The organism is Microbacterium sp. Soil_C_42 (assembly GCF_057656735.1).
In genome coordinates this window covers 86117-141406 of sequence record NZ_JBDGJU010000008.1, presented here as the reverse complement: position 1 = coordinate 141406, position 55290 = coordinate 86117, and the positions used below count along the sequence as shown (strand labels likewise).

Genomic DNA, 55290 nt, shown 5'->3' with positions numbered 1-55290 from the left:
GCCGAGGTGAGGGTCGGGTGCGGCGTTTCGGTCCGCATCTCGGCTCTGGTCCTCAAATGAGGATCGGGGTGTGCGCTGGGGAGGCCGGGGGCGCACGACCGGATCGGGGCCGATCGCGCGGGAGTGCAGCATCCGTTCTCCTCATTTGAGGTCGTGGGCCGAGGTGAGGGTCGGGTGCGGCGTTTCGGTCCGCATCTCGGCTCTGGTCCTCAAATGAGGATCGGGGTGTGCGCTCGGGAGGCCGGGGCGCACGACTGAATCGGGGCCGGACGCGCGGGAGTGCAGCATCCGTTCTCCTCATTTGAGGATGTGGGCCGAGGTGAGGGTCGGGTGCGGCGTATCGGTCCGCATCTCGGCTCTGATCCTCAAATGAGGAGCAGAGGCCTGCGGGGGGGGGCGGGGCGGGGCGGGGCGGGGCGGGCGCTGCGGAAGCCCGCCTCGCCTTCGGGGGAGCGGATGCCTCGGGCCGAGGCATCCGTGTTCCCGCGCTACAGCAGCTCGGGGTCTTCGGACTCGACGGGCTCGTGGTCGAGGAGGTCGGCGACCGAGTCCAGCACCTCGTCGGGGCGGAAGGGATAGCGGGCGATCTCGGCGGCGTCGCTGATGCCTGTCAGGACGAGCACGGTGTGCAGGCCTGCCTCGATGCCGGCGACGACATCGGTGTCCATGCGGTCGCCGATCATGCCGGTGTTCTCGGAGTGCGCGCCGATGCGATTCAGAGCCGAGCGGAACATCATCGGGTTCGGCTTGCCGACGACGTAGGGCTCCATGCCGGTCGCCTTCGTGATGAGCGCCGAGATCGCGCCGGTCGCCGGCAGCACGCCCTCGGTCGAGGGGCCGGTCGCGTCGGGGTTGGTCGCGATGAAGCGGGCACCGGCGTTGATGAAGCGGATCGCCTTGGTGATCGCCTCGAACGAGTAGTTGCGGGTCTCGCCGACGACGACGTAGTCGGGATCGGTCTCGGTCATGATGAAGCCCGCCTCGTGGAGGGCTGTCGTGAGGCCCGCCTCGCCGATGACGAACGCCGAGCCGCCGGGCATCTGCGACTTGAGGAAATCGGCGGTGGCCAGGGCCGAGGTCCAGATCGACTCCTCCGGCACGACGAGGCCGGAGGCCCGCAGCCGGGCCGACAGATCGCGGGGCGTGAAGATCGAGTTGTTGGTGAGCACGAGGAACGGCACACCCTGATCGGTCCACTGCTCCAGCAGATCCGATGCCCCGGGGATGGGGGTGTTCTCGTGCACCAGCACGCCGTCCATGTCGGTGAGCCAGCATTCGATGTCCGCGCGGGTCCGCATGCGTCCAGACTAGGCGGCGCGCAGGCGTAGGGTCGTTCCCGTGACGTGGGACCCCCGGACCCTCCCAGACCTTTCCGGACGCGTGTACCTCGTGACCGGATCCAACGCCGGCCTCGGTTACTTCGCCTCCGAGCAGCTCGTGCGCGCCGGTGCGCACGTGCTGATGTCGGCGCGCCATCCGAACCGGCTCTCGGCCGCGCGTGCGGCGATCCGCCGCCGGGTGCCGGAGGCCGCACCCGACGCGACCGAGCCGCTCATCCTCGACACCTCGAATCTGGCCTCGGTGCGCTCCGCCGCCGCGAGCGTGCGGGGCAGGGGCTCCCTCGACGGCGTGCTGCTCAACGCCGGGATCGTCCACGCGCCGAAGTCCCGCGAGACCACGATCGACGGGCATGAGGTCGTGTTCGCGACCAACGCCCTCGGCCACTACGCGCTCGCCGGAGAGCTCCTGCCGGCTCTCGCCGAGGCCCACGGGCGCATGGTGTGGGTGGGGAGCATGTCGACCTCGCTCACGCCGTACGACCCGGTCGACCCGCAGCTCGTCGACGACTACACGGCCTGGCGCGCGTACGTGCAGTCGAAGGTCGCGACGACGGCGCTCGGGTTCGAGGCCGACCGGCGCCTGCGCGCGGCCGGCATCCCGGTCGTGAGCGTCGTCGCGCACCCGGGCTACTCGACGGGCGGCCGCACCCCCGGCATCGTCGGCGTCAACGAGCCTTCGCGCGCCAAGCGCTTCCGCGACAATCTGCAGGCGGCGATGGCGCAGTCGAAGGAGCACGGCGCCTGGCCGCTCGTGCGGGCCCTGACCGACCCCGGCATCGAGGGCGGCGAGTTCTGGGGCCCGCGCACCGGCTCGCGCGGCGAGCCCCGCAGGCAGACCGCCTCGAAGATCACCCGCGACCCGGTCGTCGCCGCGCGCCTCTGGGACGTCGCCGAGACGGCGACCGGCGTGCGCTGGCCGTTCGAGGTGACGGCGCGCCGCTGACCCGGCGCGCACCGCATCGGAGGCTCTGGGCGACACGCCGGCGCGCAGCATCCCGTCCCCGGCGTGTCGTCGTGAATCTCCGATCCTGTGCCGGGACACGCTGGACGCGACCCGGCCGAGGCTCGGGTCAGGCGCTGAGCCAGACGGCGTCGGCAGCGGCGTCGGGAAGCGACACCGACGCGGTCCCGATGCCCTCACCCATCGTCAAACGCAGGGCCGCAGCATCCGTCACCGTCACGGTCGCGCCGACGGCCACGCCGGCCGACTCGACGGCTCGCAGCAGCTCGGGGTCGCGGTCACTCACGCGCAGCACGCGGCCCACGTGCCCGACCGGCGCGGCAGCCAGCAGCACGAAGGGTTCGCGGTGGACCTGGCCCGCGGCATCCGGGATCGCGTCACCGTGCGGGTCGAAGCGCGGCCTGCCGAGCCGCTCGTCGATGCCCTCGAGCAGCCGGTCGCTGATCGCGTGCTCGAGCACCTCGGCCTCGTCGTGCACCTCGTCCCACGCGTAGCCGAACTCACCCACGAGCCACGTCTCGATGAGGCGGTGACGGCGGATGATCGCCGCCGCGCGGAGCTCGCCCGCCTCGGAGAGCGCGATGGGCCCGTACGGGCGATGCGTGACGAGACCCTGGGCGGCGAGCTTCTGGACCATCTCGGTGACGCTCGACGGCGCGAGGCCGAGCTCTGCGGCCAGCTGCGACGGCGTGATGCGGTCGTCCTGCCACTCGGTGTGGTGGTAGATCGTCTTCAGGTAGTCGTCGATCGCAGGGGAGGCCACCGTTTCAGGGTACCGGGCGGCCTTTCACGCGCCCGTCAGCACCAGGTACAGCAGCACGCCGTTGAGGGTGATGAGGAACACGGATGCTGCGATCCCCGCGATCGTCGTCCACACGCGGTTGCGGTAGCCGCCGAGCACCTCGCGGTTGGCGGTGAGCGCGACCAGGGGGATGAGCGCGAACGGGATGCCGAACGACAGCACCACCTGGCTCAGCACGAGGGCGACCGTCGGGTCGAAGCCGATCGCGAGGATCGCGAGTGCGGGGATCAGCGTGACCAGCCGGCGGGCGAGCAGCGGCACGCGGATGTGCAGCAGGCCGTGCATGATCTCGGCGCCGGCGTAAGCGCCGACCGACGTGCTGGCCAGGCCGCTGGCCAGAAGCCCGACGGCGAACAGCGTCGCGACCAGCGGCCCGAGACCCGCGTACAGCGCGGCGTACGCGCCTTCGAGCGAGTCGGTGCCGGGGACGCCGGCCAGATTCGCCGCCGCGAGCAGCAGGATGCAGAGGTTCACGGTGCCCGCGATCAGCATCGCGATGGTGACATCCCATTTGGTCGCGCGCAGCAGGCGACGGGTGGGGATGCCGCGCAGCTCGGCCAGCGTCGGGTCTGCCGGGGCCCCGATCGGGGCACCGGCAGCGCGGGAGCCGCGCGGCATCAGTCGGTCGCCGCCGAGCGCCGCGCCGGCCGGCGCCGGCGCGAAGCGGTCGCGCGCCAAGGCGCTGTGCGCGTAGATGGCGTGCGGCATGATCGTGGCGCCGAGGATCGACGCCGCCAGCAGCACCGAGTCGGCGCCTTCGAAGCGCGGCACCAGGCCCGCCACCACGCTCGCGCCGTCGGGCGGGGCGACGAACACGCCGAACGAGAACCCGATCGCGATGATGGCGAGCAGGCCGATCACGACGAACTCGAACGTGCGCGGACCCCGCCGCGACTGGATGAGCAGGAGCGCGATCGACACCGCGCCGGTGATCGCGCCGCCCCACAGCAGCGGGACGCCGAAGAGGAGGTTGAGAGCCACGGCTCCGCCGATCACCTCGGCGATGTCGGTGGCCATCGCGACGAGCTCGGCCTGCAGCCAGTACGCGCGGCGGCCCCAGCGGTTGCCGATGCGGTGACCGAGGGTCTCGGGGAGGCTGCGGCCGGTGACGATGCCGAGCTTGGCCGACAGGTACTGGATGAGCCAGGCCATCACGTTGCCGAGCACCACGACCCATACCAGCAGGTACCCGTACCGGGCGCCCGCCGTCATGTTGCTCGCGACGTTTCCGGGGTCGAGGTACGCCACCCCCGCCACGAGCGCCGGGCCGATCAGCCATGCAAGGCGCGGCATCGACAGGCGTCGGCTCGCGGGGGGCGTCGGCGCGCTGACATCCTCGGCAGTTTTCGGCATACCGAAAACGTACCCTGTTTTCGGTACACCGAAAAGACTGCGACGGCACGGTCGGCCGCCGGAACGAGGGCACTCGGCGGAGACCGGGGACGCTGTCCCGCGCCTCGGTGAGAGTCCCGTTCCGGGAGGCGGGTCAGTCGCGGCGCAGGCGGCGCAGCCGCCAGACGTTGCCGCGCTCGGTCTCGTGGACGAGTTCGTCGAGGGTGGCGAGGGCGATCGCGAGGCCTCGTCCGGACTCGGCGTCGGACCCGGGCATCGAGACCGAGCCGAGGTCGATGAGGGCCGGCTCTGCGGTGTCGGTGAAGACCGCCGAGAGCGCGTCGGCGTCGGCCTCGAGCTCGACCGTCACGCGGACGGGCTCGCGCGCGAGCGCGTGCTCGGCGACATTCGTGGCGACTTCGCTGACCGCGAGGCGGAACAGCATCGCGTCCTCGTCGCCGACGTCCGGGAAGCGGCGGAGCAGCTCGTCGAAGGCATCGTGCACGCGGTCGACGAGCGTGTCGTCGGCCACGCCTTCGAGGCGGATCGTCGGCTCAGTCGCCATCGAACGCCGACTCCGGCGTCGGGTGATCGCGCAGCACGCGGTCGAGGTTGGTGAGCTTGAGCACGCGGCGCACCGGCTCAGTGGCGGCGGCGATGCGCAGGTCGCCGCCGGCGAGCCGGGCCGACTTGAGGCCGCCGATGAGCGCGCCCAGCCCGGACGAGTCGACGAACTCGGTGCCCGACAGGTCGACCACGATGCGCGTGCTGCCCCCGCCCACGAGGTCGTCCACCGCCTTCTTGAGCCGGGGCACGGAGGTCGCGGTCAGCCGGCCCTCGGGCCGGACGACGGCGAACGCCTCGCCGGGTGTCACGATCAGATTCACGCTGCCTCCTCGGGCTCGGGGGCGGGCCGCGCGGGCCCGCGGTACAGGGCGGCCTGGACGATGACGCTCAGCACGGCCAGGTCGTAGATCACCCACACCGTGTTGACGAGCGTGCCCGTGCCGTCGGCGGTTCCGACCGCCAGGCGTGCGAGGCCGAGCACGAGCGCGAGCGCGAGCACGACGATCGCCGTCAGCTGCGGCCAGATCTCGCGCCACGGCGGGCCGGACTCGTCGCGGCCGTCCTTCTTGGTGACGGCGAAGCCGAGAGGGCGTTTCAGCACGACGTTCGAGAACGCCGACGTGCATGCCTTGATCCACACCGGGAAGAGCGCCAGCGCGTACTGCTGGCCGCGCCACGTCTTGATGCCCTTCGCCACGACGAGGAACAGGATCTGGTTGACGACGAAGTACGGCAGGAAGCGCGCGAAGAAGTCGACGCTCCACGCGGTGACCGGCATCACCCCGAAGACGAGGAAGATGACCGGGGCCGCGAGATAGACGATCGCCGTGAATCCCGACAGGTAGCTCCACATCGTCGCGAAGTACATCAGCCGCTGACCCGCTGAGAGGCCCTTCTTCGCGAGCGGGTTGTCGCGCAGCATCACCTGGAGGGTGCCCTGCGCCCAGCGCAGTCGCTGCGTGAGCATCGTGCGGAGGTCCTCCGGGGCGAGCCCGTGCGCCAGGATCTCGTGGTGGTAGACGCTCTTCCAGCCGAGCGAGTGCAGCTGCATCGCCGTCGCCATGTCCTCGGTGACCGAGATCGTGGCCATCGGCTGCACAGGCTGCGCCTCGTCGGGGCGATCCACGCGGAGCGCCTCGAGCAGTGCCGACACCGAGTCGATGGCCCCGAGCGGCGACAGCTCGCGCGCGGCGAGGGCGTCCAGCCCCGCGTCGTCGATGACGATCGCGTCGAGCTCGGCGTCGCGCTGGACCGGCAGCTCGCCGATCGACGCGAGGTCGGCGCGCATGCGCGACAGGTCGCCGCGCACCAGCTCCCGCGAGGCCGTGTCGACGGCGGACTGCACGCGGTAGGTGACATCCGCGATCGGCTCGCCCTCGTCGAGCCGGGCGCGCGCCTGCGTGACCTCGCTGCGCAGCACCCGCAGCTGCTGACGCACGGCGGGATCGGCGTCGCGGTCGCGCGCCGCGTGGGCGAGCAGCGACTCGGAGGCTTTCAGGGTGCGCGCCGTGGACTGCTCGAGGCTGCGGACGTACCCGACGATGCCCAGCTGCATGAGCGCGTCGCGGCGCAGCACGGCGTTCGAGCCGCAGAAGAACGCGGCGTTCCAGCCGTCCTTGCCCTGCTGGATGGGGCCGTAGAACAGCGGCGCCTGACTGCCCAGCGGATCCGCGTCGTCGACGTTCACGAACCACTGCGGGGTCTGGACGAGGGCGACCTCGGGATCGTCGGCGAAGTAGCCGAGGGTGCGGTGGAGGATGAGCGGATCGGGCACCTGGTCGGCGTCGAGGATCAGGAGGAACTCGCCCTCCGTCTGGAAGAGCGCGTTGTTGAGGTTGCCGGCCTTCGCGTGCCGCGGCTTGCCGGCCCAGTCGGCGGAGCGCGTGATGTAGCCGACGCCGAGCCGGCGGGCCGCGGCGGCCATGTCGGGTCGCGCACCGTCGTCGAGGATCCACGTCTCGTGCGGGTAGGCGATGGACTTCGCAGCCCGGGCGGTCGCGATCACCATGTCGACGGGCTCGTTGTAGGTCGTGATGAGCACGTCGACCGTGCCCTCAGGAGGCGAGGCCGGGGCCGGGCGCTCGCGGGCGCGCCACATCGTCGCCGAGAACAGGAAGGTGTCGATGAGGCTGTAGGTCTCGGCGATCACCAGCGGCACCGCGATCCACCACGCCGCCCAGTTCACCGAGTCGAGCCAGCGCCAGACGATGTAGTTGACGCCGAGCAGCACCGACAGCAGCGCCAGGATGCGGATCCAGACGAAGCGTGCGGTCACGCATCCCTCCTCACGACGAGCACCGTGACGTCGTCGGGCGCGCCGCGCCGCGCGGCGAGGGCCGTCGCCTCCTGCACGGCCCCGGCGGGGCCGAGATCGCGCAGCGTGTCGTGCACGTGACCGAACGGGTCGTCGGCGTCGAGCACGTCGAGCAGGCCGTCGCTGCAGACCATGAACACGTCACCCGGATCGAGCTGCGCCGCCGACGCGGTGCGGGTCTCGTCGAATCCCATGCCCAGCGGCAGGCCCGTCGACCTCAGCGGCTCCCATGTCCCTCCGGCGCGCAGCACGAACGCGAGGCTGTGTCCCGCGTCGACGAAGGCCATCGTGCCGGACGCGATGTCGATGTCGGCGGCGACGGCGGTCACGAAGATGTTCGAGCCGCCGATGTCGTCCTCGAGCATGCGGTCGATCTCGCTCACCGCCTGGGTGAGCGGGCGCTCCGGGGCGGTGCGCAGCGAGGCCCGCACGGCGGAGGCGATGATCGCGGGCCCCGCGCCCTTGCCCATGACGTCGGCGAGGGCGACCCGCAGCCGCCCGTCCACGACCTGCCAGTCGTAGACGTCGCCGAGCAGATTCCCCGCCGGGGCCGCCGCGGCGGCGAGCGTGTAGCCCGGAACCTCGGGCGTGCGCCCAGGGAGCATGGCGCGCTGCACGACGGACGCGTAGTCCAGCTCGCCCCTGTCCGTGATCTCGGCCTGCACCCACAGGGCGAGTTCGCGCAGCAGCTGTCTGCCGCGATCGTCGAGGGTGCGCGGCTCGGTGTCGACGATGCACAGCGTGCCGACCTGCTCTCCGCCGGGCGCGCGCAGCGGATGCCCGGCGTAGAAGCGCAGGTGCGGATCGCCGACCACGAACGGGTTCTCGGCGAACGTGACGTCGGTGGCGGCATCCTCGATCACCAGCGTCCCCTCCTGCCGGATCGTGAGATCGCAGAAGGAGTCGGCGCGCGGAGCCTCGTGCCCGCCGAGACCGATCTGCGCCTTGCGGAACTGCCGGTCGCCGTCCATGAGCGTGACGCTCACCATGGGGACGCCGAACATCTCCTGAGCCAGCCGGGCGACGCGGTCGACGCGTTCATCCGGTGGCGTGTCCAACACCCCGAGTGCTTCGATGGCGCGCTGACGCCTCTGATCGTCGAACAACTGGCCCCCCGGTCGTACGGTCTTTCCCAGTATGACCGGCGTGCGCTTTCCGAGTCGAGCCGAACCACGCAGTGAGACGAGACCGGTCGGCGACGCAGGCCGCGCCCCTGATCGCCGAGAAGGGTTCGCCCTTCAGGATGGATGCGGCGTGACCGCACCGTGACGCTCGTTGCGGGCGTCCGGTCCTGCGTCACGCACCGCCGCGCGGGATAGCCTGGGCCGGTGAACCCGCCCGAGCAGAGCGCCGAGACCGCCGAGCCGACGCTGCCGGTCGGCGTGGGGCCGTGGCCGGGGGGTCCCGACGCGTGGCCCGACGATCCGCGGTACGACCGGGAGCTGCTCGCGAACGGCGACGCCCGCAATGTCGTCGACCCCTATCGGTACTGGACGATGGACGCCATCGTCGCCGACCTCGACACGCGCCGCCATGCGTTCCACGTCGCGATCGAGAACTGGCAGCACGACATGAACATCGGCTCGATCGTGCGCAGCGCCAATGCGTTCCTCGCCGCCGAGGTGCACATCATCGGCAAGCGGCGCTGGAACCGCCGCGGAGCCATGGTGACCGACCGCTACCAGCACGTGCGCCATCACGAGACCGTCGAGGCGTTCACCGCGTGGGCGGATGCCGCGTCCCTGCCCGTCATCGCGATCGACAACGTCGAGGGGTCCCTGCCGCTGCCGGCCGCCGACCTGCCCCAGGCGTGCGTGCTGCTGTTCGGCCAGGAAGGACCCGGGCTGTCGCCGGAGGCGCTGGCGGCAGCATCCGGAACCGTCCAGATCGAGCAGTACGGCTCGACCCGCTCGATCAACGCGAGTGCCGCCGCCGCGGTCGTCATGTACGAGTGGTGCCGCCGCTGGGCGTGAGCCCGGGCGTCAGGCGGGAGACGCCGTCAGCGCGGAGACGGGCTGAGACGCGCTCGTCGCGACGTGTCGGCGCGGCGTGAACGCGAAGCGCGCGAGGTCCGCCACGACGCCCGCTGCCCGCGAACGCGACGGCATGAAGCGGAGGAAGAATCCGAGGCGCAGGATCCACGCGACCGCGCCGGTGAACGGCACCCCGTACAGCTCCGAGATGCCGCGGCCGAAGCCGAACGACGCCGCGCGACCGAGTCCGCGGTAGGTGAAGCGCCCCGCCGTCCGTCCGCTCAGCCGCCCGGCGATCGCGCGGCCGATGTGGTCGCCGCCTTTCATCGCCCACAGCGCGTTGGCGGGCACGGGCTCGCCCGTGACGGGATGCGCGACCCGCGCGCCGTCGCCGGCCGCCCATACGCCGTACCGGACCGCGAGCGTCGGCTGCGTGCGCAGGCGACCGCGTTCGTCGCGCCAGGGGTCGAGCCCGGCGATGCGCACGGGACGCTGGCCGGTCGTGGCGACGACCGTCGCCGTCGCGAGCGACGAGCCGTCGGAGAACTGCGCCGCGGTCGGCGTGACCTCGGTGAGCCGAACGCCGGTCACCACCCGCACTCCGAGTCGTTCGAGTTCCCGCGCGGCGCGGGCCGCCAGCCGTGGCTGATCGGACCACTCGCCGACGAGGCGAATGCCTGAGTGCACGAGGGTGACGGGGTGTCCGCGGTCGGCGATGGCCGCCGCCAGCTCGACGCCCGCGATCCCGCCGCCGGCGACGACGACCGGCGATCCGGGAACACCCGCGAGGTGGTCCGCGAGCTCGGCGATCTCGTCCGGGCCGCGCAGGGCGTAGCCGTGCTCGGCGAGCCCGGGGACCTCGGCGGCCGGCTCTCTCGCTCCGGTGCCGACGACGAGATGGTCGTAGGCCAGGGTCTCGACCTCGCCGTCGTCGCGGCGCCGGTACGACACCGACTGGCCCGCCGCGTCGATGCGCACCGCGCGGCCCTCGATGATCCGCGCGAGCGGCATCGCCTCGGCCAGCGGCGTGGCCACGCGGTCGCGGTCGATCATCCCCGCCAGCAGTTCGCCGGTGAAGCCGTGGAAGCGGTGCGCGGTGTCGGCCGAGACGACCACGATCTCGAGGTCGCCGCGCCGCAGGCGCCGCCCCGCATGACGCGCGAGGGTCGCGTAGGCGTGGAGGGTGACGTAGCCCCCGCCCAGCAGCACCACGCGGGTCATGCGATCACCGTCGCGCGTCGCTCGAGCACCACCGGTGCGCCGAAGCTCGTGGGAGCGGCCGCGCGGAAGCCGAGGTCTGCGAGTCGGGAGGCCCGAGCGCGGATGTCGTCGATCTGCTCGAGCGTGGGGTTGCCGATCGAGAAGTGGCCGCGGTGGCCGGTGAGGGCGAGGATCGCCGTCTCGGCGAAGCAGGCGTACGAGCGGCCATCGGGCAGGCCGATCTCTCCGCCCGTGAGCCGCAGGCTCGGGATCGAGACGATGCCGCCGTCGACGACGAGCACGTCCGGCCGTGCGGTGGCGAGGGCGGGCGACGTGTTGCGCGGCTGGGTCGCGTCGAGCACGATCGCGCCGGACGCGAGATGGTCGGGGCCGAGGATCGTGTCGGCCGAGGCGGTGAGGAGCACGACCAGGTCGGCGCCCTGGACCGCATCGATCGAGCGCGCGACCGTCACGTCGACGTCGCCGGCGACCGACGCCGCGAGCGCTTCCAGGCGCGGTGCGGTGCGGGCGATCAGCGTCAGACGTGCTCCCGCGGGGTCGCGGGCGAGCAGCCTGGTGACCGCGCTGCCCACGCTGCCGCTGGCGCCCACGATCGCGATGTGCGCAGGCGTGGCGCGCGCCGAGACCTGGGGGAGCAGCATCCGGATCTGGTCCTCGACGATCGCCGCCGTGAACGCGTTGCCGTTCGTGACCCCGATGTCGGAGCGTCCGCGCAGGGTGGCTCCGCCCGCCGTCACCGTCGCGGTGAGCGCGCCGAGTCCCACGACGTCTGCGCCGAGTGCCGCGCCGCGGTCGACCGCGCGGGTCACGCGCCGCCGGCCGCCGTCGACGTCGGAGAGCAGATGGCGGGCGCCGAAGGGAACCAGCACGACGTGGCCGACGCGCTCGCCGCCGATCTGCACGCCGGCCATCGTGATCGGCGGCAGCGGCAGGCGCCGCAGGGCGGCGTCGTAGACGGACTCCGGCACCAGAGCCAGCGGCCGCCATGCGCGAGCGAGGTCCTCGCGCAGACGCGCACGAGGGTGGACGGTGAACGCGAATGTTCCGGTGCCGGACACAGGAGGCTCCTTCCGGCGACCGCGGATGGACGCCATGTGACTCAGGAGCGGTCGGCGGCGGGCGTGATACGTCGGTGCACGGAACCGGTCGTCAGGCCTCGACGGACAGCCAGGCCGAACCGCGCACGCGCCAGCCGAGGGTGACCAGCCGGGCGAGCATGTAGACGCCGAAGAACGCGACGGCGAGCCACGCGAGCCCGGCCGCCCCGACGGGATGCAGCCACGCGACGAGCGCGAGCGCGGGGACGAAGGGCACGAGGTTCAGCACCCCGACGATCGCGAGGTACTTCGCGTCGCCGGCGCCGATGAGCACGCCGTCGAGCACGAACACGACTCCGCACACCGGCTGGGCGATCGCGAGCACGATGAGCGCGGGCTGGACGAGGGTGGCGATGCCGGCGTCGCCCGTGAAGGCCAGCCCGATGACGCCCGACAGCGCCCCGATGATCGCACCCGTGATCACGCCGAACCACGCGCCCCAGGCGACGGTGCGGCCGAGCACGCGGCGAACGAGAGGCGTGTCCTCGGCGCCGAGGCCCTTGCCGATGAGCGCCTGCGCGGCGATCGCGAGCGCATCGAGCGCGAAGGCGGCCGTCGAGAAGATCGTGAAGGCGACCTGCCAGCCGGCGAGCTCGACCGTGCCGAGCCCGGTCGCGACGGCGACCGTCGCCAGCAGTGCGAACCGCAGCGACACGGTCCGCAGGAACAGCCAGCCGCCGGAACGTGCAGAGCCGCGCACGCCCTCGCGCTGAGGGCGGATGGATGCCTCGTGCCGCCGCGCCAGCCGCCCGACGACGACCGCGTACGCGGCGACCATGCCCCACTGCGCGACGACGGTGCCGATCGCGGAGCCCGCGATGCCCCACCCGAAGCCGTAGATGAAGAGCCAGTTGAGCAGTGCGTTCGCGGCGAAGCCGAGCCCGGCGATCCACAGCGGCGTCACGGTGTCCTGCATGCCGCGCAGCAGACCGGTCGCGGCGAACACGACGAGCATCGCGGGAAGACCCCACATCGAGATGCCGAGGTAGATCTCGGCCTGCTGGGCGACCTCCGGCGTCGCGCCGAACAGACCGACGAGCAGCGGCGTCGCGACGTAGCCGCCGAGCGCGAGCACCGCTCCGATGCCGAGCGCGAGCCAGATGCCGTCGATGCCGACCGACACCGCACGGGACGGGTCGCCGGCGCCGAACCGGCGCGCGACGGCGGGCGTCGTCGAGTAGGCGAGGAACACCATGAGCCCGACGATCGTCTGCAGCACGGCAGACGCGATGCCGAGCCCGGCGAGCGGCTCGACGCCGAGATGGCCGACGAGCGCCGAGTCGACGATGAGGAACAGCGGCTCTGCGATCAGGGCCCCGAGCGCCGGCACCGCGAGCCGCAGGATGTCGCGGTTCAGGGTGTCGGTCGTCACCCTGAGAGCCTATGAGGCGCCGCCGACGCCGGGGCGCAGCATCCGTCGATCCTCAATTGAGGACGAGACCCGAGATGCGGAGCCGAAAGGGGCTTCGGGCTCCGCATCCGGGCCATATCCCTCATCTGAGGACGAGACCTGAGATGCGCAGCCGACGCCGGGGCGCAGCATCCGTCGTCCTCATCTGAGGACGAGACCCGAGATGCGGAGCCGACGCCGGGGCGCAGCATCCGTCGTCCTCATCTGAGGACGAGACCCGAGATGCGGAGCCGTAAGGGGCTTCGGGCTCCGCATCCGTGCCATATCCCTCATCTGAGGACCCGCTCTGACGCCGGGTCGGCATCCGGTTCATCACAATGCGATCACGAGCGGCGATCCGGTCGCTCCCGAGAGTTGTCCAGGCTTCGGGCGACTACCCTGGAACGCATGACCGATGCCCCCCGCTCCGGTCTCGCGCTCGAGGAACTCAGCGCCGAGATCCGCCCCCAGGACGATCTGTTCCGCCACGTCAACGGCAGCTGGCTCGAGCGGACCGAGATCCCGGAGGACAAGGCGCGGTGGGGCTCGTTCCACCTCATCGCGGAGCAGGCCGAAAAGGACGTGCACGCGATCGTCGAGGAGTCGCAGCAGGCCGAGCCCGGCACCGAGGCCCGCAAGATCGGCGACCTCTACACGAGCTTCATGGACACCGAGCGCATCGAGGCGCAGGGGGCCGCCCCTCTCGCCGGCTCGCTGGAGCGGGTCGAGGCGATCGCCGACATCCCCGGCTTCCTGCGCACGATCGGCGAGTTCGAGCGCGACGGCATCGCCGCCCTCATCCACCTCTACATCGAGCCCGACCCGGGCAACCCCGAGCGCTACGTGCCGTTCTTCATCCAGGGCGGCCTGTCGCTGCCGGACGAGAGCTACTACCGCCTCGACAACTTCCAGGAGACGCGCATCGCGTTCCGCACTCACGTGCAGCGCATCCTCGAGCTCGCGGGCGTCGCCGAGGCCGAGGCATCCGCAGATCGCATCGTCGCGATCGAGACGGAACTCGCCACCCACCACTGGGACAACGTCTCGAGCCGCGACGCGGTCAAGACGTACAACCTCAAGACGTGGGACGAGGTGCAGGAGCTCGTCGGCGTCGACCTGACGCCGTGGCGCGAGGGCGCGGCCCCCGACCACGCCGACGCGTTCGCCGAGATCAACGTCTACCAGCCGAGCTTCTTCGAGGGCCTCGGCGCCCTGCTCGTCGAGGACCGCCTCGAGGACTGGAAGGCGTGGCTGCGCTTCGCGGTCGTGCACTCCGGCGCCCCGTTCCTGTCGGAGGAGTTCGTCGCCGAGAACTTCGGGTTCTACGGCACGCAGCTGACGGGCGTTCCGGTCAACCGCGAGCGCTGGAAGCGCGGCGTCAGCCTCACCGAGGCCGCGATGGGCGAGGCCATCGGCCGCGTCTACGTCGAGCGCCACTTCCCGCCCGCCGCCAAGGAGGCGATGGACGAACTCGTCGCCAACCTCATCGAGGCGTACCGGCAGTCGATCACCGAGCTGGAGTGGATGAGCCCCGAGACCCGTGAGCGGGCGCTCGCCAAGCTCGACGCGTTCACCCCGAAGATCGGGTACCCGGTGAAGTGGAAGGACTACTCCACCCTCGAGATCGCGAGCGATGACCTCATCGGCAACGTCCGCCGTGCCCACGTGTGGGAGCACGACCGCCAGCTCTCCAAGGTCGGCCAGCCGATCGACCGCGACGAGTGGTTCATGACGCCGCAGACCGTCAACGCGTACTACAACCCGCTGATGAACGAGATCGTGTTCCCGGCGGCGATCCTGCAGTACCCGTTCTTCGACGTCGAGCGCGACGCCGCCGCCAACTACGGAGGCATCGGCGCGGTCATCGGCCACGAGATCGGCCACGGCTTCGACGACCAGGGCAGCCGCTTCGACGGCGACGGGTCGCTGCGCGACTGGTGGACCGACGACGACCGCGCCGCCTTCGAGGAGCGCACCAAGAACCTCATCGCCCAGTACGACGCCCTCGTGCCGCAGGGGCTCTCCGACGACAACAACGTCAACGGCGCGCTCACCATCGGCGAGAACATCGGCGACCTGGGCGGGCTCGGCATCGCGATCAAGGCCTACGCCCTGTCGCTGGGCGATGCCGAAGCCCCGGAGCTCGACGGCTTCACCGGCATCCAGCGACTGCTGCTGAGCTGGGGGCAGATCTGGCAGCAGAAGGGACGGGATGCTGAGACCATCCGTCTGCTCACGATCGACCCGCACTCGCCCAACGAGTTCCGGTGCAACCAGATCGTGCGCAACATCGACGCGTTCTACGACGCGTTCGGTGTGACCGAGTCGGACGCTCTCTGGCTCGACGAGGATCAGCGCGTCACCATCTGGTGACGGCCGGGCCGCGTGCGGTCCGATCACCCCGCAACAACGTCAAGGGGAGGGAAACTCCGTGGGCATGGAGCCCAAAAAGGATGCCGAGTCGCTGCGGGGGGCAGGGCGGAGCACCGGTAGGCGGCTGCCGAAGAGGGCAGCGGCCGGTCGTCGGTCGTTCACGTCGACGCTGAAGGCGCTCGACGATCTCGCCGCATCCGGGGCCAAGATCTCGGTGCGCATCACCGACCTCGACCGCGGCACCTCGGTGCTGTCGGGCGACGACTTCGTGACGCTGCCCGTCGCCGGGCTCGGCGTCGTGCCGCTGCTCATCGAGGTCGCCGCCGCGTTCGAGTCGGGGCGCCTCGAGCCGCTCGAGATCATCGACCGCGCGCACATCGAGCCCGTCGGCGTCGGGGGAGTCTGGCAGCACCTCAAGGCGCCCGCCCTGCCCCTCATCGACCTCGCCGTGCTCACCGCGTCGACCGGCGACACGCTGGCGGCCAATGCCCTGCTGCAGCGTGTGGGCATCCCGGCCGTGCGCGCTCGCATCGAGGAGCTCGGCCTCGCCCGTTCGGCGCTGCTCGACCGCTTCCGCGACGAGCGCGGGCCCGACGACGCCCCGCACTTCGCCCTGGGCTCCGCGCGCGAGCTGGCCGAGGTGTTCGCCGCCCTGGTGAACTCGCAGGTCGTCTCGCCGAGCGTGAGCGCCCAGGTGGCGGAGTGGCTGAGCCTCAACCACGACCTGTCGCTCGTGGCATCCGCCACCGGACTCGACCCGTTCTCGCACGAGAACGACGAGCACGGGCTGCTCTTCATCAACAAGACCGGCCGGGATGCCGGCATCCGTGTCGAAGCGGGTGTGCTGGCGGGCCCCCGCGCCGGAGTGTCGTACGCGCTCATCGTGTGCTTCGACGACCTGTCGATCTCGCACCGGCTGCGCGCGCACGAGGCGTTCCGCATCCTCGGCACCGACCTCATGGAGTACGTGTTCTAGGCCGGCGTGTCTCGCCCTCGGCGGTGTCCTTCCGGTGACACGGCAGCCTGCCGACGAGACCAGGGGGTTCACCCAGGGGCTCGTCCGCCGACTGTCGTCTCGCGCGGCGGCGGGGTGCTCGCGCGGCGCGGGGTGGTCGCGCGGCGGCGGGGGATGACGCCGGGTGACGAGCGAGTACCTATGCCGGGAGGGATCGGCTACGCTCGCGAGGGTGTCAACACCGCCGTTCCGCGCCGACATCGTCGGCAGCTTCCTCCGTCCCGCTGAGCTCGCCGAGGCCCGGCGCCGGTTCGCCTCCGGCCAGATCGACGCTGATGCGCTGCGCGTCGCCGAAGAGACGGCGATCGCCGAGCTCGTCGTGCGCGAGGCCGACGCCGGCCTGAAGCTCGCGACCGACGGCGAGTTCCGCCGCTCGTGGTGGCACTTCGACTTCTTCGGCCTGCTCGACGGCGTCGAGATCGTCGAGCTCGACCACGGCATCCAGTTCCAGGGTGTGCAGACCAAGCCGCGCGGCATCGAGATCTCGGGCAAGATCGGCTTCAGCGACACGCACCCTTTCCTCGACCACTTCCGCTCGCTCAAGAGCCTGCTCGAGCGCACCACCGGCGCGGTGCCGAAGTTCAGCATCCCGGCGCCCACCGTGCTCGACTTCCGCCTCGAGCCCGGTCACCTCTCGGGCTCGGGTTACGACGGCCGCGACGACATCGTCGACGACCTCGTGCAGGCGTATCGTGACGCGGTCGCCGCGTTCTACGACGCCGGCGCCCGCTACCTCCAGTTCGACGACACCGCGTGGGCCTACCTCTGCTCCGAGGTCGAGCTCGAGAAGGCGCGCGAGCGCGGCATCGAGACCGACGGCATCGCCGAGCGCTACTCCGGCCTCCTGAACCGCATCCTCGACGGCAAGCCCGACGACCTCACGATCACGACGCATGTCTGCCGCGGCAACTTCCGCTCGACGTGGATCTCGTCCGGCGGGTATGAGCCGGTCGCCGAGCAGCTGCTCGGCAACACCGCGTACGACGGCTACTTCCTCGAGTACGACAGCGAGCGCGCCGGCGGCTTCGAGCCGCTGCGGTTCCTGCCCGAGGGTGACAAGACGGTCGTGCTCGGGCTCATCACGTCGAAGAGCGGCGAGCTCGAGAACGTGGATGCTGTGAAGCACCGCATCGACGAAGCGGCGGCGTTCGCCCCGCTCGAGCAGCTCGCCCTGAGCCCCCAGTGCGGCTTCGCCTCGACCGAGGAGGGCAACGTCCTCACCGAGGACGAGCAGTGGGCCAAGGTGCGCGAGGTCGTCGACATCGCCGCCGACGTCTGGCGCTGACCCGCCCCGCCCCGGCCTCGGCCCGGCCCCGTTTCCCCCGGCCACCTCGTGATCCCCGCGAGGGCGCAGCTGGTGGACGAGATGCGGGTTGCTTCCCCACCTCTCGGCGACCAGCTGCACTCTCGCGGATCAGCGCGCCGCGCCGGGCCGCGCCGGTCACGCGCATCCCCGGGTCAGGGGGCGGGGGCGGGGGCGTCGACCACGGGGGTGCCGTGGGTGTGGAAGGTCTCGATCGTCTTCATGCCCCAGGCCTGGCCCTTGCGGCGCTCGGCCTCGGTCCACTCGACGACGGGCTGATCGGGGTCCAGGAGCAGACGGGCGCCGGCGTTCGCGAACTCGATGCGGTTGCCGCCGGGCTCCCAGACATAGAGGAAGAACGTCTGGTTGATCGCGTGCTTGTGAGGCCCTGACTCGATGTGGATGCCGTTCTCGAGGAAGATGTCGGCGGCCTTGAGGATGTCCTCCCGCGTGTCGGGGGCGAAGGCGATGTGGTGCAGCCGGTTGCCGTGCTTCGTCCAGTCGTCGGAGTAGACGACGTCGTACGACTTCAGTGAGAAGTGGAACCACCAGGCGGCGAACCTGCCGCTGTCGAGCCGGATCCGCTCGGACTCGCGCATGCCGAGGGCGTCGCGCAGGAACGCCCCGTTCGCCTCGACGTCCTTCGCGAGGTAGTTGATGTGGTCGAGGCGGCGCGCGTTGACGCCCCGGCCGGGGAAGCGGGAGGCCTGGTTCTTCAGCGCCGGCCGGTCGTCGTCGCCGGCCTGGTAACGCTCGGCCTCGTAGAAGATCGACATCGCGTGGCCGTCGGGGTCGGTGAACTCGTACGTCGGCCCGCAGCCCACGTCGCCGTCGGTCCACCCGACGCCGAGGCCGGCCTGTTCGATGGCGGCGACGCGCCGCTCCAGCGCCTGCGGGGATGATGCCCGGAACGAGGTGCGACCCACGCCCGCAGCATCCGATGCCGTCAGCTTGATCGTGTAGAGCTGGTACTCGTCCCACGTGCGCAGATAGACGGAGTCGCCGTCCTCGGCGGCGACGCGCATCGCCAGCAGGTCCTCGAAGAACCAGCGGCTCTCGGCGGGGGCGGGGGTCAGCAGCTCGACATGGGCGAGGTGGGCGACGTCGAACGACGTGTCGGCGGTCATGGGGCGTCCTCTCTGACGGGGTTCACCGGCGCGGCCTCGGAAAGACCGCGCCATCGAAGAGCTTGCGGGCGGTGCGCAGCGAGAAGGAGGTCGCACGCCAGGCGCCGCCGTCGTCCTGCGCGACGCGCACGCGCGACGGGAAGGTGCCGCTCGGGTGTTCGATCGCGGTGTCCTCCTCGCCGAGCGGGCCCGCGATGTCGTGCCCCACCGCGCCGGGGATCCGCAGAGCAGCGGCGACGGATGCTGCCATCAGCACGCCGATCGCCGTGTGCACGCGCGACGGGATGAAGGCGCGGGTCGAGATCGCTCCGCCCGCCTGCGGCGGCGACAGCAGGATCATCTTCGGCACCGTCTGCGCCGCCACGTCGCCCAGGCCCATGCGCGGCCCGGCGGTGAGCCGCAGGCGCTCGAGGCGCGCGGCCAGGTCGGCATCGCCTTCGAGCGCCGCCGGCGACTCGGAGCCGTCGACGCCGAGGTCGGCCGCGCGCAGGAGCACGACCGGCATGCCGTTGTCGACGAGGGTCGCGGTGACGCCGTCCAGGTCGTCGGCGGGGTGGCCGGTCGGGAGGAGGGGCTTGTCGTCGCCGCCTCCGACTTCGAGCTCGATGGCGGATGCCGTGCCCGGGACGCCGTCGATGGCCGCATCGCCGTCGTAGTCGGGCCGGCCGTCGGCCGTGGTGAAGACAGCGGTCGCGGTGTCGCCGGTGTTGAGGAGCCGGATGCGCACCGTCGTGCGCGCGCCCGTCGCCGCGACGAGGCCCCGCTCGACGGCGAAAGGTCCGATGCCGGCGAGCAGGTTGCCGCAGGTCTGGGCGTCGGCCACCGTCGCCGTGTCGACGCCCACCTGCAGGAACAGGTAGTCGACGTCGACGCCCTCGACGGTCGACGGCGACACGATCGCGACCTTGCTGGTGAGCGGGTGCGCGCCGCCGATGCCGTCGATCTGGCGGGGGTCGGGCGAGCCCATGATCCGCAGCAGCAGGTCGTCGCGCTCGCCAGGATCGGACGGCAGGTCTGCCGCGAGGAAGTACGCGCCCTTCGACGTGCCGCCGCGCAGGAGCATGCAGCGGACGCCGTCGCGCACGGGGTCAGACGCCGCCATGGCCGCGCGCCTCGTACTCCGCCTGCGTCAGGTACTCGATGCCGAGCTCTGCGAGGAGCGGGCGCAGCCCCTTGCGGTCGAGGCTCAGCTCGCCGCCGCGGTACGCGGAGCGGTCGGCCTCCTCCTTCGCGATGCGCGCGTCGGCGGCGGCGAGGGCGTCACGGGCGTCCCGCCGGGGAACGCACAGCACGCCGTCGTCGTCCGCGACGATCACGTCGCCCGGGCGCACCGTGACGCCGCCGATGGCGACGGGCACGTTCACCGAGCCGGGCGTCGCCTTCACGGTGCCCTGCGCGAACACGGCCGCCGACCACACCGGGAAGCCCATCTCGCGCAGCTCCGCGACATCCCTGACGCCCGTCGTCGTGACGAGTCCGCGCACGCCGCGGGCCTGCAGAGCCGTGGCGAACAGCTCGCCGAACGCGCCGTCCACCGACGGCGACGTCGTGGTCACGACGAGCACGTCGCCCTCGCGACACTGTTCGACGGCCGCGTGGATCATGAGGTTGTCGCCGGGGTGGCTCAGCACCGTGACGGCGGTTCCGGCGATGCGCACGTCGTCCTGGATGGGACGGATGCCGGGACCCACGAGTCCCGTGCGACCCATCGCCTCATGCACCGTCGCGACGCCGTGGGATCCGAGCGCGCGGGCGGTCGCAGCATCCGTCCTCGCGATGTCGGTGACGATGACGGGCTTCATCACGGACGCACCCCGCTCACGACAGCACCGAGGTGACCTGCGGGAAGTGCCGCATGTACGCCTCGCCCATGGTCTCGTGGTGAAGGCCGAGGTTCGGGCCCGCGTTGCGCTTGAGCTGCACGCCGCGGCGGACCGCGAGGTCGGTGTAGTACGACCACATGTGCTTCTGGGCGGGCAGGCACTCCATCGCGGCGCGCTTGCGCCCGAACGCCTCGGTGATGTCGAGGAGCACATCCGGGGTGAAGTCGCACTGCTCGGGCTGGTGCGGCTCGAAGAAGAACACCGGCGGGGCCCCGATGATGTCGTCCTTGCCGGGGTAGCTGCCGTCGGAGTTCGCGACGCCGATGGCCTGCGCGAGCACGCGTGCCTCGAGCGCCATGCGCGCCGCGGCGGGGTGGTCGCCGTTGTAGGGATCGCGGAGGGTGTGCGTGAGCACGACCGTGGGCTGCACGCGCCGGTACAGGTCGACCAGGCGCGAGACGGCCTCGCGCGACTCGACCAGCGGGTAGTCGCCGAGGTCGAGGAACTCCACCTCGGCACCGAGGGCGGATGCTGCGGCCTCGGCCTCGCCCCGCCGGATGCGCTTGATCTCGTCGAGCGACTTGCCGTCGAGCCACTGGCTGGCCGACTCGCCGCGCTCGCCGTACGACAGGCAGGCGACCACCGCGCGCTCGCCGCGGAGGGCGGCGGCGGCGATCGCGCCCCCCGCCCGCCACACGAAATCACCGGCGTGGGCGCTGACGACGAGGAGCGTGTCGGCCGTGACTGTCATGGGGCCAGCGAATCATACCCATGGCGAAATGGTCAACAAATTGTCTACAATCGTGGCGACCAAATACCTCTGGATGTAGGTATCGCGGGCACGTAGCATCGCGCTCAGGTCACCAGCCGAACCACCCGGACGAGGAAGTCGAGGAACTCATGGCGAGCAATCTGCAGGAGCTCATGGACGAGCGGGGGAGCGTCGTCGAGATGCTGCGCGACTCGCAGCTGGGCACCTACATCTACCCCGTGGTGCCCGCCGAGTTCTCGAACTGGCGACGAGAGCAGAAGGCGTGGCGCGAGACGGCGGTGCTCTACGACCAGACGCACCACATGGTGAACTTCTTCATGACGGGCCCCGACGCGCTGAGGCTGCTGTCGGACACCGGCGTCAACTCGTTCGCGAACTTCCCGGTGAACACCGCCAAGCAGTTCGTGCCGACGTCATCCACCGGCGGAGTCATCGGCGACGGCATCCTGTTCCACCTGTCTGAGGACGAGTACGTGTACGTCGGCCGCGCCCCCGGCGCGAACTGGCTGCAGTTCCACGCCGAGACCGGCGGCTACGACGTCCAGACCCGCTACGACGACCGCTCGCCGTCGCGTCCCTACGGCGAGGCGGTCACGCGCGAGTTCTACCGCTTCCAGATCCAGGGCCCGAACGCGTGGCAGATCATCGAGAAGCTCGCCGGCCGCGAGGTCGAGCAGGTGCGGTTCTTCCACATGGGCGAGCTCGAGATCGCGGGGCAGCAGGTGCGCACGCTCCGTCACGGCATGGCCGGAGCCCCGGGCCTCGAGATCTGGGGGCCGTACGCCGAGCACGGCCGCATCCGCGACGCGGTGCTCGAGGCGGGGCGCGAATTCGGCATCGAACCGTGCGGATCGCGCGCGTACTCGTCGAACACGCTCGAGTCGGGATGGATCCCGTCTCCGCTGCCGGCGATCTACACCGGCGGCGACATCGAGCGCCGGTACCGCGAGTGGCTGCCTGCGAACAGCTACGAGGCGATCAACGCGCTCGCCGGGTCGTTCGTCTCGGACGACATCGAGGACTACTACCTCAACCCGTGGGACCTCGGCTACGGCTCGTTCGTGAAGTTCGACCACGACTTCATCGGCCGCGAGGCCCTCGAGCAGATCGACCCGGAGTCGCAGCGCAAGAAGGTCACACTCGCCTGGAACGACGATGACCTCGGCCGCATCCTCACGAGCGTCATCGACCGCGAAGGCCCCGGCTACCAGTTCTTCGACCTGCCGAACGCGAACTACGGCTCGTCGAACTACGACGCCGTCATCGACGCCGACGGCAGCACGGTCGGCCTGTCGCTGTTCACCGGTGTCACCGCCAACGAGCGGCGCGGCCTGTCGCTGGCGACCGTCGACCGCGATGTGCCGATCGGCGCCGAGGTGCGGGTCGTGTGGGGCGAGCCCGAGGGCGGCTCGCGCAAGACCACCGTCGAGCCGCACGACCAGATCGAGGTGCGCGCGATCGTGAGCCCGGTGCCGTACGCCGTGACCGCGCGCCAGGAGTACCACGGCGGCTGGCGCACCGCCGGAGCGGCCTAGCTCGCTGCGGGGACGGATGCCGCGGCATCCGTCCCCCGAACGCAAGGAGGGGTGAGTGGCACGAGGCGCGGACGGCGAGTCCGTCCTGCACACGCACGTGCGGGTATCTTGACGGGCTTCAGTCGCGATCGTGCTCGGCGACCAGCCGCCCGAACCACGCGAGGGTCGCACGCGTCATCTCGGCCGGCTGCCCCGACGACTCCAGTGCCGCCAGTGCCGCGCGCACCTCGTGCTCGCGGCGCACCGCGTGCGTTCTCGACCCTTCGACCAGACGGTCGATGAGCGCGGCGCCGTCGGGACCCAGCTCGTCCGCCATCTGCGCGCGCAGCCACTGCTCCGCGTCGACAGCGCGGGCGGCGCCCAGTCCCTCGAGCACCAGCGCCGCGAGGCCCTTCATGAACACGCTCCGCAGCAGCCGCAGGCGCGCCGCTTCGCCGGCCTCGCCGTCGACGACCTCCACCGGCACGTCGAACGGGCCGACGCGCTCGGCGAACGCGTGGGCGCCCGGTCCGCTGGCCAGGAGCGGCGTGCGGTGCCCCGCACGCATGACCGGGGCCAGCACCGCGACATCGGCCATCGCGAGGCCCCGGTCGGCGGCCAGGTGCGCGATGCGCTGCTTGAGCTGCGGAGAGGCGGTGTTGAGGTCGGCGTACACGGCAGCCTCGGCGACGTGCGGGAGCGCATCGCGCGCGACGGACGCGGCGGCATGCCCGGTGACGAGGCTCATCGCGACGTCGGCTCCGGCGAGGGTGTCGGCGAGGGTCGCGAACTGCGGCACGTCGGGGTCGCCGAGATCGTGGGCGGGGTCGAAGCCGCGCACGACCGCCCCGGCCTGTGCGAGGCCCCGCGCATAGCGCCGTCCGGCTTCGCCGAGACCGAGGATCGCGATCGTCGTCATGGCGGAACCCTAGAGCACGGCCGCGGTGCCGGAGGCTGCCGGCGGCGCGGCCGCACCGGCGTCGTGCGGGTCGGTGTCGAGGCTCTCGAGGTACTCGAGCGAGCGCCGCGACCCGCTCACGAGCGAGCGGATGCCGTGCGTGCGCTCGTCGACGTCCGGCCGGTACGCGACGGCCAGGTCGCGCGCGATGCCGGCCGCGGCGCGGTGCAGCAGCTCCACGTAGCCGTGCGACGAGCCGCCGTCGTTCGGCACGACGACCCCGATCGCCGCGTACACGGTTCCGCCCGGGCCCATCACCGGCACGGCCACGCCGCGCGACTCGGGGTGGATGGCGCCCTCGGTCACGGCGTAGCCCTCTTCGCGCACCTGCCGCAGCCGCGCCCGCAGCTCCGGGGCGCTCTGGATCGTGCGGTCGGTGTAGGTCCGCAGCCCGTGGGCCACCACATCCGCGACGAGGGAGGCATCCGCGTGCGCGAGCAGCACCAAACCGCTCGACGACGCATGCAGCGGGATGCGGCCACCGATCAGCGTCGCGTTCACGACGGCGTCGCGCGTCGACATCCGATCGATGAAGAGCACGTCGCGGCCGCTGAGCACCCCCAGCTGCGCGTGCTGGCGCACCCGCTCGTGCACCGCGCCGAGCCACGGACGCGCGATCTCGCGGAGGCCGACGGCGCCGGGCGTGCGGCTCGCGAACTCCCACAGCCGCACGCCGAGGCGGTACGTGCGGTCGGGCAGGCGTTCGAGCAGGCCCTCCCGCTCGAGCTCGGCGATGAGCCGGTGCGCGCTCGAGCGGGGCACGCCCGCCGCGTCGGCGATCTCGGTGAGGGTGAGGAAGGGATGCCACGCGTCGAAGCTCTCGAGCACGCGCAGATGCCGGTGCAGCACCGACTCGCCCGCAGATCCTCGTGCCACGGCATCCTCCTCGATGACGCCGCCATGCTAACCCGGCCGCCGGCCGCTGTCCGCTGAACGGAAGCCTGCGTGCGGTCGCTGAGCCTGTCGAAGCGCCCTCCGACGAGCTCGGCGTCAGGCGTTCTGGCGATAGACCGTCCGCGCGTAGTCGTGGTACGGCGCCGGGGCCACGGTCGCGCGGATCCGCACCTGGCGGTGCTCGGCCTCGACGGAGTCCTTGCGCGAGATCGGGTCCTCGCCCCACACCACTTCGACCTCCTCGCCGTCGCGGATGCCGGCGTCCAGGGTCGCGAGCGACATGTAGAGCTGGTCGTACGCCACGTACCCGGCATCCGTCGAGATCCCGACGCGCTCGCCGTCCTTCAGGATCTCGTCCATCTGGTACAGCCCGTAGCGCGCCTTCGGGAAGTCGAGGTACTTCGCGGGCGTGCCCGGCTCGAGCTGCGAGCGCACGACGGCGGCGACGTCCTCGGCGTTCCAGATGAGCGTGACCTTGCGGCGACGCTGCTGCTCGGCGTGCTTCTCCAGCGCCGCGCGGCCGTGGAAGTCGTGGTCGAAGCGCACCGAGCGGCCGAGGCCGATGTCGAACGGCGTCATGTAGTAGTCGTGGATGTCGGTCGAGTACAGGGATCCGCCGACCGAGCCGATGCGGGCGGCGGGGAGCCACTCGCGGTACTCGGCGAAGTCGTCGTCGAAGACGGCCGGGAACGGTGTCGGCACCCAGCCCGACTCGAGCGGCGAGGACGAGTACGCCTTCGCTCCGACGCGTCGGATGCCGTGCTCCTCGCCTGCCTCCATGAGGGCCTCGAGCACGATCTCGTGGTCCTCCCACGGTCCGTAGAACTCGAAGCCGGGCTGGCCGGCCATGCCGTGGCGCAGCGCCTTCACCGGGCGCCCGGCGATCGTGACGTCGCCGATGTGGAAGAACTTGATCTCGGGCGGCGGCCCGCCGAAGATCTTCTCCATCACGACGTCGGCCTGCGGGCCCTGCAGCTCGTAGCGGTAGAACGTGGGCGGCCCCTGCCGCATGTGCGAGTTCGCCTCGAGGCGGTACCGGACGTCCTTGCCCGCCGCCTGCGCCTTCTCGACGTTGAAGCGCACCCAGTCGATGAGGATGTGGTGCCCGATGAGCACGAGCCCTTCGGGGCCTTCGGCGTTGTAGAACAGGATGCCGTCGCCGACGAGGTAGCCGTCCTGGTTCACCGAGATCAGCTGCTTGGCGACGCCCGGGCGGAACGTCGCGAACGTGTTCGGCGAGATCGAGCTCAGGAGGGCGATGAGGTCGTCGCCGTCGAGGAACAGCTGCGTCATGTGGTGGGACTGGTCCATGAGCGCCACCGACGTGTTCCACGCCCGCTGCTCGTCGCGCCAGTTGGTGAACTCCGGCGCCACCGGGAACGTGAATGCCGGCCAGTTCTGGTTGCGCAGCAGCTCCACCGGGCTGCCTGCGCGATCGATCGCCTGGGCGAGTGTCTCGGTCATCGTCGACCCTCCTTCGTTGTTCGGGCTGCGGTCAGCGTAGAAGCGACAGTGCGGGGATCTGCGTCCGGCTTCCACTGAGCGGAAACGGATGCTGCCACCCGCCGCCCTGCGCTCCACGATCGAATCGCAAGGTCACGGTCGCGGAACTTCACACCAAAATCGTTGACAATCTCGCCGCGAATCCGTAGTTTCCCAAGCACGGGAGACTCGACTCCCGGATCGACCACGACGACGCGACGACGCGAAAGGTGGGGCCATGGGCGCTCGGCTCGCAGTCCGCGACGTGAGCCTCCACTTCGGCGGTGTCAACGTGCTCGAGGATGTGACCTTCACCGTCGAGGCCGGTCAGATCTTCGGGCTCGTCGGGCCGAACGGCGCCGGCAAGACGTCGCTGTTCAACTGCGTGAGCGGGCACTACCGGCCGAGCGCCGGCTCGATCACCATCGACGACGACGAGGTGCTCGGCTCCTCGCCGGCGACTCTCGCGCGGCACGGCCTGGCGCGCACCTTCCAGCACCCGGCGCTCCAGCTGCGCGAGACCGTGCTCGAGAACGTGCTGCTCGGTGCCCACAGCCGCCTGCCGGGCGGGCCGGGTGAATGGTCGCTGCGACTGCCGCGCACGGTGCGGTCCGAGAAGGCACTGCGTCAGGAGGCGCGCGACCTGCTCGAGAGCCACGGTCTCGGATGGGCCGCGAAGACGCGCGCCGATGAGCTCTCGCACGGCCTCCACAAAGGGGTGGAGCTGTGCCGCGCGCTCCTGATGAAGCCGCGGCTGCTCCTGCTCGACGAGCCGGCCGCAGGCCTTCCGCACTCCGAGGTCGAGCAGCTGATCGAGACCGTGCGGCGCGTGCGTGACGACGACATCACCGTCGTGATCGTGGAGCACAACATGGGCCTCATCTCGGCGCTCACCGATCGCGTGGTCGTGCTCGACCACGGCCGCAAGCTGATGGAGGGCTCGGCGGCCGACGCGCAGGCCGACCCTCGGGTCATCGAGGCCTACCTCGGGAAGGACGCGGTCGATGACGCTGCTTGAGCTCACCGACGTGCGGGCCTTCTACGGGCGCGTGCAGGTGCTCGAGGGGGTGTCGCTCAGCGTGCCCGACGGCGGTGCCGTCGGCATCCTCGGGGCGAACGGTGCGGGCAAGACCACGACGCTGCGCGCGGTATCGGGCACGGTGCGCGCCACCGGCACGATCCGCTTCGACGGCAAGGACCTCCACGGCCTCCGCCCCGACCAGGTCGCGGCGCTCGGCATCGCGCACGTGCCCGAGGGGCGCGGCACGCTCTCCGACCTCACGGTGCGCGAGAACCTGCGAGTGGGCGCCTATCGCCGCAAGGACGCGAAGGCCATCCGCGCCGACGTGGACTACTGCCTCGACCTCTTCCCCCAGCTGAAGAACCGCATCCGCTCCAACGGGTCGGCCCTGTCGGGCGGCGAGCAGCAGATGCTCGCCATCGCCCGGGCGATCATGGCCCGACCGCGCCTGCTGCTGCTCGACGAGGCATCCCTCGGTCTCGCGCCCAGCACCGCGAAGGCGGTGTACCAGGCGATCGGGCGGCTGCGCAAGGAGTCCGGCATCGCGATGGTCGTGGTCGAGCAGAACGCCAACCTCGCCTTCACCCTCGTCGACAGCGCGACCGTGCTCGAGACGGGACGCAACGCCCTGACCGGCTCGACCGCGGAGCTCAAGGGCATGGACGAGATCCGCCGCGCGTACCTGGGAGGCTGACGGGTGGGCACCTTCATCCAACTCGTGATCGACGGTCTGTCGACGGGGTCGATCTATGCGGCGCTCGCCCTCGCGATCGTGCTGGTCAATCAGGCGACCGGCCTCATCAACTTCGCCCAGGGCGGCATGGCGGTGCTGTCGGCCTACATCGCGTGGGCGCTCAACGGCTTCGGGGTGCCGCTGCTGCTCGCGATCCTCGCGGCGATCGTCATCTCGTTCTTCCTGGGCGCCCTCATCGAGCGGTACCTCATCCGCCGCTTCGAACGGGGAGACCCCGACACGGCGGTCGTCGTCACGATCGGGCTCCTGACGTTCATCACCGGCTTGTGCGCCTGGATCTGGACCTACAACAACCGGCTCTTCCCGTCGCTGTTCCCGCTGCAGACGATCCAGCTGGGCGGGGCCGTGATCAGCGTGCGCTCGCTCGGCACCATCGTGGTGATCGTCGTGATCATGCTGCTGCTGCAGGCGCTGTTCCTCGGCACGAAGCTGGGCCTGGCCCTCCGCGCCGTCGCGATCAACCCTGCATCGGCGGCCTTCTCGGGCATCAACGTCGGCCGGAGCCTCATGGTCGGCTGGGGGCTCGCCGCGGTGCTCGGGGCCGTTGCGGGCGTGCTGGTCGCACCGCAGCTCACCCTCACGCCGGGGATGATGGACTCCGCCCTGGTCTACGCGCTCGCCGCCTGCATCCTCGGCGGCCTCTCGAGCCCGATCGGCGTCGTCGTGGCCGCGTGGCTGATCGGCGTGCTGGAGAACCTCGCGGCCGTCTACATCCCCTTCATCGGCCACGACCTCAAGATCGCCGTGCCGTTCATCCTCATCTTCGTCGTGCTCATCGTGCGGCCACAGGGCCTGTTCGGCCGGAAAGCGGTGGTGCGCGTCTGATGCCTTCGACCGCGGAGTTCTGGAGCCGGCCCTGGGTGAGGTGGGCGGGGATCGGCCTGATCGTCGTGCTGATGATCGTCGGGCCGCTCATCCTGCCCGAGTTCGCGAACCAGACGATCGCCCGCATCGGCGTCTTCGCCGTGGCGGTGCTGGGCCTGAACGTCGTGATGGGCTACACCGGCCAGGTCTCGCTCGGCCAGATCTTCTTCGTCGGCGTCGGCGCGTACGCCACCGCGTACGGCGTCAACGCCGGGTGGAACATCGTCCTCGTGTTCGTGCTCGCGTGCGTGGTGCCGGCTGTCCTCGGACTTCTCGTCGCGCTGGCTGCGGCCCGGCTGGGCGGCCTGGCGATCGCGATGGTCACCATCGCGCTGCCCATCGTGGGCGTGCCGCTCGCCAAGCGCCTGTCGGACTTCACCGGCGGCTCGCAGGGCACGTCCGCGCGGTTCTCCGACGCCCCCGAGTGGACGGGGCTCTACGACGACCAGTGGCAGCTGTACCTCGTCTTCCTCATCGGCGGCATCACGTTCCTGCTCACGCGCAACCTCGTGCGCGGCAAGTACGGCCGCGCCTTCGCCATCGTGAAGGGCAACGAGGCGGTCGCAGCATCCATGGGCGTCTCGCCCTACCGCTACAAGGTGCTGGCGTTCACGATCGCATCCCTCATCGGCGGCGTGAGCGGATTCCTCTACATGGTCGTGATCCAGTACACCTCGCCCGAGACGCTGCACTTCGGCCACTCGATCGAACTTCTCGCCTCGATGGTCATCGGCGGCGCCGGCAGCATCATCGGTTCGCTCCTCGGCGGTGCCTGGTACGTGCTGCTGCCGCAGATCACCAACCTCATCGACCCCAACATCACCGCGATGCTCCAGGGCGCGATCCTGCTCGTCGTGCTGTTCATCCTCCCGGGCGGACTCGTCTCGCTGCCGCGGCTGTGGCGCCGGCGCGGACGCAGTCCCGGCGCGGGTCCGGGTGGAGGACCCGTCGGAGGTGCGATGCAGGCGGATGCCGCAGCATCCGTCCCGGGAAGCTCCACCGTCGGCGACGCCCTGGGCGCCCCCCAGACGCAATCACCACCACCACCACCTACGACGCAGTCGTAATACACAGAGAGGCAGGACCCATGAGCACGAATCGCAGAAGGATGCGCGTCGCCTCGGTCGTCGCGGGGATCGGCATCGTCGCCGTCCTCGCTGCCGGCTGCGCGCGCGGCGGCGGCTCGCCGAACAGCACCGAAGACGGCGGCGCAGCGGAGGCGAGCCCGGGCATCACCGACGACTCGATCACCCTCGGCATCACGACCCCGCTGTCGGGGCCGACCGCCGGCCCCGGCACCTGCACGGTCGCCGGCATCACCGCCTACTTCGGCGCGAAGAACGCCGAGGGCGGTGTGGAGTTCGGCGACGGCAAGACCCGTACGGTCGAGATCGAAGCGCTGGACGACGAGTACGACCCGCAGAAGGCCAAGGCCAACTACGACCAGCTCAAGAGCAGCGTGTTCGCGATGACGGCAGGCCTCGGAACGCCCACCAACCGGGCGTGGCGCGAGGCGGCGATCGCCGACGAGGTGCCGCAGGCGCTGATCATGACGGGCGACCCGATCTTCAGCGACGCCGAGGAGAGCCCGTGGCAGCTCGGATTCGTGCCGATCTACCAGAACGAGGGACAGGCGTTCGGCGAGCTGCTGGCCGGGTCGGGCGAAGATCACACGGTCGCGATCCTGTCGCAGAACGACGACTACGGCGAGGGATATGTCGAGGGCTTCAAGACCGGCATCGAGGGCGCCGACAACATCGAGATCGTCAAGGAGCTGACGTACGAGGCCACCGACACCTCGGTCGACGCGCAGCTGACGGAGCTGGCCGGGTCGGGCGCCGACGTGTTCTTCAACGCGATGTCGATCACGCCGCTCGTGATCTCGTCGCTGCAGAAGACGCAGGAGCTCGGGTGGCTGCCCTCGTGGTTCCTCCCGTCGAACACGTCGAGCCCCAGCGCGATCCTCGAGCCGGGCGGCGCCGCGGCGTTCCCGGGCGTCTACACGGTCGCCTTCGCACAGTCGGCGGCGGCACCCACCTTCGCCGAGAGCGAGGACGGCGCCGCGTTCCTCGCCGGGCTGAAGGACTACGCGAACTATCCCGACCCTCCGGCCTTCCCGCACTGCGTCTGGTCGTACCAGGTCGGCGCGACGCTGGAGCAGGTGTTCGCGAAGATGACCGAGCCGACGCGCGCGGACTTCATGGAGCAGCTGCGGACGATCTCCGGCTACACCGCACCCCTCATGCTCGAGGGCTCCACCGTCGACACCACCGAGGACGGCCAGCCCGCCGTCTCGACCGTGCAGGTGCAGAAGTACAACGGCAAGGGCTACGCCCCCGCCGAGTCATGGGATCAGTGACCTGAGCCCGGGGGAGGGGCGGGCGGAGGCATCCGTCCGCCCCTCCGCCGTCTGCCGAGAGACCGCGATCGCACCGGGGAACCACACCGGCGGTGGCGGCACGGCGCGTTCGTGGTTTCTCCCGTGCGTCGGAGCGAGGACGGTGCCTCACTCCATGCCGTGGAGCACCTCGACGATGCCCGAGAGGTGGGCGCGGGTCGCGGCCTCGGCGGCGTCGGGGTCCTTCGCGAGGATCGCGTCGATGATCGCGATGTGCTCCGGCGCCGACGTCGCGGCGCGCCCCGGGTGGAAGGCGAGGCGGAACTGGTGGCGCGCCGACTGCGCACGCAGGCGCTCGAGCAGCTGGGTCGCCGTGCCGTGCCGGCTGAGGTCGCGGATGCGGCGGTCGAGCTCCTGGTTGAGGCGCGAGTACGCCATGAGGTCTCCCGAACCGATCGCGCCCTCGATGTCGGCGCGCAGGGCCCGGAGTCCGTCCGCGTCGGCGGGGGAGAGGTTCTCGGCGGCCTTGCGCGCGCAGAGTGTCTCGAGGCCGATGCGCACCTCGACGATCTCGATCGCCTCGTCGACCGTGATCGCCCGCACCCGTGCGCCACGGTTGGGCAGACGCTCGACGAGCCCTTCACCGGCGAGGTTCAGCAGCGCCGTGCGAACGGAGGCACGCGACGCTCCGTAGCGCTCGCTCAGGTCGGCCTCGATGAGCCGCTGGTGAGGTGCGAACTGCGCGTCGAGGATCGCCTCGCGGATCACCTGGGTGAGGTCGGGACGCTCTGTCGCCTCGTCTTCGCTCAGCACTGCGGCATCCGTCATCTCCGCCAACCCCCTTCGGCGCCTTCGTCCGTTCACAGACACTATCTCGCGCCCGACGCGCCGGTGCGAAGCATTTCATACGAAATCCGCGCGAAAATCGTCGACAATCTTGATTCGCATGCATGCGAGAGGCACGCTGGAGGAGACGTCGATCCGCGCAGACACGCGACGGATCCTCGACGACACCCGCACGGCTGCACCGCTGCACCGGAGCGCACGCAGCGACCGAGACAGAGACCGACACAGAGAGGTGGCCTGCGATGGGCGACACGACGATGGGGACCGCGGTCCGGACCGGACTGTACATCGGGGGTGAGGAGCGGTTCACCGACGACGTGCTCACCATCCCCGATCCCGGCAGGCCGGGGACGGTCGTAGGCGAGGCCGCGGCGGCATCCCCATCGGATGTGAAGGATGCCGTGGCCGCCGCGAAGGCGGCGTTCCCGGCGTGGGCGGCGCTCACGCCGCAGGAGCGCGCCGCCCAGATGGCCGCGGCGATCGCGGGCATCGCCGACGACCGCGACGAGGACGCCGCCATCCTGTCGCAGGAGAACGGCAAGATCCGCATGGAGGCCTGGATCGACGGCCTCGTGTTCGAGATCCGCTGGAACCTCGCGCTCATGCTCGCCGACGAGGTCGACGCCTCCAAGACCCTGCCGCCGATCCCGGGCGCCATCCCGGTGTCGACCGACGTGACGTACCAGCCGCTCGGCGTCGTGACCGTGATCGTGCCCTTCAACTGGCCGATCGCGATCCTCGGGGCGGCGCTGCCGCACGCGCTCCTGGCAGGCAACACGGCGATCGTGAAGCCGCCGCCCTCGGCGCCGCTCGCGACGACCCGCGTCGTGCAGCGCGTGGCCGAGAAGCTGCCGCCGGGTGTGCTCAACGTCGTGACCGGCCGCGATCAGGACATGGCGGACCTCATCCAGAACCCCGACATCGCCAAAGTCTGCTTCACGGGCAGCGTCAACGGCGGCAAGCGGATCATGGAGATGGCGTCGAAGACCCTGACGCGCGTGACGCTCGAGCTCGGTGGCAACGACGCGGCGGTGTTCCTCGACGACGCGATCCTCGACGACGCGCACCTCGACCGGCTCTACGCCGCGATATACGACACGACCGGCCAGATCTGCATGAACGCCAAGCGCGTCTTCGTGCACCGCTCGCGCATGGACGAGCTCGTCGCGGGGCTGACCGCGCGCCTCGAGACGGCTCGGCTCGGCTACGGCCTCGACGAAGGCACGACGATGGGGCCGCTGCACCAGCCGGCGCAGAAGGCGTTCGTCGACGAGATCATCCAGGAGGCGAAGGATGCCGGCGCCGACGTCCGCGAGTTCGGCGAGCTGCCCGCGGGCGAGCTGGCCGGCGGCAACTTCGTGCGTCCCGCGCTCGTCGTCGACCCGGGGCTCGACCTGCGCGTGGTGACGCAGGAGCAGTTCGGACCCGTCATTCCGGTCATCCCGTTCGACGACGAGGCCGAGGCCGTGCGCCTCGCCAACGACACGTGGGGCGGCCTCTGCGGCTCGGTGTGGACGGCGTCGCCCGAGGCGGCGCAGCGCGTGGGATCGCAGCTGGAATGCGGGTACGTGTGGGTCAACGACCACGGCGCAACGCGGCTCGACCTGCGCGCGCCGTTCGGCGGGATGAAGCAGTCCGGGTTCGGACGCGAGCAGGGGATCGAGGGCGTCCGCGCCTTCCAGGACACCCGCTCCATCGCGACGATCGACCCGGAGGCCCTCGCCTCGATGGCCCACTGACCTGACCGGGCCCCCGTCCTGCCGGTCGGGGCCCGGTCGGCGAGAGTACGGCTGGTGGACGAGAGGGCGGTTGCTTCCCGACCTTTCGTCCACCAGCTGTACTCTCGCGGCAACGTGGTCTCGGGAAGCGCGGAAGAGGGTGGGTTCCCTGCGGGAATCCACCCTCTTCGCGTGTGGGGGGCCGCGTCAGCGAGTGCCGTACGCGAGGCCGGGTTGCGGGTCCTCGCAGGCGAAGCTGGAGGCGGTCTCGGGGTCTCCCGAGACGTACTCCGCGACCTGCGGGTACACACACAGCGGACGCGAGCGGGTCGGCGACCAGCTCGCCGGCACCTCCGGGTTGGCCGGATTGACCGACGCCACGAGCTGATCGGGCGCGATGCCCTGCTCGACCCAGGCGACGAGGGCGGCGAGGCCGGCGTGCTGGTCGGTGGCGGGTCCGCCGGCAACGTGACCCATGCCGGGCACCTCGAAGTACCGCGCGAACTGCTCCGCGTCATCGCCGTAGGTCTGGTCGAGCTCGTCGAACCAGTCCGCGGTGTCGTCCGGCGAGAACACGCCGTCCGAGGCGCCGTGGATCACGATCATCTTCGCCCCGCGGTCGCGCAGCGAGTCGAGGCGGGTGGGATCGGGTGGCGTCATGAACGACATGCTGCTCTCGGTGTAGATCCCCGAGGTGGCATAGATCTTCGCAGCCTCGGTGTCGACGTCGAAGCCGAGCGCGTAGCCCCGCAGGTCGGAGAGGATGCTCGGCTCGGCCGGCGGCGTGGTGAAGATGAAGCCGACGGCCGGGGCATCCCGCGTGTACGGCGAACCGAACTTCCAGCCCGCCCAGCCGGTCTGGGTCAGGCCCGGGTCGAAGGGGAACGACGAGTAGATCGCCTTGTTGTTGCTCGTACGCGCACCGGCGAAGACCTCCTCGATGACGGTCAGCTGGTCTTTCGTCAGGCATGTTCCGTCGCGCTCGCCCGTGCAGCGCGGCACATCGCGCTTCACCGAGAACGCCTGCTGGCAGGTCTCGCTGTTGTGGACCATGCCGTCGGCCAGTCCGTCGAGGGCGTCGCATCGGCTGAGGATCGCGTCCGCGACGAGAGTTCGCTCGGTCGGCGTGAAGGCCGTCGCGAGAGCGGCCGACGTCGTCGCGACGCGCGCCCACTGCTGGGCTCCCCACAGCTGGGCGACGGCCGCCTGCGGCAGGTTGAAGCCGGGCGAGATCGCGAGGAAGCCGTCGAACTGGTCGGCGTAGCGAGCGGCGGCCACCATGGTGTGGCGCCCGCCGTTGGACCCGCCGGTGATGTACGAGCGGTCGGGCCCGCGGTCGTACGCCGCAGTGATCAGGGCCTTCGCCATCGGCGTGAGCGTGCCGACAGCCTGGTAGCCGTAGTCCAGCCGGGCCTGCGGCTCGCGGCCGAACAGCGGGTTCTGGCTGCCGTTGTGACCGGCGTCGGAACTGAGAACCGCGAAGCCCATCTGCAGCCCGCTCTCGCCGCCGCGCGTGAGCCCGAGCGCGGGCACGATGGAGCCGTCGAGCCCCCCGTTGCCCTGGTAGAGGAAGCGGCCCGCCCAGTCCGTGGGCAGACGCATCTCGAAGCCGATCGCGTAGGTCTGGCCGTCGAACGCGCTCACGCGCTCGTTCATCGTGCCTCGTACCTGGCAGTGCTCGCCGATCGGCCGGCCGCCGTTGGCCACCGAGCCCGGAGCGATCCGCGCCACCGACGTGATCGTCGTCGACGGGTACGCGAACGCGGCCAGCGTCTCGCACTCCTGCAGGGTGCCGGGCTGTGCCGCCGACAGCTGCCGCAGCGACTCCTCGCTGCGGGGCGGAGCGGCCGTGGCGGGGCTTGCGAGGCCCGCGACGAGGAAGAGGGATGCCGCGGCCGCACCGATCATTGCCGTCAGGCGTGGGCGGGACCGAGCGAGGGAGTGCTTCCGCTGTCGCGGAGATCCTGGAGGCGAGTCGTCGAAGAAGTGTGACATGGGGGTCCTCTTCCTGGTCCCGTGCGGCGAGATCGTTCTCGTCGGACCATCTGGGTGCGCCCGGCATCATCGCCGGGGTCCTGTCACGCTAGGCCAGTTTAGTTGCACATTGCAACTGTTTTCTGAGCGGCGAGGCACCTGGTCCTAGACTGCGACGGTCGGGCGAGGACGGACGGGGAAGTGTTGGCACCGGTGGACGGCGAACACGCGGCGGGGCGGCTGGCACGCAACCCGGGCTTCCTGGCTGCGCGCTTCACCTCGGTCGCGGCGACCGTCTCGAACCGCGCGCTCGCCGCGTTCGGACTGCGCACCCGCAGCTACTCCCTCGTCGAACTGGCCGCGGCGTCGGGCGGCCTGTCGCAACGGGAAGTCGGGCGCATCCTCGCTCTCGACAAGGCGCACGTGGTGCGGCTCGTCGATCAGGTGGTGGAGATGGGCCTGGTGGTGCGCGAGCGGGATCCCCGCGACGGTCGTGCCTGGCTCATCCGGGCGACGCCGAAGGGAGACGCGGTGGCGCGACAGGCCGGCCAGGCGCTCGACGACGCCTACTCGCTCCTGCTCGGGCCGCTCAGTACCGACGAGATCTCCGCCGCGATGACGGTGCTTCAGAAGCTCGCCTTCGCGATCGAGGTTCCCGACCACGAGGTGTGACCCGTCGGTCGACGGGTCAGGTACCGGTCGCTGAGCCTGTCGAAGCGCCGTCCAGGCGGTCCACGAGCGCGAGCCCCCGGCGGGCCCAGGCGATCTCGCCCTGCGCACGCTCGACGAGGCCCTCGTATGCGAAGCGCTTGTAGGCGATGGTGCGCTCGCGGTCGGCGTCCGCCGTCACGGCCAGGCGCCGGACGAGCATGGGGTTCGCGACGGCGTCGATGCGCTCGAGCTCGCCCTCCCACTGCGCCAGCTCGCCCGCCCACTGCGCGATGTGCCGTTCGAGGAACGCCCGCGCGTCCGCAGTCGAAGCTGCTTCGAGGTAGGCCGCGCGCAGGTGGGCGGGGTCGCGCACCCGCTGATAGTCGAGAGGAGACCCCATCCAGTCCACGAACGCCTGCTCTCCGGCATCCGTCACGTGGTACATCCGCCGCGTGCCGCGCTCGCCGCGCGTCTGCTCCTCGCCCTCGATGAGGCCGAGCTCCTCCATCTTGCGCAGCTCGGGATAGATCTGGGAGTCGGGCGCGTGCCACACGTGGCCGACCGACTGATGGAACTGCTTCTGCAGGTCGTAGCCCGACAGCGGGCCGACCCGCAGGATCGCCAGCAGCGCATAGCGCAGACTCATCGCGTGCTCCTTCCTCGCCTGAGGGTAGCGGGCCGAAGACGGTGAGACCCCAGTCGACGGACGAGACGGAGGGGTTCGCCCACGGTCTCGTCCGTCTGCTGGGGTCTCAGCGGTGTGGTCAGGCCGGCTGGTACTGCGTGCGCCAGCCGCCGTGGTAGGTCTGGCGGGCGACCGTGGAGTACGGCACGGGCGAGACCACGGCGCGCACCTCGAGCTGCTGGTGGGGCTCGACCGAGGCCTTCGTGGTGCCGCCGTTCGGCTCACCCCACACCACCGTCACCTCGGCGCCCTCGGGCACGTCGGGGTTCACGGTCGCCAGCGACAGGGCGCGCTTCTCGTTGGCGCTGTAGCCGGTGAACATCGAGAACCCGACGTTGTTGCCGTCGGCATCGGTCACCGCGTCGTAGTTGGCCGACCCGTAGTTCGCCAGCGGCAGGTCGAAGAACTTGTAGCTGTCGCCCTCGGTGTCGAAGAGCGACGCGAAGATCTTCGTGACGTCCTCGGCGTTCCACGCCAGGGTGACCTTGCGGCGCTGCGTCTCGGGGTCGATCTGCTCGAGCGCGTCGCGGCCGATGAAGTCGTGGTCGAACTTCACGAACGAGCCGTAGCCGAGCTCCCACGGGGTCAGGTAGTAGTCCGAGATGTCGTCCGACACGAAGGATCCGGCGAGCGTGCCGGTCGCCTCGTAGCTGTCGACGCCGAGCCACTCGCGGTAGCCGCGCTCGGCCTCGCCCGAGTAGATCGCGGGCAGCGGCGACGGGATCCAGCCCGACTCCAGCGTGTTCGACGGGTACGCCCGCGAGCCGACCGGCACCAGGCCGAACTCGGCGCCCGCCTCGACGATGATGTCGCGCACGCGGTGGTGGTCCTCATAGGGGCCCCACACCTCGAGCCCGGGTGCGCCGGCCATGCCGTGACGGAGAGTACGGACGTTGGCGCCGCCGATCTGCATCTCGGACATGCTGAAGAACTTCAGCTGCTCGAGCGGCCCGCCGTTGAGCTTCTCGATGACGTTCCACGCCGCCGGTCCCTGGATCTGGAACCGGTAGTAGCGGCGGCTCACCGCGTCGCCGTAGGGGCGCGACGGGGAACGGCGGTCCACGGTGACGTCGAGGTTCGAGTAGCCGCCGGTCTCGCCGTGGTACAGCAGCCAGTTCGACGCCGGCGCGCGGCCGACGTAGACGTACTCGTCCTCGGCCTCGTGGAAGAGGATGCCGTCGCCGATCACATGGCCCGACGCGGTGGTGGGGACATACTGCTTGGCGCGGTTCACCGGGAAGGTCGCGACGGAGTTGATCGCCGTGTCGGAGATCAGCCGGATCGCGTCGGAGCCCTTGAGGAACACATTGTCCATGTGGTGCGACTGGTCGTAGAGCACGGCGGTGTCACGCCACGCGCGCTGCTCCTTGATCCAGTTCTGGAAGTCCGCGGGGACCACCGGGTAGATGTACGAGCCGATCTGGGAGTTGCGCAGCATCTCGACGGCGTTCTGACCGTCGAGCAGCTCCTGCAGATTCTTCGCCATGGGGGAACCTCTCTGTTCGTGGGATGGGTTGTCAGAAGACGATGGTGTGGTTGCCGTGGCGGATGACGCGGTCTTCGGCGTGCCACTGCACGGCGCGGGAGAGCACCGCGCGCTCGACGTACGCGCCGCGGGCCTGCAGGTCGGCGGCCGTCATGGCGTGGGTGACGCGGGCGACGTCCTGCTCGATGATGGGGCCCTCGTCGAGGTCCTCGGTGACGTAGTGGCTGGTCGCACCGATGAGCTTGACGCCCCGTTCCTTCGCCTTGCGGTAGGGCGCCGCGCCGATGAAGGCGGGCAGGAACGAGTGGTGGATGTTGATCACCGGCACGCCGACGTTCTCGAGGAACGAGTCGGAGAGGATCTGCATGTAGCGGGCCAGCACGACGAAGTCGACGTTGCCCGTGAGCAGCTCGACGATCTTGGCCTCGGCGGCGGACTTGTCGGGTCCCTGCGACGGCACGTGGAAGAACGGGATGCCGAAGCTGCGGACGTCTTCCGCGGTGTTGGTGTGGTTCGAGATCACCATCGGGATGGTGACCGGCAGCTCCCCGCGGCGGTGGCGCCACAGCAGCTCGAGCAGGCAGTGGTCGCTGGTGGAGGCGAGGATCGCCATGCGCTTCGGGATGGACTGGTCGGTGATCCGCCACTCGAGGCCGAGCGGTGCGAGGGTCTCGTCGAGATCGGCCTCGATCTCGGGCAGCGCAGCCTGCAGATCGGGGCGGTGGAACACCACGCGCTGGAAGAACTCGCCGCCCTCGGGGTTGTCGGAGTACTGGTCGAGCGTGACGATGTTGCCCTGGTTGCGGGCGACGAGCGCCGTCACCGCGGCGACGATGCCCGAGCGGTCGGGCCCGTGAACGATCAGGCACGCATGATCGCGTCGCACATCGAGGTGGGTCGTCATCGGCGCGCCCCCGAGGACTGCGCTGCGACGAACTCGCGCGCCCACAGCGAGGTCGCGGCCAGGCCCCCGAAGGTGTAGAAGTGCAGCTTCACGTCGCCGGACTTCGGGTCGTCGGCCAGCAGAGTGGCGAGGTCCGACACGAAGCGGTCGGGGCCCGCGGTTCCCATGAGGTTCGTCAGCGAGAAGCCGTACTTCTTCACGATCATGGCGTTCGCGCCGATGCCGAAGCGGCGGGCGAAGCCGAGCAGCCGCTTGACGCCGGCCGGCCCGGGGGTGCCGATGCGGATCTGCGCGTCGATCCCTCGGGCGCGCACCGCGTCGATCCACGCCATCACCGGAGCGGTGTCGAACGCGAACTGCGTGAGGATCACGGCATCCAGCCCCTCTTGAGCGAGTGCGAGCGCCTTCTCGTCGAGGTGGCGCCACAGCACGTCGTCGGCGATGTCGGGGTGGCCCTCGGGGTAGCCGGCGATCGACACCTCGCGTGCGCCGTACTTCTGCAGCAGGCCGGAACGGATGAGCGTCAGCGAGTCGGGGTAGGGACCTGCCGGCTCCGCCGGATCGCCGCCGACCGCGAACAGGTGCTCGGTCGCGCCGACCTCCTGCAGCCGCGCGAGGAACTCCTCGAGCTGAGCCTCGGACTCCAGGCGCCGGGCCGAGATGTGCGGGACGGGCACGAAACCCATCTCCTTGACGGCCTTGGCCGCTGCGACGCGCATCTCGAGGTCTTCGTTGCCGAGGAATGTCACGTTGATCTTCGTGCCCTGCGGGATCGTCTCGCGGGCTTCTTCGAGACCGGCCACGTCCTTGCCGGTCATCTCGAGCGAGAAGCCGTTCACGAGCGAAGCGGCTTGCGGGGAGACGGGGATCGAATGAGCCACTGTCGAGGTCCTTTCCTCTGCCGGGATGCGTCGCTGCACCGGCTGGATCCGAGAATACCTATGACCATAGGTAATGGCAATAGGCACGCTGGCGCGTGCGCGTCCATCCTCGGCGGGGGAGCGTCTCTCGCGCGCCACGGTTTCCGTTGAGCGGACATCGCCTTCGGCGTCCGCCCTCAGCGTGCGTCATGTGCGCTCCTACAGGTCAACCGCGTGTGCACAGGACGTTTGCGCTCGAAGCATCCTGCGGAAGCCCGGTTGACCTGTTGGCGAATGGTGAGAGGGGGTGGCTTTGTTCACTGAATTCGTGACGGGCGTCACGGAAGCATTGACAATCGATGCGGTGTGGCGCACCATGACTTGTGTCCGGCACGCCGCGGTGAGGACTCCGACTCCTGGGACGGAACCCGTGCCGCCGGCACACACCCGCATCTGCCACGAGAGGCCCGTCAATGAAGAAGAGTCTTGCCACCATCGGCGTGCTCGCCGCCGCCGCGATCGCGCTGAGCGGCTGCACCGACTCCGCCGCCACCCCGTCCTCCAGCCCGACCGACGGCACCGCGTCGGGCGAGCTCATCCCCGTCCGCGTCGCCGCACTCCCCATCGCCGAGACCGGCGCCCTGTGGGCCGCGATCGACGAGGGCATCTTCGAAGACCACGGGCTCGAGATCGAGGTCGTCCCCGCACAGGGCGGCGCCAACGCGATCCCCGCGCTCCTCAGCGGCGACATCCAGTTCGCCATCGGCCAGCCGTTCGGGCCGATCCGCGCCGACCAGCAGGACCTCGGCGTCGTGATCGTCGGCAACTACGCGAACAGCCTGGCCGACGGCGACGACGTCAATGCCGTCGTCGCGCTCGGCGACTCCGGCATCATGCGTCCGGCCGACCTCGCGGGCAAGAAGGTGTCGGTCAACACGATCGGCGCCGCCGGCGACCTCACGATCCGCAAGGCCGTGCAGGACGACGGCGGCGACCCCTCGACGATCGAGTTCGTCGAGGTCGCCTTCCCGGACGTGCCCGCACAGCTCGAGGCGGGCACGATGGACGCCGCGTGGGCGCCCGACCCGTTCCGCGGGATGATCCTCGGCGAGGGCGGCGTCTCGGTCGTGCAGCCGTACCAGGCGACGATCCCCGGGCTCTCGGTGCTCACGAACATCACGACGCAGGCGCTCCTCGACGAAGACCCCGCCCTGGTCGCGGCGTACTCCGCGGCGATGACCGAAGCGCTCGAGTGGGCATCCGGCAACGAGGAGGCCGTGCGCGCGGCGATCGCGACGAACCTCGAGATCCCCGAGGAGGCGGCCGCAGGCATCACCCTCCCCACCTTCACGTGGGACCTCGCCGACGCCGGCATCGAGGACCTCGGCGCGCTCGCCGTCGAGTTCGCGTACATCGAGGCCGAGCCCGACTACGACCGCCTGCTCCAGCAGCAGTAGCCCCGACGAGGAGGGCGACGGATGCCTCGGCCCGAGGCATCCGTCCTCCTCCCGGCCCTCGTCCTTCGTCAACCGCGCCGTCGATCGGATTCACATGGCCACCGCCGCCGCCGTGCCCGCCCCCGTGAGGCGGAGCCCGCGACAGCTGCGCACGCTGCGCAAGCTCGCGCTGGGCGCCGCCGGCATCCTCGGATTCCTCGTGACGTGGCAGCTGCTTCCCACCCTGGGACTCGTCGACCCGCGCTACTTCCCGACGGCGACAGAGACGCTCGCCCAGCTCGGGCAGGAGATGCGCGACCTGGAGTTCTGGCGCAACGTGGGGCGCACCCTCACGGCGTGGGGCATCGGCCTGGTGATCGCGACCGTGCTCGCGACCGTGCTCGGCACGGTCATCGGGCTGGTGCCGTTCCTGCGCCGCGCGACCCACACCACGGTCGAGTTCCTGCGGCCGATCCCGTCGGTCGCCCTCATTCCGCTCGCGGTGCTGCTGTACGGGTACCAGCTGCAGGCCGCGCTCATCATCATCGTGTTCGCGAGCTTCTGGCAGGTCTTCATCCAGGTGCTCTACGGCGTGGCCGACGTGGATGCCGTCGCCCGCGACACGGCGCGCAGCTTCGGGCTGTCGCGCGGCTCGCGCATCGTGAACCTCGTCTTCCCGACGGCCCTCCCGTACCTCATGACCGGGCTGCGGCTGGCCGCCGCCGTCGCGCTGATCCTCGCGATCACGGCGGAGATGTTCATCGGAAACCCGGGGCTCGGCCGCGAGATCGTGTTCGCGCAGTCGTCGGGCAACTGGCCGGTCGTCTATGCGCTCGTGATCGTCACGGGCCTGCTCGGGCTCCTCATCAACCTGGTGTTCCGTGCGATCGAGCGCCGTTCCCTGGCATGGCACCAATCGGTGCGAGGGGAGGAAGTGCTGTGACCCTGTACACGAGCACCGTCGTCACACCCCGCCCGCGCTCGCGCGTGTGGGCGAAGATCGGCGAGAACACCGCGTATGCGATCGGCCTGCCGCTCATCCTGGTGGTCATCTGGGGGATCTGGGCGACCGTCGCCCCGGCGCAGTTCTTCCCCTCGCCCGCCGAGCTGCTCGAGGCGTTCGTCGACACCTGGATCGGGCCGGCCTTCGTCACCGACGTGGTGCCGAGCCTCGGCCGGCTCGCGATCGGCATCGTGCTCTCGATCGTGGTGGGCGTCGTCGCCGGCACGCTCATCGGCCTGAACCGCTGGCTGCGGGAGCTGCTCGAGCCGATGCTCGAGTTCTTCCGCGCCGTGCCGCCTCCGGTGCTCCTTCCGATCGCGGTCGTGCTGATGGGGCCGACCGACGCCATGAAGATCGTCGTGATCGTCATCGGCTCGGTGTGGCCCATCCTCCTCAACACGATCGAGGGGGTGCGCTCCACCGATTCGGTCATGACCGAGACGGCCCGCTCGTTCGCGTTGACGCCCCGGGAGCGCCTGCGCTACCTGGTGCTGCCGGCGGCGAGCCCGCGCATCATGGCCGGCGTCCGCCAATCGCTGTCGATCGCGCTGATCCTCATGGTCATCTCGGAGCTCGGCTACTCGTCGTCGGGCCTCGGCTATCAGATCGTCTTCTTCCAGCGCAATTACCTCATCGCCGAGATGTGGAGCGGCATCCTGCTGCTCGGACTCATCGGCATCCTGCTCGCGGCGGTCTTCGGCCTCGTCGAGCGACGCGTGCTGCGCTGGTATCACGGAATCAAGGAGGTGGAGCGTGCCTGACTCGCTTCGAACAGGACAGACGCTCTTGAACGTCGAGCACCTGCGCAAGGTGTACGAGTCGTCGACCGGGAACGTCGAGGCGATCGGCGACATCGGATTCCGGATGGATGCCGGTGAGCTGGTGTGCATCGTCGGCCCCTCCGGGTGCGGCAAGACGACGCTGCTGAAGTGCATCGCGGGGCTGCTCAAGCCCACGTCGGGCGTCGTGGAGCTCGGCGGGCGGCGGGTCACCGCTCCGCCGCCGAACATGGCCCTGGTCTTCCAGGAGTACGGGCGCAGCCTGTACCCGTGGCTGACGGTGCGCGGCAACGTCGAGCTGCCGCTCAAGCACAAGAAGCTGTCGCGCACCGACCGCGACCGCCTGATCGACGACGCGCTCGTCGCCGTCGGCCTCGACCACGCCGCCACGAGCTATCCGTGGCAGCTGTCGGGTGGCATGCAGCAGCGCGTGGCCATCGCCCGCGCCGTCGCCTATCAGCCCGAGGTGCTCATCATGGACGAGCCCTTCGCCGCCGTCGACGCGCAGACCCGCGCCGACCTCGAGGACCTCGTGCGCACGCTGCACCGCGAGCGGGGCATGTCGATCCTGTTCGTGACGCACGACATCGACGAGTCCGTCTACCTCGGTGAGCGGGTCATCGTGCTGTCGAAGTCTCCGACGTGGGTGCAGGAGGACCTCGCGATCGACCTCGCGCCCGAGCGCGACCAGATCACGACGCGGGCCCTGCCCCGGTTCACCGAGCTGCGCACGCACGTGTACGAGCAGATCCAGCGTGCCAAGCGCGGTGAGGCCGTCCGCCCGGAGGCCGCGTGAGCGTCGCGGGCGTACGCGCGGCATCGCCGGCCCCAGCGTCGCCCCTCGAGACATCGGTGCTGACGCGCAAGCCGCGGCAGCTGCTGCTGGCGTTCTTCGGCGAGTTCGTGTGCGACCGCTACTTCGAGCCGCTGCGGGCCAGCGTGCTGATCGGCACGCTCGAGAGTGCGGGCGTTGCCGCCTCGGCGGTGCGGACCAACCTCGATCGCATGGTCGACAGCGGTCTCCTCGAGCGCCGGCGTCTCGGGCGTGAGATCGGCTTCGAGCTGACATCGCACGGCAGCGAAGTGCTGCGCGAGGCGTCCGGCCGTGTCAACGGCCCGTCTCCGTTCGAGCCGCAGGGTGAGGGCTGGACCCTGGTGACCTTCACCGTTCCCGAGCACCTGCGCGACCTCCGGCACCGGCTGCGCGCGACACTCACCTGGTCGGGGTTCGCGGTGCTGCGCGACGGTCTGTGGATCGCGCCCGGCTCGGTGGACCTGGCCGCTGCGCTGGAGGCGATCATCCCGGATCTGCCCCCGGCATCCGTCAATGCCTTCTCGGCCACGGAGCTCGCGGGCTTCCCGATGGCCGAGGCCGTGCGCGACGCGTGGGACGTGGAGCGGATCCGCGCGGCACATCGCGAGTTCATCGAGCACTGGGAGCGGGAGGATGCCGCGGCCGGCCTGCCCGCTGTCACGGCGCGGACTCTCCTCGTGGCCGACTGGCTCGCGCTGCTGCGCGCCGACCCGCGGCTGCCGCGGCAGTACATGGGGGATGACTGGCCCGCCGACCGCTCCGCCGAGCTCTTCACCCGGCGGCACCGGGAGTTCGCCTTCCCGGCCGTCCGCGATTTCGCGGGACTCGTCGACTGAGACCCGCCCGCGCTCAGGTCACGCGGTAGGCGACGTACCGCACGCGATGCGCCTCGCGGATGTACGAGGCGAGATAGACCGACCGTTCGAACTCGGGGTGCGCGGCCGACTCGAGCGTGAGCGCGGCGCGGAAGTAGTACGCCGCCGGGTCGACGTCGTCGCCGCGCAGCAGCGCCTCCAGCACCGCGGGGTCGCCGCTGCGCACGCCGCGGGCACGGATGTAGATGAGCGAGCCGTCGTCGCCGCGCGCGCTGTAGCGGCCGTCGATCTCGATCGACCCGTCCGCGCGCACGGTCTGCCAGTCGGCGCCGCCCGGGAGGATCGTGCCGGTGAAGGCGCCCGAGATCGTGCCGCCGACGACGGGGATGACGCGGCGGTGACCGGCGCGCGTCATCCCGTGGTCTTCGAGCGGGCCGAGGTCGGCGATGACCTCGAAGGACCGCTCGAGAGCGGGCACCGGAGGCTGACGCGTCGCCATCGTCACGGCTTCCCGAAGCGGGCGCGGAGGTCGGCCTTGCGCACTTTGCCGGAGGCGGTGCGGGGGAGCTCCTCGACGACGACCACGTTCTTGGGCAGCTTGTACCGCGCGAGCAGCCCGTCGAGGTGCTCACGGACGATCCGCGTATCGACCTCGGCGCCCTCGCGCACGGTCACGACGGCCAGCGGGACCTCGCCCCACCGCTCGTCGGGCACGCCCACCACGGCGACCCCCGAGATGCCCTCGATGTCGGCGATGAGGTTCTCGACCTCGGCGGGATAGATGTTCTCCCCGCCCGAGATGATCATGTCCTTGAGCCGGTCGGAGATGTAGAGGTAGCCGTCGCGGTCGAGGTAGCCGAGGTCGCCCGAGCGGAACCACCCGTCGCGCGTGAACGAGGCCGCCGTCTCATCGGGCAGGCCGTGGTAGCCCAGGAAGACGTTGGGCCCGGCGACCTGGATCTCGCCGACCGTGCCGCGCGGCACGACCTCGCCGTGCTCATCGGTGATCCGCACGTCGGTGAAGAAGTGGGGGAGGCCGACACTGCCCTGCTTCTCCCGCGTCATCGCCGGAGACAGCGACGTCGCGCCGGGCGAGGTCTCGGTCATGCCGTAACCCTGCGAGAACGACAGGCCTCGCTCTTCGTACGCGTTGAGGATGCGCGTCGGCACCGCCGACCCGCCGCACGTGAGCTTGCGCAGCGACGACAGGTCGGTCGACGCCCACGCAGGATGATCGGCCATCATCTGGTACGTCGTGGGCACGCCGCTGAGCATCGTGATGCGGTGCTGCTGGATCAGTTCGAGTGCGCGGCCCGGCTCGAAGCCCTTCTCGAGCACGAGCGTCGCGCCCTTCAGCAGCACGGGCAGCGCGCCCATGCCGAGGGAGGCCACGTGGAAGAGCGGTGAGATCATGAGCGACACGTCGCTCGAGACGACGTCGTAATCGACGACGCAGTTCAGGGCCACCCAGGTCAGGTTGCCGTGGCTGAGCACCGCGCCCTTCGGCCGCCCGGTCGTGCCCGACGTGTAGATGATCGCGGCGGGGGTGTCGAGGTCGACGTCGGCGATGGTGTGCCCGTGCGGCGCCTCGGCGATCAGTCGCGCCAGGCCGGGGTGCTCCGCAAGGCCCTCGCCGGTCACGATCACGTGCGCGATGCGCCCCGCTTCCACCCCCGCCATCGCGCGGTCGAGGAACTCGGCATCGAGCACGACGGCGCGGGCCCCGGAGTCGACCAGCACGTGCCGCATCTCGGGGGCCGCGAGCCGCGTGTTCACCGGCACGAACACCGCCCCGAGCTGGGCGGCGCCGAACATCACCTGCAGGAACTGCGGGCTGTTCTCGCCGATGTACGCGACGGCGTCGCCCGACCGGATGCCGCGATCCCACAGCACGGCGGCGACGCTGTCTGCGGCATCCGCCAGCTCCCCATAGGTCAGCTCCGCGTCGCCGAAGACGACGGCCGTCTTCTCGGGGTCCTTGAGCCGCCGCTTGGCGAGCCAGAACCCGATTCCCTTGTGCATCGTTGCAGTGTCCTCTCCTTCGAGGAGGCGGGCCCGGGTCAGGCGTAGAAGCGGTACAGACCGCGCGCGACGACGGCGGGCTTGGCCCCGCCCTCGATCTCGATGGTCTGGTCGACGGCGAACTGGTAGCCGCCGGGGATCTCCGTGACCTCGGCGATGACCGCGCCGCCGCGCACGCGCGCGCCGACCTTCACCGGCGACACGAACCTCACCTTGTCGAGGCCGTAGTTGACCCGCGTCGTCACTCCGGTGACGTCGAACAGCTCAGACCAGAACTTCACGGTCAGCGACAGCGACAGGAAGCCGTGCGCGATGGCGCCGCCGAACGGGCCCTCCGCCGCGCGCTCCGGGTCGACGTGGATCCACTGGTGGTCGTCGGTGGCGTCGGCGAAGAGGTTCACGCGGTCCTGCGTGACCTCGAGCCACTCGGTCCAGCCGAGGTCGGTGCCGGCGAGCGTGGCGACGTCGGCGTAGTCGACGGTGGTGGTCATGGGGTCTCCTTCGATGGGTTTCAGGTGAAGGCCGAGGCGCCCGTGAGGGCGCGGCCGACGATGAGGGCGTTGATCTCGTGCGTGCCCTCGTACGAGTACACGGCCTCCGCGTCGGCGAAGAACCGGGCGACGTCGTGTTCGAGCAGGATGCCGTTGCCGCCGAGCACTTCGCGGCCGAGGGCGACGGTCTCGCGTGCGAGGCGAGCGGTCTGCAGCTTGGCGAGCGCCGAGTTCTCGTCGGCGTACTCGCCCTGGTCCTGCCGGGCGGACAGCTGTGCGACGAGCGCCAGCGACGCCACGGCATTGCCGAGCATGCGGGCGAGCTTCTCCTGCACGAGCTGGAAACCGCCGAGGGGCCGCTCGAACTGATGCCGCTCGCGGACGTACCGCACCGTCGCGTCGAGTGCGCCGGCCTGAAGTCCGGCGGCGATCCAGGCGACGTCCGAGCGCATCGCGCGGAGGATCCGCGCCACGTCACGCCACCCGTTCACGTTCTGGAGGCGCTCCGCCTCGGTCACGCGCGCGCCGTCGAGAGTGATCAGCGCGTTCTGCATGGGGCGCAGCGCGATCTTGCCGCCGATCGCCTCGAGGCGCACGCCCGTCGCGTCGGTGGGCACGAGGAACGCCTTGACCGCGTGGTCGTCGACATCGCGCGCGAACACGACGAGCACATCGGATGCCGCGGCCCCGCCGATCCACTTCTTGCGGCCGTCGATCACCCATGCGTCGCCCTCGCGGCGGGCGGTGGTCGCGAGGCCGCCGGCGATGTCGGACCCGTGTTCGGGCTCGGTGAGCGCGAAGACGCCCTTCAGGTCGAAGCTGCGCACGCGCGGATCGAGCTCCTCCGCCTGCGCGGCGGAGCCGCCCAGCGCGATCGCGGTGCGGAAGAGCCCCGACTGCGCGTTGTAGAGCGTCGCCACCGAGACGTCGGTGCGCGCCAGCACGTAGTTGCGGAACCCGCTGTACACGCTCGACGCCGCCTCCGCAGCATCCACCGCGTCCGGCTGCATGAGGTCGAGAGAGATGAGCGCGTCGAGCACCTCGGGCGGCATGGTCGCCGTCTCCCACGCCTCGGCGAGGAGGGGACGGATGCTGCTCTCCAGCGTCTGCTGCAGACGCCCCAGCGCCGTCCGCGCGGCGGGGCTCAGCTGCGCGGCAGCGATCGCGTACGGGTCGAACCCGAACGTCGCATCCGCCTCGAGCGCGGGCATGTCAGCCTCCGAGACCCAGCAGACGCGCGGCGTTGTCCTTGAGGATGCCGGGCATCACCTCGGGCTTGAAGGAGCCGACGGTTTCGGCATCCCTCATCCAGCGGTCGGGGGTGAGCAGGGGGAAGTCCGAGCCGAACAGCACCCGGCGTTTGAGGTAGGAGTTCGCGGCGCGCACGAGCGACTCGGGGAAGTACTTCGGGCTCCAGCCCGACAGGTCGATCCAGGTGTTGTGCTTGTGGGTCGCGACCGAGAGGGCTTCGTCCTGCCAGGGGACCGAGGGGTGGGCCATGATGATCTGCAGCTCGGGGAAGCGGGCGGCGACCGGGTCGAGCAGCATCGGGTTCGACAGGCCGAGCAGCAGTCCGCGCCCGCCCGGCAGGCCCGCGCCGATGCCGGTCTGGCCCGTGTGGAAGAGCGCCACGACGCCGGCGTCCTGCAGCGTCTCGTACAGCGGTGAGTAGGCCGGGTCGGAGGGGTCGAAGCCCTGCACCGTGGGGTGGAACTTGAAGCCCCGCACGCCGTGGTCCTCGATGAGGCGGCGGGCGTCGTCGACCGCCGTCGACGAGAGCGGGTCGACGGAGCCGAAGGGGATGAGCACGTCGTTGTTGCGGGCGGCTCCCTCCGCGATGTCGGCGCTCGAGATCGGCGAGTGGCCGAAGTTCGTCTCGGCGTCGACCGTGAACACGACGGCCGCCATGCGTCGCTCGCGGTAGTACGCGGCCACGCCGTCGAGGTCGGGGTTCGGCCCGTCGGTGCTGAAGTACTTGGCCGCCGCGTCGCGCAGATCGTCGGGCAGCGACGAGTGCCCGTGATGGTCGACCTCGATGTGCACGTGCACGTCGATCGCGCTGATCGCGTCGAGGTCGATCGCGGGTTCGTAGCGGGTCATGTCAGTTCCGGTCGTTGAGGGAGCGAAGCGAGGCGAAGCGGGTCAGCCGGTCACGAGCGCTGCAGCTCCTCGGGCAGCGGCGGGAACTTCTCGCCGACCGACTGGAGGGGCCCCGCGGCGTCGGCGAAGCCGGTCGCGAGATCGTCGTACGACCAGCCGCCGTCGCTGTAGGCGGTGGCGACGGCCTCGGGGTGCGACCACAGCTGCAGCCGGTCGCCGCCGATGCCGATGGCCTGCCCGGTGACGGCGGCCGCAGCATCCGATGCGAGGTAGGCGATGAGCCCTGCGACGTCGTCCGACGTGCCGAATCCGAGGTCGTGGCGGAAGAACGCGGGCATCGGCTCGCCCGCGGCGTCGGCCTCGACAGCGGCCGCGAAGTAGGGCACGGTCGCGGTCATGGCGGTCGCGGCGACGGGGATGACGGCGTTCGCGGTGATGCCGGCGCGCCCCAGCTCGAGCGCCCAGGTGCGCACCATACCGACGATGCCGGCCTTGGCGGCGGCGTAGTTGGTCTGGCCGAAGTTGCCGCGCTGGCCGGTGGGGGAGCCGATGCAGATGATGCGGCCGGCCACCTCGTTCTCGCGCATCCAGCTCGCCGCCTCGCGCACGCAGGTGAACGTGCCGCGCAGGTGCACGTTGATGACGGTGTCGAAGTCGTCGTCGCTCATCTTCCAGAGGACCGTGTCGCGCAGGACGCCGGCATTGGTGACGAGGATGTCGAGCCGGCCGAAGGTGTCGACGGCGGTCTGCACCAGCTGCTTCGCGGTCTCGGTGGGGCCGACCGGCAGGGCCACCGCAACGGCGCGTCCGCCTTCCGCTTCGATGGAGGCGACGGCCTCGGCGGCGGTGGCCTCGTCGACGTCGTTGATCACGACGGCGGCGCCCTGGCGGGCGAGCTCCTGGGCGTAGGCGAGGCCCAGGCCGCGGCCCGAGCCGGTGACGATGGCGACCTTGCCGTCGAGAGGTGCGTGCGAAGACATGCGTGAACTCCTTCGTGTCGGATCCATTGAAGACCGAACTGTTGAGAAAGTCAATCATTCCGTTCATCCACGAATTCGAGTACGATCGTGGGCATGCCCGACACCGCTCACCCCCTCGCCCCTGAGGGGCTGCGGGCGTCGGCGCTGACCGACGACGTGAGTTTCCTGCTCGCGCGCGCGAACGCCATCGCGCTCGCCGCGGGCAACGCCGCCCTGGCCGAGCACGGGCTGAAGGCGCGCTCGTACTCCGTGCTGGTGCTGACGTCCGGTGAGGCCCGGCCGTCGCAGCGCGAGCTCGCCGAGTTCCTCCGGCTCGACCCGAGCCAGGTCGTGAGCCTCGTCGATGAGCTGCAGTCGCGCGGCCTCGTCGAGCGCAAGCCCGATCCCGCGGACCGGCGTGCCAACGTGGTCGTTGCGACCGATGCCGGCCGCGCACTCGTCGGCCAGGCGAGGGAGTCGGCCCGTGCCGCCGAAGAGCGGGTGCACGCCGATCTGTCGGAATCAGACCGCGCGACGCTCGCCACCCTGCTGCGCACGGTCGCCTTCCCCGGCGAGTGAGCTCGGCCCGCGGCATCCGTCCCCGGCTCGGGGCCACGACATGCGGGGTGGGCACGTCGAATCCGCGTGTCGCGCCACCTGAACGGCGCCCGAGCTCAGCGGCGCTCGAGGACGTAGCGGTCGCCGCCGGCGAACACCCCGACCGCCGTGAGGGCGACGAGCACCGCGAGCACGAGCGCGAGCGATGCCGTCCAGCCGCCGGTGAGGCTGTGCAGGGCGCCGAAGGCGACCGGGCCGAGCGCGGCGATGACGTACCCCACCGACTGCGACATCCCCGACAGGGCCGCCGAGGTGTCGTGGTCGCGGGCGCGCTGCGCCATGAGCGTGAGCGACATCGCGAGGGTGGCGCCGCCGGTGAGCCCGATGAGAGAGCCCCACACCAGGACGCCGTCGGGCGCGATCATGAGCCCTGCGACGCCGACGATCGCCAGTGACGGGATGAGCGCGGGCGCCCACCGCTCGAGGCCGCCGCGCAGCGCGAGAGGCAGCAGCAGGCAGCCGGCGAGCGAGAACAGCTGGTAGACCATGACGTCGATGCCCGCGACGACCTCGGAGCGCCCGATCGACATCGACAGCGGCGCGAGCCACGTCACGAACATGTAGAACATGGATGCCTGGAGGCCCATGTAGGCGGCGACGAGCCAGGCGATCGGGTCGCGCCAGATGCCGGTGCGCCCGCGCGGTGCCGCGGAACGGTCGTGGGCACGGGCTGCCCCGCGGTGCGCCCACCACCACGCGACGATCGCGAAGGGCAGGAGCGCGGCGCCGGTGACGAGGAGCGCGAAGCGCCACCCGACGGGATCGCCGCCGAGCTCGATGTGCGAGATCGGCACGACCACGCCCGACGAGACGGCGCCGAGGCCCGCGAGCAGGGCGGTGTACGCCGCGGTCACGGCGGGGACGTGGCTCGAGAACTCCCGCTTGACCACGGCGGGCATGAGCACGTTGATGAGGGCGATCCCGATGCCGATGATCGCGGTGCCGATCCACAGGCTCACCACCGGGCCGGGGATCGAGCGCACGAGCGTGCCGGCGAGCAGCACCAGCAGCGACCACAGCAGCACCCGCGGCTGCCCGAACCGGCGGCTCAGATCGTGCGCGAGCGGCGAGAACAGCGCCCACGCGACCAGAGGCACGGCGGCGAGCAGGCCCAGCGCCGAGACCGACATGCCCGTGTCGGTGCCGATCTGGTCGAGGAGCGGCCCGAGGCCCGTGATCGCGGGCCGCATGTTCATCGCGACCAGGCAGACCGCCGCGAGGAGCATCGCCACCGAGGCCGTGCGCGACGGCTCGGGCGGCGCTGTCCGGGGCGGTGAGGCCATAGGCACCGGACTATAGCCGAGGCTGGGGTCGCAGCATCCGGTCACTCCCGTTCAGCGGCAATGCCGGCTTGTCGGGGTCCGGGGCGCGGTGCGTCCGTTCGCGGCGCGCGGCGTCCGCCCCGAATGCGTGCGCTGCGCCCCGAACGGGGCTCGCGCCACAGGCCACCGCGTCAGGCGAGGCCCTCGAGCGGCCAGCCGGTGTACGCCTCGGCGAGGAAGCGGCGACCGGCCTCGGACTCGACCACCGACTGCAGCTCGCCGAGCTGCCGCAGGCGGTCGAAGTCCGACGCGTCGGGCGCGACGTGGAGCATGTTGGTCATCCACCACGAGAAGTGCTGGGCCTTCCAGATGCGGTGCAGCGCCTTCTCGGGGAACGCCTCGATGAGGCGCTCGTCGTTGTCGAGGAGGAGGGCGCGCAGCGCGCGCTCGAGCACGAGCACGTCCGCGACGGCGAGGTTCATCCCCTTCGCGCCGGTCGGCGGCACGGTGTGCGCGGCGTCGCCGATCAGTGCGACGCGGCCGTTCAGCAGCTCGTGGGCGACGAAGCTGCGGAACCGCAGCACGTCGCGCTGGAAGATCGGCCCCTCCTTGAGCGTCGTTCCGGGCACGCGCTTCTGCAGTTCCTCCCACAGCTGCTCCTCGCTGAGGGCGTTCGGGTCGGCGTTCGGGTCGCACTGGAAGTACATGCGCTGCACCGTGGCGCTGCGCTGGCTGATGAGCGCGAACCCGTCGGGCGAGTTGCTGTAGATGAGCTCCTCGGCGCTCGGCGGCGCCTCGCACAGGATCCCGAACCACGCGAACGGGTACTCGCGGAAGTACCCACCGGTCGACGATCCCGTGACCGCCTCGCGCGCGACGCTGCGCGAGCCGTCGGCGCCGACGACGAACTCGGCCTCGATCTCGAGGGGCGCGGCGTCGGCGTCGGTCGCGATGACGCGGGGGCGATCGGATGCCGCGTCCTCGACGCGCAGCGCGGTCACGCCGAAGCGGAGGTCCTGGCCTTTGCCGAGGCGCACTGCGATGAGGTCCTTGAGGGCCTCGTGCTGCGGGTACAGCCAGACCCCGCGGCCGACGAGGTCGGCGAAGTCGATGCGGTGGCCGGCGCCGGCGAAGCGCAGCTCGATGCCGTCGTGGCGGTTGCCGACGGTGCGCACGCGGCTCGACGCACCCGACGAGTCGAGCACCTCGACGGTGCCCTGCTCGAGGATGCCGGCGCGGATCGTCGTCTCGATCTCTTCGCGCGAGCGCTGGTCGATGACGACCGACTCGATGCCGGCGATTCCCAGCAGGTGCGACAGCAGGAGCCCGGCCGGGCCGGCCCCGATGATGGCGACGCGGGTGCGGATCGTGGACATGGACGTCTCCTTCGACGTTCGGGAACGGATGCCTCGGCCCAGTGTGACCCGGTGTGTCCCGGGTTGATCCGGATTCCCATTGAATGGGTCCGCGGCGCGCCGCCGTCACCGGGCTTCCACACAGAATCGGATCCGCTGTTGCGGACCGCGGAGGCGGGCTTCCACACAGAATCGGATCCGCTGTTGCGGACGGCGGAGGCGGCGCGCCGATCGCCACGGCGCCGTAGCGGCGTGTCGGGCCGCGCGTCCGCAGGCGCGGATCCGCGGGTGAGGGCGGGTGGGTGGCGATCGAAGAGCGAAACGCCCGAGACGAAGGGGACGGATGCCGCGGCGCGGCGTGGTGGCCACCGATCAGCGGCGGTCGGTCCGCAGGTCGGCCTCGATTCCGGCCGCGGCCTCGCGCAGCGCATGGATCGCGGCCTGCGGGTCGGTCTCGCGGGGGAGCACGACCGACAGCGCGGCGACGACCTCGCCCGCGTCGCGGATCGGCACGGCGACGCCGGTCGACACGGCCTCGATGGAGCCGGGCGCCACGACCACGCCGGCGCGGCGGACCTCGGCGATGAGGCGGCGCAGGCGCGCAGCATCCGTCACCGTCTCGGGAGCCAGGGCGCGCAGCGCACCGGCGAGCACCCGCTCGCGCAGGGCCGACGGCGCATGGGCGAGCAGGACGAGGCCCGACGACGAGGCGTGCAGCGGCAGGCGTCCGGCGATGCGGGTGATGTTGGCGCCGGCGTCGGGGTGGGAGAGGCGCTCGAGGAAGAGGGCCTCGTCCTGCTCGAGCACGGCGAGCTGCGTGTGCTCGCGGATGCGCGCCTGCACCTGCTCCATGTGGGGCAGCGCCGCCTGGCGGAGCCGCAGCGCCGTCGAGCCGCGGAGGGCCAGCTCCCACAGGCGCATGCCGAGGTGCACGCGCCGGTCCTCATCGCGTTCGAGCAGGCCCGCGTCGACGAGCTCGTCGACGATCCGGTGCGCGGTCGACGACGGCAGCCCCGCGCGGCGGCCGATCTCGGCCGCCGACTGCATCGAACGCTCGGCGGTGAACGTCTCGAGCACCCGCACGATGCGCTCGGTCATCGAGTCGCCGGAGGGCGAGTTGGCCATGCGCCCACTCTGCCATTCCTGATCGACCGGCTGGGGTGTGCGGGAGTGCCGAGGCCGAGGTTGCTCGCAGGGTCGGCGCGTTTCGACTCGCTCGTTCTCGCTCGCTCGACGACCGGGAGAAGGCCAGGCCCTCGCTCGCTCGACGACCGGGA

Annotated in this window: 51 protein-coding genes; 19 read left to right on the top strand and 32 right to left on the bottom strand. The window is 70.9% G+C overall.

The genetic code is table 11. The annotated features are described in order from the left end of the window. Nucleotides 1-488 precede the first annotated feature (488 nt). Complete coding sequence (locus AC3A46_RS07700) at nucleotides 489-1298, bottom strand: HAD-IIA family hydrolase (protein WP_487664614.1); 810 nt, start codon at nucleotides 1296-1298, stop codon at nucleotides 489-491. A gap of 40 nt (nucleotides 1299-1338) precedes the next feature. Between AC3A46_RS07700 and AC3A46_RS07695 the strand changes: the two genes are divergently transcribed. Then, entirely contained in the window at nucleotides 1339-2283 is a 945-nt protein-coding gene (locus AC3A46_RS07695; RefSeq protein ID WP_487664613.1) for an SDR family NAD(P)-dependent oxidoreductase, read from the top strand. Nucleotides 2284-2410: 127 nt separating this feature from the next. On the opposite strand, the gene AC3A46_RS07690 is transcribed toward AC3A46_RS07695, so the two are convergent. The 6 genes from AC3A46_RS07690 to AC3A46_RS07665 form a co-directional block, all read right to left on the bottom strand. Continuing rightward, complete coding sequence (locus AC3A46_RS07690; protein WP_487664612.1) at nucleotides 2411-3064, bottom strand: metal-dependent transcriptional regulator; 654 nt, start codon at nucleotides 3062-3064, stop codon at nucleotides 2411-2413. A gap of 24 nt (nucleotides 3065-3088) precedes the next feature. Further along, complete coding sequence (locus tag AC3A46_RS07685) at nucleotides 3089-4456, bottom strand: Nramp family divalent metal transporter (RefSeq protein WP_487664611.1); 1368 nt, start codon at nucleotides 4454-4456, stop codon at nucleotides 3089-3091. 133 nt (nucleotides 4457-4589) lie between these two features. Then, a complete protein-coding gene (locus AC3A46_RS07680; protein WP_487664610.1) occupies nucleotides 4590-5000 on the bottom strand; it encodes an ATP-binding protein in 411 nt (136 codons plus the stop codon). Continuing rightward, a complete protein-coding gene (locus AC3A46_RS07675) occupies nucleotides 4990-5322 on the bottom strand; it encodes an STAS domain-containing protein (RefSeq protein ID WP_056366114.1) in 333 nt (110 codons plus the stop codon). Before AC3A46_RS07675 ends, AC3A46_RS07680 begins: the two co-directional genes overlap by 11 nt. Next, nucleotides 5319-7277 (bottom strand): glycosyltransferase family 2 protein, encoded by a 1959-nt coding sequence (locus tag AC3A46_RS07670; RefSeq protein WP_487664609.1) that lies wholly within the window; start codon nucleotides 7275-7277, stop codon nucleotides 5319-5321. Before AC3A46_RS07670 ends, AC3A46_RS07675 begins: the two co-directional genes overlap by 4 nt. Next, entirely contained in the window at nucleotides 7274-8377 is a 1104-nt protein-coding gene (locus AC3A46_RS07665) for a PP2C family protein-serine/threonine phosphatase (RefSeq protein ID WP_487664608.1), read from the bottom strand. Before AC3A46_RS07665 ends, AC3A46_RS07670 begins: the two co-directional genes overlap by 4 nt. Before the next feature lie 267 nt (nucleotides 8378-8644). On the opposite strand from AC3A46_RS07665, the gene AC3A46_RS07660 reads away from it, so the two are divergent. Then, nucleotides 8645-9289, top strand: a complete 645-nt coding sequence (locus AC3A46_RS07660) for a TrmH family RNA methyltransferase (protein ID WP_487664607.1) — start codon at nucleotides 8645-8647, stop codon at nucleotides 9287-9289. A 9-nt stretch (nucleotides 9290-9298) separates the two neighbouring features. Here the strand turns inward: AC3A46_RS07660 and AC3A46_RS07655 are convergent, their stop codons facing one another. From AC3A46_RS07655 to AC3A46_RS07645, 3 genes are all read right to left on the bottom strand, one after another. Then, nucleotides 9299-10510, bottom strand: a complete 1212-nt coding sequence (locus AC3A46_RS07655) for an NAD(P)/FAD-dependent oxidoreductase (RefSeq protein ID WP_487664606.1) — start codon at nucleotides 10508-10510, stop codon at nucleotides 9299-9301. After that, complete coding sequence (locus AC3A46_RS07650; RefSeq protein WP_487664605.1) at nucleotides 10507-11568, bottom strand: semialdehyde dehydrogenase; 1062 nt, start codon at nucleotides 11566-11568, stop codon at nucleotides 10507-10509. Before AC3A46_RS07650 ends, AC3A46_RS07655 begins: the two co-directional genes overlap by 4 nt. 91 nt (nucleotides 11569-11659) lie before the next feature. Continuing rightward, nucleotides 11660-12979, bottom strand: a complete 1320-nt coding sequence (locus AC3A46_RS07645; RefSeq protein ID WP_487664604.1) for an MATE family efflux transporter — start codon at nucleotides 12977-12979, stop codon at nucleotides 11660-11662. Nucleotides 12980-13405: 426 nt separating this feature from the next. Between AC3A46_RS07645 and AC3A46_RS07640 the strand changes: the two genes are divergently transcribed. The 3 genes from AC3A46_RS07640 to AC3A46_RS07630 all read left to right on the top strand — a co-directional run bounded on the left by AC3A46_RS07640 (nucleotide 13406) and on the right by AC3A46_RS07630 (nucleotide 17670). Next, nucleotides 13406-15370 (top strand): M13 family metallopeptidase, encoded by a 1965-nt coding sequence (locus AC3A46_RS07640; protein ID WP_487664603.1) that lies wholly within the window; start codon nucleotides 13406-13408, stop codon nucleotides 15368-15370. A gap of 64 nt (nucleotides 15371-15434) precedes the next feature. Continuing rightward, nucleotides 15435-16346: a serine hydrolase gene (locus AC3A46_RS07635; protein ID WP_487664602.1), complete on the top strand. Its 912-nt coding sequence runs from the start codon at nucleotides 15435-15437 to the stop codon at nucleotides 16344-16346. Nucleotides 16347-16557: 211 nt separating this feature from the next. Continuing rightward, nucleotides 16558-17670, top strand: a complete 1113-nt coding sequence (locus AC3A46_RS07630) for a 5-methyltetrahydropteroyltriglutamate--homocysteine S-methyltransferase (protein WP_487664601.1) — start codon at nucleotides 16558-16560, stop codon at nucleotides 17668-17670. 173 nt (nucleotides 17671-17843) lie between these two features. Here AC3A46_RS07630 and AC3A46_RS07625 read toward each other — a convergent pair whose 3' ends face one another. The 4 genes from AC3A46_RS07625 to AC3A46_RS07610 are packed head-to-tail and all read right to left on the bottom strand — an operon-like array spanning nucleotide 17844 to nucleotide 21389. Further along, entirely contained in the window at nucleotides 17844-18815 is a 972-nt protein-coding gene (locus AC3A46_RS07625) for a VOC family protein (RefSeq protein WP_487664600.1), read from the bottom strand. Nucleotides 18816-18837: 22 nt separating this feature from the next. Further along, a complete protein-coding gene (locus AC3A46_RS07620; protein ID WP_487664599.1) occupies nucleotides 18838-19917 on the bottom strand; it encodes a 4-oxalomesaconate tautomerase in 1080 nt (359 codons plus the stop codon). Further along, complete coding sequence (locus AC3A46_RS07615) at nucleotides 19904-20617, bottom strand: 4-carboxy-4-hydroxy-2-oxoadipate aldolase/oxaloacetate decarboxylase (RefSeq protein ID WP_487664620.1); 714 nt, start codon at nucleotides 20615-20617, stop codon at nucleotides 19904-19906. Before AC3A46_RS07615 ends, AC3A46_RS07620 begins: the two co-directional genes overlap by 14 nt. Before the next feature lie 16 nt (nucleotides 20618-20633). Beyond that, nucleotides 20634-21389, bottom strand: coding sequence for a PIG-L deacetylase family protein (locus AC3A46_RS07610; RefSeq protein ID WP_487664598.1), 756 nt, complete (start codon nucleotides 21387-21389; stop codon nucleotides 20634-20636). 149 nt (nucleotides 21390-21538) lie between these two features. Between AC3A46_RS07610 and ligM (AC3A46_RS07605) the strand changes: the two genes are divergently transcribed. Then, nucleotides 21539-22945 (top strand): vanillate/3-O-methylgallate O-demethylase, encoded by a 1407-nt coding sequence (ligM, locus tag AC3A46_RS07605; RefSeq protein ID WP_487664597.1) that lies wholly within the window; start codon nucleotides 21539-21541, stop codon nucleotides 22943-22945. A gap of 118 nt (nucleotides 22946-23063) precedes the next feature. On the opposite strand, the gene AC3A46_RS07600 is transcribed toward ligM (AC3A46_RS07605), so the two are convergent. The 3 genes from AC3A46_RS07600 to AC3A46_RS07590 form a co-directional block, all read right to left on the bottom strand. After that, nucleotides 23064-23843: a DUF1932 domain-containing protein gene (locus AC3A46_RS07600; protein WP_487664596.1), complete on the bottom strand. Its 780-nt coding sequence runs from the start codon at nucleotides 23841-23843 to the stop codon at nucleotides 23064-23066. 9 nt (nucleotides 23844-23852) lie between these two features. Further along, a complete protein-coding gene (locus AC3A46_RS07595) occupies nucleotides 23853-24758 on the bottom strand; it encodes an IclR family transcriptional regulator (protein ID WP_487664595.1) in 906 nt (301 codons plus the stop codon). A 114-nt stretch (nucleotides 24759-24872) separates the two neighbouring features. Next, nucleotides 24873-26240, bottom strand: coding sequence for an aminomethyl transferase family protein (locus AC3A46_RS07590; RefSeq protein WP_487664594.1), 1368 nt, complete (start codon nucleotides 26238-26240; stop codon nucleotides 24873-24875). A 256-nt stretch (nucleotides 26241-26496) separates the two neighbouring features. On the opposite strand from AC3A46_RS07590, the gene AC3A46_RS07585 reads away from it, so the two are divergent. The 5 genes from AC3A46_RS07585 to AC3A46_RS07565 are packed head-to-tail and all read left to right on the top strand — an operon-like array spanning nucleotide 26497 to nucleotide 31256. After that, nucleotides 26497-27276 carry an ABC transporter ATP-binding protein gene (locus tag AC3A46_RS07585; RefSeq protein WP_487664593.1) on the top strand — a complete coding sequence of 260 codons (780 nt, stop codon included), beginning with the start codon at nucleotides 26497-26499 and terminating at the stop codon, nucleotides 27274-27276. Further along, nucleotides 27263-27973: an ABC transporter ATP-binding protein gene (locus tag AC3A46_RS07580; RefSeq protein WP_487664592.1), complete on the top strand. Its 711-nt coding sequence runs from the start codon at nucleotides 27263-27265 to the stop codon at nucleotides 27971-27973. The genes AC3A46_RS07585 and AC3A46_RS07580 overlap by 14 nt, the downstream gene beginning before the upstream one ends. A 3-nt stretch (nucleotides 27974-27976) precedes the next feature. Beyond that, on the top strand, nucleotides 27977-28858 hold the full coding sequence (locus AC3A46_RS07575) for a branched-chain amino acid ABC transporter permease (RefSeq protein WP_487664591.1): 882 nt from the start codon (nucleotides 27977-27979) through the stop codon (nucleotides 28856-28858). Then, the gene (locus AC3A46_RS07570; RefSeq protein ID WP_487664590.1) at nucleotides 28858-29964 is read left to right on the top strand and encodes a branched-chain amino acid ABC transporter permease; all 1107 of its coding nucleotides are present in this window, start codon (nucleotides 28858-28860) and stop codon (nucleotides 29962-29964) included. Before AC3A46_RS07575 ends, AC3A46_RS07570 begins: the two co-directional genes overlap by 1 nt. 20 nt (nucleotides 29965-29984) lie before the next feature. Next, entirely contained in the window at nucleotides 29985-31256 is a 1272-nt protein-coding gene (locus tag AC3A46_RS07565) for an ABC transporter substrate-binding protein (protein WP_487664589.1), read from the top strand. Nucleotides 31257-31403: 147 nt separating this feature from the next. On the opposite strand, the gene AC3A46_RS07560 is transcribed toward AC3A46_RS07565, so the two are convergent. Continuing rightward, entirely contained in the window at nucleotides 31404-32063 is a 660-nt protein-coding gene (locus AC3A46_RS07560; RefSeq protein ID WP_487664588.1) for a GntR family transcriptional regulator, read from the bottom strand. 260 nt (nucleotides 32064-32323) lie between these two features. Here AC3A46_RS07560 and AC3A46_RS07555 point away from each other — a divergent pair, with 260 nt between their 5' ends. Further along, nucleotides 32324-33820 carry an aldehyde dehydrogenase family protein gene (locus tag AC3A46_RS07555; protein ID WP_487664587.1) on the top strand — a complete coding sequence of 499 codons (1497 nt, stop codon included), beginning with the start codon at nucleotides 32324-32326 and terminating at the stop codon, nucleotides 33818-33820. 186 nt (nucleotides 33821-34006) lie between these two features. On the opposite strand, the gene AC3A46_RS07550 is transcribed toward AC3A46_RS07555, so the two are convergent. Continuing rightward, the gene (locus AC3A46_RS07550; RefSeq protein WP_487664586.1) at nucleotides 34007-35707 is read right to left on the bottom strand and encodes a tannase/feruloyl esterase family alpha/beta hydrolase; all 1701 of its coding nucleotides are present in this window, start codon (nucleotides 35705-35707) and stop codon (nucleotides 34007-34009) included. Nucleotides 35708-35986: 279 nt separating this feature from the next. On the opposite strand from AC3A46_RS07550, the gene AC3A46_RS07545 reads away from it, so the two are divergent. Further along, complete coding sequence (locus AC3A46_RS07545; RefSeq protein ID WP_487664585.1) at nucleotides 35987-36445, top strand: MarR family winged helix-turn-helix transcriptional regulator; 459 nt, start codon at nucleotides 35987-35989, stop codon at nucleotides 36443-36445. Nucleotides 36446-36461: 16 nt separating this feature from the next. On the opposite strand, the gene AC3A46_RS07540 is transcribed toward AC3A46_RS07545, so the two are convergent. The 4 genes from AC3A46_RS07540 to AC3A46_RS07525 form a co-directional block, all read right to left on the bottom strand. Further along, the gene (locus AC3A46_RS07540) at nucleotides 36462-37070 is read right to left on the bottom strand and encodes a PadR family transcriptional regulator (protein WP_487664584.1); all 609 of its coding nucleotides are present in this window, start codon (nucleotides 37068-37070) and stop codon (nucleotides 36462-36464) included. A 118-nt stretch (nucleotides 37071-37188) separates the two neighbouring features. After that, nucleotides 37189-38595 carry a vanillate/3-O-methylgallate O-demethylase gene (gene ligM / locus AC3A46_RS07535; RefSeq protein ID WP_487664583.1) on the bottom strand — a complete coding sequence of 469 codons (1407 nt, stop codon included), beginning with the start codon at nucleotides 38593-38595 and terminating at the stop codon, nucleotides 37189-37191. Nucleotides 38596-38626: 31 nt separating this feature from the next. Further along, nucleotides 38627-39499 (bottom strand): formyltetrahydrofolate deformylase, encoded by an 873-nt coding sequence (gene purU / locus AC3A46_RS07530; protein WP_487664582.1) that lies wholly within the window; start codon nucleotides 39497-39499, stop codon nucleotides 38627-38629. Then, complete coding sequence (locus tag AC3A46_RS07525) at nucleotides 39496-40317, bottom strand: methylenetetrahydrofolate reductase (RefSeq protein ID WP_487664619.1); 822 nt, start codon at nucleotides 40315-40317, stop codon at nucleotides 39496-39498. Before AC3A46_RS07525 ends, purU begins: the two co-directional genes overlap by 4 nt. A gap of 515 nt (nucleotides 40318-40832) precedes the next feature. Between AC3A46_RS07525 and AC3A46_RS07520 the strand changes: the two genes are divergently transcribed. The 5 genes from AC3A46_RS07520 (at nucleotide 40833) to AC3A46_RS07500 (ending at nucleotide 45227) form a co-directional block, all read left to right on the top strand. Continuing rightward, nucleotides 40833-41816, top strand: coding sequence for an ABC transporter substrate-binding protein (locus AC3A46_RS07520; protein ID WP_487664581.1), 984 nt, complete (start codon nucleotides 40833-40835; stop codon nucleotides 41814-41816). A gap of 94 nt (nucleotides 41817-41910) precedes the next feature. After that, nucleotides 41911-42738, top strand: coding sequence for an ABC transporter permease (locus AC3A46_RS07515; protein ID WP_487664580.1), 828 nt, complete (start codon nucleotides 41911-41913; stop codon nucleotides 42736-42738). Next, nucleotides 42735-43559 carry an ABC transporter permease gene (locus tag AC3A46_RS07510; protein WP_487664579.1) on the top strand — a complete coding sequence of 275 codons (825 nt, stop codon included), beginning with the start codon at nucleotides 42735-42737 and terminating at the stop codon, nucleotides 43557-43559. Before AC3A46_RS07515 ends, AC3A46_RS07510 begins: the two co-directional genes overlap by 4 nt. Further along, entirely contained in the window at nucleotides 43552-44373 is an 822-nt protein-coding gene (locus AC3A46_RS07505) for an ABC transporter ATP-binding protein (protein ID WP_487664578.1), read from the top strand. The genes AC3A46_RS07510 and AC3A46_RS07505 overlap by 8 nt, the downstream gene beginning before the upstream one ends. Then, nucleotides 44370-45227 carry a PaaX family transcriptional regulator gene (locus AC3A46_RS07500; protein ID WP_487664577.1) on the top strand — a complete coding sequence of 286 codons (858 nt, stop codon included), beginning with the start codon at nucleotides 44370-44372 and terminating at the stop codon, nucleotides 45225-45227. The genes AC3A46_RS07505 and AC3A46_RS07500 overlap by 4 nt, the downstream gene beginning before the upstream one ends. A 13-nt stretch (nucleotides 45228-45240) precedes the next feature. On the opposite strand, the gene AC3A46_RS07495 is transcribed toward AC3A46_RS07500, so the two are convergent. Genes AC3A46_RS07495 through AC3A46_RS07470 form a run of 6 tightly spaced genes read right to left on the bottom strand, consistent with a single transcriptional unit; the run spans nucleotide 45241 to nucleotide 50799 of the window. Further along, complete coding sequence (locus tag AC3A46_RS07495) at nucleotides 45241-45705, bottom strand: DUF3237 family protein (RefSeq protein WP_487664576.1); 465 nt, start codon at nucleotides 45703-45705, stop codon at nucleotides 45241-45243. A 2-nt stretch (nucleotides 45706-45707) separates the two neighbouring features. Then, complete coding sequence (menE, locus tag AC3A46_RS07490) at nucleotides 45708-47228, bottom strand: o-succinylbenzoate--CoA ligase (protein ID WP_487664575.1); 1521 nt, start codon at nucleotides 47226-47228, stop codon at nucleotides 45708-45710. Nucleotides 47229-47266: 38 nt separating this feature from the next. Then, nucleotides 47267-47719, bottom strand: a complete 453-nt coding sequence (locus AC3A46_RS07485) for a MaoC family dehydratase (protein ID WP_487664574.1) — start codon at nucleotides 47717-47719, stop codon at nucleotides 47267-47269. A gap of 20 nt (nucleotides 47720-47739) precedes the next feature. Further along, the gene (locus tag AC3A46_RS07480; RefSeq protein WP_487664573.1) at nucleotides 47740-48930 is read right to left on the bottom strand and encodes an acyl-CoA dehydrogenase family protein; all 1191 of its coding nucleotides are present in this window, start codon (nucleotides 48928-48930) and stop codon (nucleotides 47740-47742) included. Nucleotide 48931: 1 nt separating this feature from the next. Continuing rightward, nucleotides 48932-49819 carry an amidohydrolase family protein gene (locus AC3A46_RS07475; protein WP_487664572.1) on the bottom strand — a complete coding sequence of 296 codons (888 nt, stop codon included), beginning with the start codon at nucleotides 49817-49819 and terminating at the stop codon, nucleotides 48932-48934. Between the two features lie 50 nt (nucleotides 49820-49869). Then, nucleotides 49870-50799 (bottom strand): SDR family NAD(P)-dependent oxidoreductase, encoded by a 930-nt coding sequence (locus tag AC3A46_RS07470; protein WP_487664571.1) that lies wholly within the window; start codon nucleotides 50797-50799, stop codon nucleotides 49870-49872. Nucleotides 50800-50892: 93 nt separating this feature from the next. Between AC3A46_RS07470 and AC3A46_RS07465 the strand changes: the two genes are divergently transcribed. Then, complete coding sequence (locus tag AC3A46_RS07465) at nucleotides 50893-51357, top strand: MarR family winged helix-turn-helix transcriptional regulator (RefSeq protein WP_487664570.1); 465 nt, start codon at nucleotides 50893-50895, stop codon at nucleotides 51355-51357. 95 nt (nucleotides 51358-51452) lie between these two features. Here AC3A46_RS07465 and AC3A46_RS07460 read toward each other — a convergent pair whose 3' ends face one another. The 3 genes from AC3A46_RS07460 to AC3A46_RS07450 form a co-directional block, all read right to left on the bottom strand. Then, complete coding sequence (locus tag AC3A46_RS07460) at nucleotides 51453-52679, bottom strand: MFS transporter (protein ID WP_487664569.1); 1227 nt, start codon at nucleotides 52677-52679, stop codon at nucleotides 51453-51455. A gap of 170 nt (nucleotides 52680-52849) precedes the next feature. Beyond that, a complete protein-coding gene (locus AC3A46_RS07455; RefSeq protein WP_487664568.1) occupies nucleotides 52850-54034 on the bottom strand; it encodes a 4-hydroxybenzoate 3-monooxygenase in 1185 nt (394 codons plus the stop codon). Between the two features lie 351 nt (nucleotides 54035-54385). Further along, nucleotides 54386-55138: an IclR family transcriptional regulator gene (locus AC3A46_RS07450; protein WP_487664567.1), complete on the bottom strand. Its 753-nt coding sequence runs from the start codon at nucleotides 55136-55138 to the stop codon at nucleotides 54386-54388. Nucleotides 55139-55290 lie beyond the last annotated feature (152 nt).

Coding starts and splice junctions, on each gene's coding strand:
- AC3A46_RS07700 (WP_487664614.1), bottom strand. CDS start 1,298: ATGCGGACCCGCGCGGACATCGAATGCTGGCTCACCGACATGGACGGC.
- AC3A46_RS07685 (WP_487664611.1), bottom strand. CDS start 4,456: ATGCCGAAAACTGCCGAGGATGTCAGCGCGCCGACGCCCCCCGCGAGC.
- AC3A46_RS07680 (WP_487664610.1), bottom strand. CDS start 5,000: ATGGCGACTGAGCCGACGATCCGCCTCGAAGGCGTGGCCGACGACACG.
- AC3A46_RS07655 (WP_487664606.1), bottom strand. CDS start 10,510: ATGACCCGCGTGGTGCTGCTGGGCGGGGGCTACGTCACCCTCCACGCC.
- AC3A46_RS07640 (WP_487664603.1), top strand. CDS start 13,406: ATGACCGATGCCCCCCGCTCCGGTCTCGCGCTCGAGGAACTCAGCGCC.
- AC3A46_RS07635 (WP_487664602.1), top strand. CDS start 15,435: ATGGAGCCCAAAAAGGATGCCGAGTCGCTGCGGGGGGCAGGGCGGAGC.
- AC3A46_RS07625 (WP_487664600.1), bottom strand. CDS start 18,815: ATGACCGCCGACACGTCGTTCGACGTCGCCCACCTCGCCCATGTCGAG.
- AC3A46_RS07620 (WP_487664599.1), bottom strand. CDS start 19,917: ATGGCGGCGTCTGACCCCGTGCGCGACGGCGTCCGCTGCATGCTCCTG.
- AC3A46_RS07615 (WP_487664620.1), bottom strand. CDS start 20,617: ATGAAGCCCGTCATCGTCACCGACATCGCGAGGACGGATGCTGCGACC.
- AC3A46_RS07610 (WP_487664598.1), bottom strand. CDS start 21,389: ATGACAGTCACGGCCGACACGCTCCTCGTCGTCAGCGCCCACGCCGGT.
- ligM (WP_487664597.1), top strand. CDS start 21,539: ATGGCGAGCAATCTGCAGGAGCTCATGGACGAGCGGGGGAGCGTCGTC.
- AC3A46_RS07600 (WP_487664596.1), bottom strand. CDS start 23,843: ATGACGACGATCGCGATCCTCGGTCTCGGCGAAGCCGGACGGCGCTAT.
- AC3A46_RS07590 (WP_487664594.1), bottom strand. CDS start 26,240: ATGACCGAGACACTCGCCCAGGCGATCGATCGCGCAGGCAGCCCGGTG.
- AC3A46_RS07585 (WP_487664593.1), top strand. CDS start 26,497: ATGGGCGCTCGGCTCGCAGTCCGCGACGTGAGCCTCCACTTCGGCGGT.
- AC3A46_RS07580 (WP_487664592.1), top strand. CDS start 27,263: ATGACGCTGCTTGAGCTCACCGACGTGCGGGCCTTCTACGGGCGCGTG.
- AC3A46_RS07570 (WP_487664590.1), top strand. CDS start 28,858: ATGCCTTCGACCGCGGAGTTCTGGAGCCGGCCCTGGGTGAGGTGGGCG.
- AC3A46_RS07565 (WP_487664589.1), top strand. CDS start 29,985: ATGAGCACGAATCGCAGAAGGATGCGCGTCGCCTCGGTCGTCGCGGGG.
- AC3A46_RS07560 (WP_487664588.1), bottom strand. CDS start 32,063: ATGACGGATGCCGCAGTGCTGAGCGAAGACGAGGCGACAGAGCGTCCC.
- AC3A46_RS07555 (WP_487664587.1), top strand. CDS start 32,324: ATGGGCGACACGACGATGGGGACCGCGGTCCGGACCGGACTGTACATC.
- AC3A46_RS07550 (WP_487664586.1), bottom strand. CDS start 35,707: ATGATCGGTGCGGCCGCGGCATCCCTCTTCCTCGTCGCGGGCCTCGCA.
- AC3A46_RS07540 (WP_487664584.1), bottom strand. CDS start 37,070: ATGAGTCTGCGCTATGCGCTGCTGGCGATCCTGCGGGTCGGCCCGCTG.
- ligM (WP_487664583.1), bottom strand. CDS start 38,595: ATGGCGAAGAATCTGCAGGAGCTGCTCGACGGTCAGAACGCCGTCGAG.
- purU (WP_487664582.1), bottom strand. CDS start 39,499: ATGACGACCCACCTCGATGTGCGACGCGATCATGCGTGCCTGATCGTT.
- AC3A46_RS07525 (WP_487664619.1), bottom strand. CDS start 40,317: ATGACCGGCAAGGACGTGGCCGGTCTCGAAGAAGCCCGCGAGACGATC.
- AC3A46_RS07520 (WP_487664581.1), top strand. CDS start 40,833: ATGAAGAAGAGTCTTGCCACCATCGGCGTGCTCGCCGCCGCCGCGATC.
- AC3A46_RS07515 (WP_487664580.1), top strand. CDS start 41,911: ATGGCCACCGCCGCCGCCGTGCCCGCCCCCGTGAGGCGGAGCCCGCGA.
- AC3A46_RS07495 (WP_487664576.1), bottom strand. CDS start 45,705: ATGGCGACGCGTCAGCCTCCGGTGCCCGCTCTCGAGCGGTCCTTCGAG.
- menE (WP_487664575.1), bottom strand. CDS start 47,228: ATGCACAAGGGAATCGGGTTCTGGCTCGCCAAGCGGCGGCTCAAGGAC.
- AC3A46_RS07485 (WP_487664574.1), bottom strand. CDS start 47,719: ATGACCACCACCGTCGACTACGCCGACGTCGCCACGCTCGCCGGCACC.
- AC3A46_RS07480 (WP_487664573.1), bottom strand. CDS start 48,930: ATGCCCGCGCTCGAGGCGGATGCGACGTTCGGGTTCGACCCGTACGCG.
- AC3A46_RS07475 (WP_487664572.1), bottom strand. CDS start 49,819: ATGACCCGCTACGAACCCGCGATCGACCTCGACGCGATCAGCGCGATC.
- AC3A46_RS07470 (WP_487664571.1), bottom strand. CDS start 50,799: ATGTCTTCGCACGCACCTCTCGACGGCAAGGTCGCCATCGTCACCGGC.
- AC3A46_RS07465 (WP_487664570.1), top strand. CDS start 50,893: ATGCCCGACACCGCTCACCCCCTCGCCCCTGAGGGGCTGCGGGCGTCG.
- AC3A46_RS07460 (WP_487664569.1), bottom strand. CDS start 52,679: ATGGCCTCACCGCCCCGGACAGCGCCGCCCGAGCCGTCGCGCACGGCC.
- AC3A46_RS07455 (WP_487664568.1), bottom strand. CDS start 54,034: ATGTCCACGATCCGCACCCGCGTCGCCATCATCGGGGCCGGCCCGGCC.
- AC3A46_RS07450 (WP_487664567.1), bottom strand. CDS start 55,138: ATGGCCAACTCGCCCTCCGGCGACTCGATGACCGAGCGCATCGTGCGG.